We start from the raw sequence: 55,975 nt of genomic DNA, 5'->3' as shown, positions 1-55,975 counted from the left end.
GCGAATCGGTGGTGATGCGTCTGCTGAACCAGGGCGGCACCCAGCTCAAGCTGGACGCGATCGGCATGCCGCGCGGCGTGCTGGAGAAATTCCGCGCCATCGTCCAGCGCCCCAACGGCCTGGTGCTGGTGACCGGGCCGACCGGTTCCGGCAAGACCACCACGCTGTACTGCGCGCTGGCCGAGCTGAACTCGGTCGAGAAGAAGCTGATCACGGTGGAGGACCCGGTCGAGTACCGGCTGCCCGGCATCAACCAAGTGCAGGTCAACGACAAGATCGAGCTGAACTTCGCGCGCGTGCTGCGTTCGGCGCTGCGGCAAGACCCGGACATCGTGCTGGTCGGCGAGATGCGCGACCAGGAAACCGCCGCCATCGGCCTGCGCGCCGCCATGACCGGCCACTTGGTGCTGTCGACGCTGCACACCAACGACGCCGTCAGCACGCCGCTGCGCCTGATGGACATGGGCGTGCCGCGCTACATGGTCGGCAGCTCGCTGCAGGCGGTGCTGGCCCAGCGTCTGGTACGGGTGATCTGCGAAAGCTGCACCACGCCGTACGAGCCGACCCCGACCGAGCGCGAATGGCTGAGCCTGGAATTGAATGACAAGGTCGACAAGGGTCGTTATTTCCATGGCAAGGGCTGCTCGCATTGCAATGGCATGGGTTATCGCGGCCGCACCGGCGTGTACGAACTGCTGGAGATGACGCGCGCGGTGGTGGACGCCGCCAACGATCCCGATCCGGCCCACTTCCTCAAGGTGGCCGCCGCGCAGATGGCCGGCGAAACCCTGCGCCGGCACGCGGTGGCGCTGGTGATCCAGGGCCGCACCACGGTGTCGGAAGCGATGCGCATCAGTAATCAGGTCGAGGACTAATCCGTGCCTTTCTTTGCCTACAAGGGGCGCAACGCGCGCGGCGAGCTGATGCAGGGCGTGCTGGAGGCGGCCGACAGCGGCGCCGTGGCCGACCAGCTGTTCAACACCGGCGTGACGCCGATTGAAATCGTGGTCACCAAGAAGGCCACGACCGACAGCGGCGAAACCTGGCTGGCCAAGCTGCTGGAAAAGAAGGTCACGTCGATGGACGTGCAGTTGTTCAGCCGCCAGATGTACACCCTGCTCAAGTCCGGCGTGCCGATCATGCGCGGGCTGGCGGGGTTGCAGGAATCGGCGGTCAGCAAGTCGTTCGCCAAGGTGATCAAGGATTTGCGCGAGTCGCTGGACTCGGGCCGCGAACTGTCGGCGGCCATGCGCCGTCATCCGGAGGTGTTCACGCCGTTTTACCTGTCGATGGTGCGGGTGGGGGAGATGACCGGGCGGCTGGAGGAAGTGTTCCTGCGCCTGTTCGACCACCTGGAGTTCGATCGCGACATGCGCGAGCGGGTCAAGAGCGCCACGCGCTACCCGACCTTCGTGGTGATCGCGATGGTGATCGCGATGGTGGTGGTGAACATGTTTGTGATTCCGGCCTTCGTGGGCGTGTTCGCGCGCTTTAACACCGAACTGCCGCTTATGACGCGCATATTAATAGGCACGTCCAATTTCACGGTGCGCTATTGGCCGGTGCTGGCGGCGGCGCTGGTGGTGGGCATCTGGGGCTTCCGCGCCTGGATCGGCACGGCGAAGGGCTTGTACCAGTGGGACAAGTTCAAGCTGCGCATTCCGGTGGCCGGCAAGATTGTGTTGAAGGCGACCATGGCGCGGTTCGCGCGCAGTTTTTCGCTGTCCAGCCGCAGCGGCGTGCCGATCGTGCAGGCGCTGACGGTGGTGGCGCAGACGGTGGACAACGCCTATCTGACCGCGCGCGTGGAGCAGATGCGCGACGGCGTGGAGCGCGGCGACAGCATCCTGCGCACGGCCGCCGCCACCAATGTGTTCACGCCGGTGGTGCTGCAGATGATCGCGGTGGGCGAGGAAAGCGGTTCCATCGATGATTTGATGGACGAGATCGCGCAGATGTATGAGCGCGAGGTGGATTATGAACTGAAGACCTTGTCGGCGCAGATCGAGCCTATCCTGATTGTGTTCCTCGGCATCATGGTGTTGGTGCTGGCGCTGGGCATCTTCCTGCCGATCTGGGATCTGGGCAAGGCCGCCCTGCATCACTAAAATGATATTTTACGCAACTTCTGTATCTGCAAAACAACGGGGTGCGAGTTTGCTGGAATTCGCCGTTGCGGCGGCCGTGATTGGCATTTTGATCTCGGTGTTGCTGCAGCGGCTATGGTACTACCAGGGCGAGGCGGAACTGCGTGCCGTAGAGATGACGGTCGCCAACGTGCGCACTGCCTTAGAAATGAAGGTGGTGGAAGCTAAATTGCCCGGCCGCAACCGCGATTTAACGTTTTTAGCCGAAGAAAATCCGTTCAATTTACTAAAAGATAAGCCGATCAATTATGTGGGGGAGTTCTTTCGCCCCAGTGACAGCGATATTGGCGCCGGTAATTGGTGCTTCGACCGGGCGGATAAAAGTCTGATTTATTTGTTAAATAATGGAAATTCTTTTAGAGATGCCCAATCGAAACGTTTGAAATTCAAGGTAAAATTATTTCGCTTGCCCCATAGCCCCGCCAAGCCGTCAGGCACACCCGCTACCGAAGGTGTGGCCTTTGAGCAAGTTAAGGACGCATCTTCTTAGACGATTTGGAGAAATACATGAACAAGCCAGCACTGACCGCAATGCGCAAACAAGCCCAAGGCGGCTTCACGCTGATCGAATTAATTGTGGTGATCGTGATCCTGGGCATCCTGGCCGCCACCGCCTTGCCACGCTTTTCCAGCTTGAGCGGCGACGCTCGCCTGGCCTCGATGAACGCCGCACGCGGCGCGCTGAGCTCGCTGGTCGCGGTAGCGCATGGACAAGCACTGATTAATCCTGCCCAAGCCGCAGCGAACGGGCTCAATTACGAAAACGTTAATGTACCCATTGTCAACACGTACCCGGCCGCCCATGCAAACACCGCTGACGCGGCCGGCTTGAACAATAATGATTATGTCGTGACTGTCAACGGCACCGTCATGACAATTCGTCCCGCAGCGCTTGAAGCAGGCACACAATGCACCCTGACCTACACTCAGACAGCAAATGCCAATGCCCAGCCAGCCATTGTGCTAAATGCCACCGCTGCAAACTGCAATAACTAATCTCTTGCAGGCGCTCGCCTGGAATTCTGGTGAACCGTACTGCATGCCGCTCCGTAGCCGGCTTCACGATTGTGGAGCTGGTTATGGTGCTGGTTATCATGGGCATCCTCGGCGCGATCGGTGTGTCGCGTTTCTGGGATAATTCGATCTTCCAGAACCGCGCCTACGCCGATCAGGCCCGCTCCATCATTCGCTACGCGCAAAAACTCGCCATCGCCCAGAACCGTCCGATCTTTGTCATCACGAATGGCAACAGCTTTGCCGTCTGCTCCGGCCCGGGCTGCGCCGCCAACGAACTGGTCACTGCGCCGGGTGGCGGTAACAGCGGCAGTGCCGCCACGCGCGCGCGCTGCCAATCCGGCGGCAGCTATAACGCGGCATGGCTGTGCGAAGGGCGTCCCGACAACGTGAACGTCGCCGCCAGCATCGACACTGGCGGGTTTTTCTATTTCGATGCCTTCGGTCGGCCCTACAATGCCGCCGATAACACGCCCGGCGTGTCCACTTTCAGGCAGCAACTGCTGCTGACCTTCAGTAGCGGCGGCAACAACAGCCAAATCATCATCTGGCCGGAAACGGGTTATGTGCAATAGCGCGCGCCGCCGCCAGCGAGGCCTGACTCTGATCGAGCTCATCATGTTTATGGTGATTGTCGGCGCGGCGGCGGCCGGGCTGCTGCAGATCATGAACATGGCCAACACCAACAGCACCGACCCGATCCGCCGCAAGCAAGCGCTGTTGATCGCGGAAGCTTACATGGAAGAAGTCCAGCAAGCGCAAATGAGCGTCTGCGACCCGGCCGATGCCAACGCAGCGACCGCCCTGAGATTCGCCGACTGCGCGGCCGCAGCCACCACTGAGAATAACTGGGGGCCTGAAGCCGGCAACGTGCGTCCCTTCGACAACATCAACGACTACGTTCCCGCCAATTACGTTGCAGGCACAGCGGTGCGCGCGTTTGCCGTCAACGACGGCACCAACCTGGTCGACCGTGACGTGGCCGGCAACGCGCTGGGCGCCAATGCTGTCGGTGGACTGCTGGCCAACAGCCCCATGTCTGGCATCACCACCACGCTGGCGCTGACTCCGGTCGCGCTGGGGCCGGCTGGCTCGCAGGTGCCTGCGGCCGATGCGCTGCAAATTACCATCACCGTTACCTACGGCGGCGGTACCAACGACGTGGTCACGCTGCAAGGCTACCGCAGCCGCTACGAGCCGAGGTCGCTATGAGGCGCCAACGCGGCTTCACGCTGGTCGAGGGCATCGTGGTGATGGTCGTCACCTCCATCCTCGCGGGCATCATGGTGCTGTTCATTCGCCGCCCGGTGCAAAGCTACATCGACAGCGCCGAGCGCGCCGACATGGCCGACGTGGCCGACATCGCCCTGCGTCGCATGACGCGCGAGCTGCACGGCGCCGTCCCCAACAGCATCCGCTGGCTGGAAGTTGGTGACACCACGCTGCTGGAATTCATCCCGACCAAGGCCGGCGGCGTCTACCTGTCGGAGGAAGATGCCGCCAGCGCGCCGCCGTCGGCAACGCCTCCGCAACCGCTGAGTTTTACTGATACCACCGCCACAGGTTTTGACATTGTCGGTCCCGTTCCGGCCGCACCGTACGCGATTACGCCCGGCGACTCCATCATTGTCTACAACTTGGGCAACGAAATTGTTGATGCCGATGCCTACTCTGACGGTAACGGCGACGCCAACGGTGTCAACCGCGGCATCGTCACGGTGATAGCCGGCAACCGCGTGTTTATCAGGGACCCGAACTGGCCATCGCCACCGCCATCGCCGCCGCCACCGCCATCGGCTGCGGCGAGGAACCCGTTTGCCGTTCCATTCACCAGGGGGCGTGTGGCCAACGTCTCGCCGGGCAAGCGCTTCATTGTAGCCACCGATCCGGTCACTTTTGCTTGTGTCAACGACACCGCAACAGGGCGCGGCACGCTCACGCGCATCTCGGACTACGGCTTCCTTCCCGTCCAGGTCGCTCCGCCGAACAACGCGTCCAGGGCGCTGATGGCCGCTAACGTCTATGCCTGCCGCTTCAGCGTCCAGCAGATGGCGAACCAGAACACGGCCCTGATCGGACTGTCGATCGCGCTGGCCCGCAGTAGTGCCGGCGCCAGCGCCAATGGCCTGGAGACCGTCACGCTCAGCCACCAAATTCACGTGGAAAACACGCCATGAGCGCCGTCCCTTACCAACGCCGCAGGTCGCACGGCGTCGCCATGCTGACCGCTATCTTCCTGCTGGTGGTGGTGGCCGGCCTGGGCGTGGCCGTGGTGACGCTGACGACCACTCAGCAGGCCGGCTCCGCCATGGATGTGCAAGGGCAGCGCGCCTATCAGGCGGCGCGCGCCGGCATCGAGTGGGGCTTGTACATGGCGCAGCGACCAGTGATTCAGAATCCGAATGACACGACTGTGACGCCGGTATGCCCGGCCACCGGCAGCTTTAATTTCCCCAACGCGACCACGCTGGCGAATTTCACCGTCACGGTGACCTGCCAGGCCACCGGCGGCCACCTGGTGATCCGCGCCACCGCGTGTAACCAGCCGGATGCTACAGGCAGCTGTCCGAACCCGGTGCGCGGTGCGGATTATGTGCAGCGCGTGATCACCGCGCAGCTTTAATGTCGCAACTGTGTGGAAATGTGTGTATTTTTGCGGAATCATTGCCAGTTTGTGCATGAAACAGTGCACAACTTGAATATAATCAATCATCTAGCGCGTAAACCTCGTGTGTTGATCTATGGGCTTGTTTAAAAGAGCTAAAAAAACCGATGGCTGGCTGACTGTCACTTTTCTGAGGGACGGCATCTGCGCGGGCCGCGTTCAGCGCAGGCGCGACGCCAAGGCTCTGGTGGAAGTGTCGAGCTTCTATCCATCGGACGCCAGCCTCTCGCCCGAGGCGCTCGACAAACTCAACAAGGATCAGAAGGCCGGCAGCTACAACTGCGGCACCATGCTCAACGGCGGCGAGTACCAGCTGTTGATGGTCGACGCGCCCAATGTGCCGCAAGACGAATTGAAAACCGCCGTGCGCTGGCGCTTGAAGGATATGCTGGACTTCCACGTCGACGACGCCACCATCGATGTGCTCGACATCCCCGTCGATCCCAGCAACGCCGCGCGCGGCCATTCCATGTTCGCCATCGCCGCCCGCAACGCGCTGATCCAGTCTCGCCAGGCGCTGTTCAGCGAAGCCAAGCTGGCGCTGACCGTGATCGATATCCCCGAGATGGCGCAACGGAACATCTCCGCGCTGCTGGAAACCGACGGCCGCGGCCTGGCCATGCTGTCGTTCGACGCCGACGGCGGCCTGCTGACCATCACCTACAAGGCCGAGCTTTACCTGTCGCGCCGCATCGACGTCACGCTGGCGCAATTGATGGAGCGCGATTCCGACCGCCAGCACGCCTGTTTCGACAAGATCACGCTGGAACTGCAACGCTCGCTCGACCACTTCGACCGCCAGTTCAGTTACGTGAACGTGCTCAAGCTGCTGCTGGCGCCGACCGGCGCCGAGGGTTTGCACGAGCACCTGGCCAGCAACCTGTACATGCCGGTGGAGGCGATGACGCTGGACGACGTGTTCGACCTCAGCAAGGCCCCCGAATTGCAGGACACCGCGCAGCAGCAGCGTTTCTTCCTGACGCTGGGCGCGGCGCTGCGGCATGAGGAGGTGCATCTGTGAGCCAGCAGATCAACCTGTTCAACCCCATCTTCCTCAAGCAGAAGAAGATTTTCACCGCCTTGCCGATGATGGAGGCGCTGGGCGTGATCGTGGCCGGCGCGCTGTTGTTGAACTGGTACGCCAGCCAGAGCGTGGCAGATCTGGAAAAGGAAGCAGCCGCCGGCAAGGTCGCGTTGGCCAAGCGCGAGCAGCGGCTGTTGCAGGCGAAGGCGCAGTTCGCGCCGCGCGCCAAGGACCCGGCGCTGGCCGCGCAGGTGGCCGAGGCCGAGGCGGAACTGAAGGCGCTGCACGACGTGTCGTCGGTGCTGCAGGGCGGGGCGCTGGGCAACACGGCCGGTTACGCCGAATACTTCCGTGCGTTTTCGCGCCAGAACGTCAGCGGCTTGTGGCTGACCGGCGTCAGCATCAACGGCGCCGGCAATGACATCGGCGTGCAAGGCCGCGCCATGCAGGCCACCCTGATTCCGAACTACATCAACCGCCTGACCGGTGAGCGCGTGATGCGCGGCAAGAGCTTCGCCAGCCTCGACATCGGGCGCCCACAGGCATCGGCCGAGACCTCGCCGTTCGTGGAGTTCAGCCTGCAATCGACTGCGCAGGAGGCGGCTAAATGAAACAGCAATTGCTGCAGCAATGGCTTAAGCTGAGCACCAAGCTGGACGCGATGACCTTGCGCGAGCGCGCCATGGTGTTCGCGGCGGTGGTGGCCGCTATCCTGTTCCTGCTGTACACGGTGTCGCTGGAGCCGCTGCTGAACAAGCAAAAGCTGCTGCGCGGCCAGATCAAGCAGCAGCAAAACCAGGTGGCCGGTATCGACCTCGAGATTTCCGCCATGGCGCAAGGCTTTATCGTCGACCCCGACGCGGCCACGCGGGAGAAGCTGCAAGCCGTGCGGCACGAGATCGACACCACCAGCTCCGGCCTGATGGCGGTGCAAAAAGGCCTGGTGGCGCCGAACAAGATCGCGCCCTTGCTGGAGCAACTGTTGCGCGGCAACGGCAAGCTGAAGCTGATGTCGATGAAAACCTTGCCGGTGGCCGGGCTGAACGAAGCGGTGCTGCCGGCTGAGCCCCCGCCGGCCGCAGCGCCCGCGCCGGCCAAGGTCGCGCCCAAGCCGCGCGAACTGTTGTACCGCCACGGCGTGGAAATCGTGCTGCAAGGAAGTTATCTCGACATGATCAGCTACATGGAGGCGCTGGAATCGCTGCCCGTGCAACTGTTTTGGGGCAAGGCCAGGCTGGATGCGCAGCAGTATCCCAATTCGCGCCTGACGCTGACCCTGTACACGCTGAGCCTGGATCAGAAATGGATGAAGCTATGAGGCGCCTGTTCTGCATGGTATTGCTGCTGGCCGACGCGGCCCATGCGCAACTGGTCGATCCGACCCAGCCACCGCCGGAGGCGCGCCTGACGCCGGGCGCGCAACCGGCGGCGCCGGCCGTGCCGCAGGGCCCGCGATTGCAATCGGTGCTGATCGGCTCGCACGGACGCCAGGTGGCGGTGATCGATGGCCAGACCGTGCGCAAGGGTGAGAAATTCAACGGCGCGGTGCTGGTGGAAGTGCGCAAGAACCAGGTCGTGCTGCAAAACGGCCGCAACAAGCAAGTGCTGACGCTGTTCCCCGAACCGTCGGCAAAATAAACGCGAAGAACGCTTATGCAAAACATCCTGACCATCGCCCTCGTCACGCTGCTGCTGGCCGGCTGCCAGACGCCGTCCACGCGCGACACCTATGACAAGATCACCAGCGAGGTGAACGGCGCCGCCGCCAAGCCGGCCGTCGTCACCCAGAACGATGCGGTGGCCAGCGCCTTGCTGCCGCCGGTGTCGCAGCTGGCCGACCAGCTGCCGAAGGCGCGCGCGGTGCTGGAGGAGCGCTTCAACGTGTCGTTCAACAACGTGCCGGTGCAGCAGTTCTACAATTCCATCGTGGCCGGCACGCGCTACAACATGCTGATCAACCCGGAGGTGACCGGCACCATCACCGCCAACCTGAAGGACGTGACGCTGTTCGAGGCGCTGGACGCGGTGCGCGAGCTGTATGGCTACGATTACAAGGTGGAGGGCACGCGCATCTACATCCGTCCGCTGACCATGCAGACCAAGATGTTCAAGATTAACTACCTGACGGCGATCCGCAAGGGTGGCTCCAGCCTGCGCGTGTCGTCCACCTCGGTGGCGAACGCCGGCGTCAGCAATAGCGGCGGCCAGAACAACGGTTCGTACAACAACAATAACGGCAACAACAACGGTAACAACAACGGCACCGATCCGAACAACCCCAGCGGCACCGGCACCAATACCCAGCGCGATTCCGCCAACGTCTCGACCCGGTCGGAAAGCGATTTCTGGCTGGAGTTGAAGACCGCGCTGGAAGCCCTGGTGGAGATCGGCAAGGATGGCCGCAGCGTCACCATCAGCCCGCAGTCGGGCGTGATCGTGATCCGCGCCATGCCGGACGAGCTGCGCAACGTGGACATGTATCTGAAGGCCACGCAGCTGTCGGTGGACCGTCAGGTGATCCTTGAGGCCAAGATTCTGGAAGTGGAGTTGAACAGCAACTTCCAGAGCGGCATCAACTGGGCGGCGTTCGGCAAGTTCGCGGCGGGCGGCAACAACCGCTTCTCGGCCGGCACGCTGCAGCCGGGCAGCACGCTGGGTCCGCTGGGCACGCCGCTGGCCAGCACCGGCAAGACCGCCATCACCAGCTCGCCCGGCAGCACGCTGGGCGCGGCCAGCGACGCGGTCGGCTCGCTGTTCGGCATGGCCTTCCAGACCAGTAATTTCGCCGCGCTGATTTCCTTCCTTGAAGGGCAGGGCACGGTGCATGTGTTGTCCAGCCCGCGCATCGCCACGCTGAACAACCAGAAGGCGCTGCTGAAGATCGGCACCGACGAGTTCTACGTGACCGGCGTCAGCACCACGACCACCACCAACTCCTCCGGCGGCGGCATCAGCACGCCGACCGTGACCTTGCAGCCGTTCTTCTCGGGCGTGGTGCTGGACGTGACGCCGCAGATCGACGAGGACGGCAACATCATCCTGCACGTGCACCCGTCGGTGAGCCAGGTGTCCACCGTCAACAAGGGCTTGAACCTGGGCTCGCTGGGCAATTTCAACCTGCCGCTGGCGGCGTCGTCGACGTCGGAAATGGATAGCATGGTGCGTGGCCAGAACGGCCAGGTGGTGGCGATTGGCGGCCTGATGCGCCAGGCCACGACCACCGACCGCTCGGGCGTGCCGGGCGCGAACAGCGTGCCGGTGCTGGGCGCGCTGTTCGGCAGCAAGAGCGAGGTGATCCAGAAACGCGAGCTGGTGGTGCTGATCAAGCCGACCGTGATTGAGTCGTCGTCGGACTGGAACCAGGACTTGCTCGATAGCGGCCGCCGCATGAAAGAGCTCGATCCGGGCCGCGCCAAGGGACGCAATTAATCATGTACAGCAAACACTTCGGCCTGCGCGAGGCGCCGTTCAGCATCACGCCGGATACCAGCTACTTCTTCACCAGCCCGCATTCGCAGGAGGCGTTGAACACCTTGCTGGTGGCGGCCAAGAGCGGCGAGGGCTTCATCAAGATCACCGGCGAAGTCGGCACCGGCAAGACGCTGTTGTGCCGCAAGTTCATCGCCACGGTGGGGCCGGATTTCGTGACGGCCTATATTCCGAATCCCTATCTCGAGCCACGCACCCTGATGCTGGCGCTGGCCGATGAGCTGGAGGTGCCGCTGGAGCGCGACGTCGACCAGCATCAGTTGCTGAAGTCGATCACGCATCGGCTGATGGATCTCGCGCGCGAGGGCAAGCAGGTCTTGCTGCTGCTGGACGAGGCGCAGGCGATCCCCACCGAGAGCCTGGAGGCGCTGCGCCTGCTGACCAACCTGGAAACCGAGAAGCGCAAGCTGTTGCAGATCGTGCTATTCGGCCAGCCGGAGCTGAACCAGCACTTGCAGGCGAACTCGATCCGCCAGCTGGCGCAGCGCATCACTTTCCATTATCACCTGGGGCCGCTGTCGCGCGACGACATCGAGTATTACCTCGCGCATCGCCTGCGCGTGGCGGGTTATGCGGGCGGGCGTTTGTTCAGCCGTGGCGCGATCGCGGGCTTGTACAAATCGAGCGGCGGCATTCCGCGTTTAGTGAATATCATGGCCAACAAGGCCCTGATGCTGTGCTACGGCGAGGGCAAGCAGCAGGTGACGCGCCGCCACGTCTCGCTGGCCGCCAGCGACACCGTGACCGGCGTGCGCGGCCGCCTGCGCTGGGCGTGGATGGCGGGTGGTGTGAGCCTGCTGATTGCCGCGTGCGGCCTGACTTGGGCGCTGACCAAATGAGCTTGATAAATAAAATGCTGCAGGACCTGGACGCGCGCGGTGGTGGCGCGTCGGCTGTGCATCAGGACGAGGTGAAGGCGGTGCCGGCCAGGGAGCGCGACCGGCGCCCATTGGTGCTGGGCGGGGTGGCGGCTGGCGTGCTGGTGCTGGCGGCCGGCGGATGGTATGGCTGGCACTGGTGGCAGGCGCGCAGCGCGCCGCCGCCCGCGCCGGTGGTGAGAGTGGTGGATAACCGCATTCCGATACAACCGCGCGTGCAGGAGCCGCCCGCCGCGAAGCCGGCCGCGCCGGCGAGCGCAGGGGAGGGCCGCAATGAGGCCGCCGCCGGCCCGGCGCCGAGCGACGCAACCAATGCCGCCGCGGTGGCGGGGGGCGCCACCAAGCACGGGGAGTCGGCCGTTGGCCACGATCGCGCGGCTCCGGCGCCGGACGCGGCTGGCGACGAAGCGCAGGCCAAGCGGAGCGCCCGCCGGGCTCGCGTGGCCGAGGCTGGGGAGGCCGACGCCGCGCCATCGCGCAAGGCGCGCGCGCCGGCCGACGCGTCGCCCGCCAGCGACGGCGTGGTGCTGCGCGAATTGACGCCCAAGCAGATGTCGGAGAACAGCTATCGCCGCGCGCTGGCGGCCTTGCAGGAGGGCCGCGTGAGCGCCGCGCTGGCGGACCTGGACAAGGCGGTCGAAGTCGATCCGCGCAATGACGCCGCGCGCCAGACCTATGTCAGCCTGCTGCTGGAAAACCGCCGCACCGACGACGCGATTCGCCAGCTACGTCTGGCGCTGGGCGTCGATCCGCGTCAGCCGGGACTGGCCATGGTGCTGGCGCGGCTGCAGCTGGAGAAGGGCGGTCCGGCGCTGGAGACGCTGTTGAAGTCGCTGCCATATGCTGACAACAATGCCGACTATCACGCGTTCCTGGCCGGCGTGCTGCAGCGCGAGCAGCGCCACAGCGAGGCGGCCGAGCATTATCGCCACGCGTTGCAACTGTCGCCGCAGAATGCCGTGTGGTGGATGGGGTTGGGTATCTCGTTGCAGGCCGAGCAGCACTTGCCGGAAGCGCGCGAAGCCTACAACCGCGCGCGCGCCAACCCGGGCCTGACGCCGGAGCTGCGCAGCTTCATCGAACGCAAGATCGAACAGCTATCCCGCTAACGTCGTTCCGGCGGAGGCCGGAACCCATAGAACGCGTGCTTCAACACAGCGCATCCGTTCCATGGATACCCGCTTTCGCCGGTATGACGGTCAGAGGCTGGCTTGCGCGCCCCAGATCTGCTTCATGCTGAAGCGGATCGACGCCTGATCCTCGCTCAGCGACTCGGCGATGCAGCAATCTCCATCCCCGGTACGCCGCTGCATGGCCGGCGACAATACCGCCCCGGCCGGATCGCGCAGGCAGTGAATGCCGCGTCCTTCGCCGCCCGAGAACCGCTGGCTGACCACGCCAATCTCGCCACTGGTCAGACGCACCACGCACCCCGGCGGATAATCGCCCAGCTCGCGCTGGAAATACTGCACCAGCAGCGGATCCACCGGCGCCGCCTTATCCTCGATCAGATTGCGCAACGCCAGCCGTGGCGGCAGCGAGCGGCGGTAATTACGCGCCGACACCTGCGCGCAGTAACGGTCCGCCAGGCTCAACAGCTTGGCGTTCAAGGTCACCTCCGGGCTGGCGATGCCGGCCGGATAACCGCTGCCGTCATCATTCTCATGGTGCATCAGCACGCAGGAAATCCAGTCGTCGTCCTGCACGCCCACGCAGCGCAGCATGTCCACGCTTTCCTCCGGGTGACGGCGCACGATGGCCATCTCCTCGCTGGTGAGCGGGGTGTTCTTGTTCTGGAACGTCTCGTGATGGCGCAGCATGCCCACGTTCATGGTCAGCGCGGCGGCCGTCACGGTCAGCGTGTTGCCCGCGTCCAGCTGCATCGCGCGCGCGATCACCACCGTCACCACGGCCGTCTCGATGCAATGGCGCACGGCGTAGGTGCCGTTGATCTGGCTGAGGAAAATGCAGGCCAGCGCCACGTCCGGATTGAGCTCCACCGCCTGCACCACCTGGCGCGCGATATCGCGGATCTCGCGCTCGGCGTTGTGTTCGTTGCGCAGATTGTGGAGCAGGCGCTCCAGCTCGCGGTTGCACAGGTTCAGCTGATGCAGCACCGACGGCGTGGGTTCCGCAAACGCCGGCGCCTCCAGCGGCGATTGCAGTTGATTAGTCTCGGACATTTTGTGATCCCGATCTACACTTTGCCCAGCCGCTCCAATGCGAGTGCCAGGGTCTCATCTTTTTTGGCAAAGCAGAAGCGCACGATGCCGGACTCCTTGCCTTGCTGGTAAAACGCCGATACGGGTATCGCCGCCACCTTGATTTCGGTGGTCAGCCACTCCGCGAATTCGGCCTCTGTCTGTGTTGAGATTTTATCGTACCGCACGCATTGGAAGTAGGTGCCGTCGGCCGGCAGCAACTCGAAACGCGTATTTTTCAAACCGTCGCGGAACAGATCGCGCTTGCGCTGGTAGAACGCCGGCAGTTCCAGGTAGGGCTTGGGATCGGCCATGTAGCTGGCGATCCCGTGCTGCATCGGCGTGTTCACGCTGAAGACGTTGTACTGGTGGACCTTGCGGAACTCCGCCATCAACGGCGCGGGCGCGGCCACGTAGCCGATCTTCCAGCCGGTAACGTGATAAGTCTTGCCAAAGCTGGACACCACGAAGGCGCGCGCCGCCAGCTCGGGATAGCGGCTCACCGATTCGTGCTGGTGGCCGTCGTAGACCATGTGTTCGTACACTTCGTCCGACAGGATCAGGATGTCGGTGCCACGCACGATGTCGCTCAGCGCCTGCATGTCGGCGGCGCGCAGCACGGTGCTGGTCGGGTTGTGCGGCGTGTTGATGATGATCAGGCGCGTCTTGCCGGTGACGGCGGCGGCCACCTTGGCCCACGGCACGGTGTAGCCATTGGCGCCGACTTCCATTTCGACCGCCACCGGCACGCCGCCGGCCAGCGTAATCGCCGGCACGTAGCTGTCGTAGACCGGCTCGATGACGATCACTTCGTCGCCCGGATGGACGCAGCAAAAAATCGCCGTGGTCAGCGCCTGGGTGGCGCCGGCGGTGACGGTGATCTCGCTGTCAACGTTGTACTGGTGGCCGTAAATCGCCGCGATCTTGGCGACGATGGCCTGGCGCAGCACCGGCGCGCCGCTCATCATCGGATACTGGTTGAAATCGGCCTGCATGGCGTCGTTGACGGCATTCAGCAGGCTGCGCTCGCAGCCGAAGTCCGGGAATCCCTGTCCCAGGTTGACGGCGCCGGCTTGCGCGGCCAGCGTGGACATGCGGGTGAACACAGTGGTGCCAACCGCCGGCAGGCGGGTGGTCAGGGCAGGCGTCAGCGGGAGATCGGTGCGGCTGTTCATGGTGGCTTTGTAGTGGACGGTTAGCTTATTCTAGCGCAATCCACTTCTCCGGTAGCATCACCTTGAACATGCCTTCGCGCGCCAGGCGACGGGCCAGTTTCAGCAGCGCTTTATCTTTCGTGATCAGCACCTCGGCGCCGGCGTCACGGGCGATTTCCAGGAACTTTTGGTCAGCCTTGTCGCTGCAGACCGGCAGCTTGACGCCGGATTCGGGCGGTGCCACCACCTTGATCATCTGGTCGAAACGGGCGGCGGCCAATGGGCGGCTGTCATCATCCAGCGGCAGGTGTTTGTAGTGCAGCACGATGTTGTATTCGTCGCGGCAATCGGCGCGGGTGACGGCTTCGATTTCGCCGCTTTCGATCGCGTTCACCAGCTTGGCCCAGCGCGGATCGTTGAACACGAACAGGTCGAGGCAAACGTTGGTGTCGATAACGACTTTCTTTGGAACAGGTATCATGTGGGGTAGTTATGTGAAAATGTTTTTTGGAATCTTATGCTGATAGTGCTTTCCCCGGCAAAAAGTCTCGATCTGGAGACCCCGCCCACCACCAAGTTGCATACCCAACCGTCGTTTCTCGATCACTCCGAACTGCTGATCAACCGCCTGCGCGAGTTCACCCCGGCCGAACTGGGCGAGCTGATGGACTTGTCCGACAACCTGTCGGCGCTGAACGTGGCGCGCTATGCGTCGTGGAGCAAGGACACCAGCGAAGCGCGCCAGGCCGTGATGACCTTCAATGGCGACGTCTATGATGGGCTGGACGCCCGCACCCTCAAGCCGGCCCAGCTGGACTATGCGCAATCGCGCATCCGGATTTTGTCGGGGTTGTACGGCATGTTGCGTCCGCTGGACCTGATTCATCCGCACCGCTTGGAAATGGGCACCCGCCTGACTACGCCGCGCGGCAAGAACCTGTATGACTTCTGGGGCGACACCATTGCTCGTGCGCTCAATCAGACGGCGGGGGAGCAGGGGGCGGATACGCTGGTCAATCTGGCGTCCGAGGAATACTTCAAGTCGGTCAAGCCTAAGGCGCTGGGACTGCCGGTGATTACGCCGTTGTTCGAGGACTGGAAGAATGGCAAATACAAGATCATTTCGTTCTACGCCAAGCGCGCGCGCGGTCTGATGGCGCGCTACGCGGCGGTGAAAGGGATCACGAATCCGCACAAGCTGAAGAAATTCGACGTTGATGGCTACCGCTTCGTGCCGGACGCCTCGGACGAGAAAACCTGGATCTTCCGCCGCAAGCTGGAGGCCTAAGCACGTCATTCCGGCGAAAGCCGGAATCCATGCTGAGCTTGCGTTCTATGGGTTCCGGCTTTCGCCGGAACGACCCGGGGTTACATGCTGGCGTTGGAGCTCCAGAAGTTCCACCACTTGCGGCCAGCTTTCTTGCCCTCATCCAGGAACTTGGAGTTCGGGTAGTTCAGCTTGAAGACGCGCTCGGTATCGTTCTTCAACTCGGTCATGCCCAGCTTGTCATAGCTGCGGATCATGATGAACAGCGCCTCCTCGATAGCCGGCGTATCGCGGAAGTCATTCATGATGCCCATGGCGCGGTTGGCCGCCGCCAGGTAGGCGCCGCGACGGTAGTAGTAGCGCGCCACGTGAATCTCATACGACGCCATCGCATTCAGCAGATAACGCATGCGGGCCAGGGAATCCGGGGTATACTTACTCTCCGGGAACTTGGTCACCAGCTCCTTGAAGGCCGCATATGCTTCGCGCGTGGCTTTCGGGTCGCGCTCGGTGGCGTCCTGCTCGTAAATGAAGTTCAGGAAGCTGATCTGATCGTTGAAGTTGATCAGGCCGCGCAAGTAGTACATGTAATCGACGTTGGCGTGATTCGGGTGCAGCTTGATGAAGCGCTCAACCGCCGCCAGCGCCTGCGCCTGGTCCTGCGATTTGTAATACGCGTAAGCGATATTCATCTGCGCCTGCTGGGCGTAGGTGCCGAACGGATAGCTCGATTCCAGCTTTTCAAACAGCTGAATTGCGCGCTCGTAGTGCTGGCCTTCCAGTTCTTCGTTCGCCTCCGAGTATAATTTCGTAGCGCTCCAACCTTTTGTTTCGTCGGCTTTTTCAGAGAAAAGGCCACAACCGGACAAACCAAGCAGAACTACTGTTGCTGCGACTACCGATAATTTTTTTTGCATATCTTTTGCAAGAAACTGTTTAACCAAAGTTTTACGAGGCTAATTATAGCCGATAGGATTACCGTGATATTAAACGCAAAGCCGAATTTGGCCGAATCTTCCTCCGAACACGATGCCGACGCCGAACTGGCGCTCCACGATGACGATGACGACGGTCTGGCGCCCATCGAACTCGCACTGAGCCCCGAACATTGCGGCCAGCGCCTCGATAAAGTGATCTCCGGCCTGGTGCCGCAATTTTCCCGCGGCCGCCTGCAAACTTGGATTGCCGACGGTTTTGTCACGGTCGACGGTAAAACCGCCAAAAGCACCAAGGACACCGTCTACGGCGACGAGAAGATCGTCATTCTGCCCCAACCGGAGCCGGAAGACGAGGCTTTTAAGCCGGAACCGCTCGAACTTAACATTGTTTTTGAAGACGAGCACCTGATTGTCATTAATAAACCGGCCGGACTGGTGGTCCACCCGGGCGCCGGCAACTGGTCCGGCACGCTGCTGAACGGCCTGCTGCACCATTGCCCGCAGCTGAGCGGTGTGCCGCGCGCCGGCATCGTGCACCGCCTGGACAAGGATACCAGCGGCCTGATGGTGGTCGGCAAGACGCTGGCCGCCCAGACCGACCTGGTGCGCCAGCTGGCCGCGCGCACCGTCAAGCGCGAGTATTTCGCTTTGGTGTGGGGCACGCCGCGCATAAGCGGTACTATTGATGCTGCGATGGGACGCCACCCGCGCGACCGCGTCAAGATGGCGGTGTCGACCGGCATGGGCTCCAAGCCGGCCATCACCCATTATTCGCTGATCGCCAGCGGCAAGCTGGGCGAGGGCCGTCCCGTCAGTCTGGTGCAGTGCCGTCTTGAAACCGGCCGCACCCACCAGATCCGCGTGCACATGCAGTCGATCGGCTTCCCGCTGGTGGGCGACACGGTGTACGGCAAGCAGCATCTGGCCGACTATTTCCCGCGCCAGGCGCTGCAGGCGCGCCGCCTGGGGCTGGTGCATCCGGCCACCGGCGAAGCATGCGAGTGGCGGGTGCCGCTGGCGCAAGATTTTGCCGAACTGCTGGCCCGTGCCGGCATCGAGGAACCGGAACACATGTAATGTCGATACATCAGCAGTGGTTGATCCCGCACTGGCCGGGTTTGCCAGCAAACATCGGGGTGATGTCCACCACGCGGCGCGGCGGCGTGAGCCCGGCGCCGTATGACGATGGCATGGGCGGCGGCGGCCTCAACCTGGGGACCCACGTCGGCGACCAGCCGCACAACGTCGCGCGAAACCGCGACATTCTGCGCGCGCAGTTGCCAAACGAGCCGGTCTGGCTGTCGCAGGTGCATGGCACGGCGGTGGTTAACCTGGCCGAGGTGCGGGCGCAGCAGGTGCCGGAGGCCGACGCCTGCCTCACCACCATTCCCGGCAAGGTGTGCACCATCATGACGGCCGACTGCCTGCCGGTGCTGTTCTGCGACGAGGAGGGCAAGACCGTGGGCGCCGCCCATGCGGGCTGGCGCGGGCTGGCCTCCGGCGTGCTGGAAAACACGGTGGAAGCCATGCGCGCGGCCGGCGCCGGCGAGCTGATGGCGTGGATGGGGCCGGCCATCGGCCAGTACCAGTTCGAGGTGGGACCGGAGGTCAGGCAGGCTTTCCTGCAGGGCGCGCTTGACGCGTCCGGCGTGCGCCATGTGGAGGCCGCATTCAGCGCCATCGACGGCAAGCCGGGCAAGTTCCTGGCCGATATCTACGGCCTGGCGCGCTATCTGCTGCACCGCGCCGGCGTGCGGCAAGTGCATGGCGGCGAGTTCTGCACCGTATCCAACTCGGGCCGCTTCTATTCCTATCGCCGGGACGGCGTCACCGGCCGTCAGGCCACACTGATCTGGATCAAATGAGCTTACTGTGGCGGCGGCTGATCTTTCTGCAAGGCGGCCCGCCGCCGCGCTTTGCGCTTGCCGGTGCCGGCGATGTACATCAAGGTCCCCAGAGGCAGCACGCAGTAGAACAAAAACGTTACAATTCCCGCAACGACGGAGGTTTCCGTCAATGCCATCAGGCCGACGACATAGATCCAAGCAACCGCAACAATCAGCATTGTGTTTAACTCACTTTTAGGGAACCACAGATGAATATGCCAGATCCTCAAGCTTTTGCCAGTGCCTGGATGCAGTCCAATCCGCTGGCCGCCATGATGCAGGATGCGGGGTTGCATATCAAGCCGGAGGCGATGGAGCAGCTGAAAAACGATTATCTCAAGGACTTTGGCGCGTTGTGGCAGGAATTCATCAGCGGCAAGGCGCCGGCCATCAGCGACCGCCGCTTCAGCTCGGCCGCGTGGCAGGGGAATCCGATGTCGGCGTTTAACGCCGCCGCCTATCTGCTGAACGCCAAATTCCTGAACGCGATGGTGGAGACGGTGGAAGCCACTCCGCAGCAGAAGCAAAAGATCCGCTTCGCCGTGCAGCAGATCATCGACGCCATGTCGCCGGCCAATTTCCTGGCCACCAATCCGGAAGCGCAGCAGAAGCTGATCGAAACCAAGGGCGAGAGCCTGACCAAGGGCCTGGCCAATATGCTGGCCGACATGAACAAGGGCCATATCTCGCTGTCGGACGAATCGGCGTTCGAGGTCGGCCGCAACCTGGCCGTCACCGAGGGGACGGTGGTGTACGAGAACCCGCTGTTCCAGCTGATCCAGTACACGCCGAAAACCGCCACCGTCAACCAGGTGCCGCTGCTGATGGTGCCACCGTGCATCAACAAGTACTACATCCTGGATCTGCAGCCGGAAAACTCGCTGGTGCGCTACGCGGTGGAGCAGGGCAACACCGTGTTCCTGATTTCGTGGAGCAATCCGGACAAATCGCTGGCCGGCACCACCTGGGACGATTACGTGGAAAAAGGCGTGATCCAGGCCATCCGCGTGGCGCAGGACATCACCGGCGAGGACAAGCTGAACATGTTTGGCTTCTGCGTCGGCGGCACCATTGTGTCGACCGCGCTGGCGGTGCTGGCCGCGCGCGGCGAGCAGGTGGCCAACAGCCTGACCCTGCTCACCACTTTCCTCGATTTCCGCGACACCGGCGTGCTGGATGTGTTTGTCGACGAGGCGCAGGTGGCGATCCGCGAGCAGCAGCTCAAGGGCGGCGGCCTGATGCCGGGCCGCGACCTGGCCAGCACCTTCTCCAGCCTGCGCCCGAACGACCTGGTGTGGAATTACGTGCAGTCCAACTACCTCAAGGGCAACGATCCTGCCGCGTTCGACCTGCTGTTCTGGAACTCGGACAGCACCAACCTGCCGGGGCCGATGTTCTGCTGGTATCTGCGCAACACCTATCTTGAAAACAAGCTCAAGACCGGCAAATTGGTGGTGGCGGGCGAGAAGGTGGATCTGGGCAAGATCGATGTGCCGGCCTTCATCTACGGGTCGCGCGAGGACCACATCGTGCCTTGGCCGTCGGCCTTCGACTCGCTGGCCATCCTGAGCGGCAAGACACGCTTCGTGCTGGGCGCTTCCGGCCACATCGCCGGCGTGATCAACTCGCCGGTGAAGAACAAACGCAGCTACTGGATCAACGACAGCGGCAAGGCCAGGACGGCGCAGGCATGGTTCGACGGCGCCACCGAGAAGCCGGGCAGCTGGTGGCCGGAATGGTCGACCTTCCTGAACGACAACGGCGGCAAGAAGGTCAAGGCCAAGACCAAGCCCGGCAACAGCCGTTACACGCCGATCGAGCCGGCCCCGGGCCGATATGTTAAGGTAAAGGCAGATTAATTACGTTGTGGAAAAAGCCTTGGATTGTCTGGATGTAAAAATGGTTGCGTTGCAATAAAGGCCAAAAGTTATATCAGATTGTGCAAGACGGGCTTTTTCCCCTCTATAATAAGTAAAGTAGGCACGCGGGAAGCGGACTATCCGTTCGCTTCTTTCCGATTTTTAAGAGACATGCGCTGCGGCGCAATAAACGGACTTGTGATGAGTAGTGCGAAAAAAAACGCTGACCGCCTGATTAAAAAATATCCGAACCGTCGTCTGTACGACACGCAAACCAGCTCCTACATCACGTTGACCGACGTGAAGCAACTGGTGCTGGACAACGAAGAGTTCACGGTGGTTGACGCCAAGACCAATGAAGACCTGAGCCGCAGCATCCTGCTGCAGATCATTCTGGAAGAGGAAGCCAGCGGCGCGCCGATGTTCTCCAGCGACGTGCTGGCGCAGATCATCCGCTTCTACGGCCACGCCATGCAGGGCATGATGGGCTCGTACCTGGAAAAGAATGTCCAGGCCTTTACCGACATCCAGCGTAAGTTCACCAGCACCGCCGTCGGCGGCCAGCCGTTCAGCCCTGAGATGTGGACCCAGTTCATGAACGTCCAGGGCCCGATGATGCAGGGCATGATGAACAACTACATCGACCAGAGCAAGAGCCTGTTCGTGCAGATGCAGGAGCAGATGCAGAACCAGAGCAAGAACCTGTTCGGCACCTTCCCATTCGCGCCGGTCCCGCCGACGCCGACCGACAAGAAGTAATTTCACTACGTCATTCCGGCGCAGGCCGGAATCCATAGAACGCTGACCTTTTAGCGAAGCATGGATTCCGGCCTGCGCCGGAATGACGTTTCGGCGGCTCGTTTCTGTAGCCAGATTACAAAATCCCCACAAACTCGTTGACACCCCAAATTCTTCGGTAGTACTATCGACAACATCTTGTGGAAGCGCTTCCACTAAAAACTAAAACCAAGGAGATGTTGTGGTAGAGCAGATGTTTTCGCCGCCGGCCGATTCGGTCCTGTGGAACAAGGATTTCCTGATCGGCGCGGCCACCGCCGCCTACCAGATCGAAGGCGCCATTCACGAAGACGGCCGCCTGCCGTCGATCTGGGACACGTTCTCCGCCACGCCGGGCAAGACGCTGGCCGGCGACACCGGCGAATTCGCCTGCGACCATTACCACCGCTGGGAAGAGGACGTCGAGCTGCTGGCGTCGTTGAACGTGGGCGCCTACCGCCTGTCGATCGCCTGGCCGCGCGTGATGACCATCGATGGCCAGCCCAACCAGAAGGGCATCGCCTTCTACCGCAAGCTGCTGAAGGCCTTGCGCGCCAAGGGCCTGAAAACCTACGTCACCCTGTACCACTGGGACCTGCCGCAGCCCCTGGAAGACAAGGGCGGCTGGGTCAATCGCGACACCGCCTACAAGTTCGCCGAATACGCCGACATGATCAGCAAGGAGCTCAAAGGCCTGGTCGACGCGTGGGCCACGCTGAACGAGCCATGGTGCTCGGCCATGCACGGCTACGGCACCGGCCACCACGCGCCGGGCAAGCAGGACGTGGTGTTCGCGACGCAGGCCATGCACCACCTCTTGCTGGGCCACGGCCTGGCGGTCAGGCATCTGCGCGCCAACGATCCATCGGCGCAGGTGGGCATCGTCGCCAACGTGGGACGCGGCACCAGCACCGACACCAGCGCCGCCGGCCAGCGGGCCGCGTGGCTGTTCGAACTGCAGCACAATAACTGGGTGCTCGACCCGCTGCTGAAGAAGTCCTATCCATCGGCGCTGTGGGAACTGTGGCCGGGCGCCGAGCCGACCATTCTGAATGGCGACATGGACATTATCGGCGCGCCGCTCGATTTTTTAGGCATTAACTACTACTTCCGCACCAATGTGGTCAGCGACGGCAAGCATGGCTACACCGAGGTTGATCTGGAGGGCGTGGAGCGCACCCAGATGGGGTGGGAAGTGTATCCGTACGGCCTGCGCCACCTGCTGGTGGGCTTCCATTGTGATTACCCGAACCTGCCACCGATCTACATCACCGAGAATGGCATGGCCACCGACGACGTAGTGGTGAACGGCGAAGTGCATGACCACCAGCGCATCTCCTTCCTCAACCGCCACCTGGAGGCGGTCAATCAGGCGGTGAAGGCGGGCGTCGACGTGCGCGGTTACTTTATCTGGTCGCTGATGGACAATTTCGAATGGGCCTTTGGTTATGAGCGCCGTTTCGGTATCATCCATGTCGATTACGCCACGCAGAAGCGTACGCTGAAACAGAGTGCAAAACTGGTGACACAGTTTTTGGCAGAGCGATCCGCCCAAAATTAAGCCACACGAATAGAATGGGGCGCTTCGACGCCCTCAAGGGAGACAAACAGTATGGTCAAGGCCTCAAAACTGGCCGGCGCGCTCGCGCTGGCACTGGCAGGGAGCGGCGCCGCGCATGCGCAAGCGCCGTTGAAAGCCACCGTGATTCACTGGTGGACCTCGGGCGGCGAATCGGCCGCCGTCAAGCAGTTTGCGGAAGCGTATAACAAGGCCGGCGGCCAGTGGGTCGACCAGGCCATCGCCGGCGCCGATCAATCGCGCGCCACCACCATCAACCGCATCGTCGGCGGCAACGCGCCGACCGCCGCGCAGTTCAACACCTCCAAGCAGTTCCGCGATTTCGTCGAGCAGGGCTTGCTGAATAACGTCGACGACGTGGCGATCGCCGGCAAGTGGGACCAGATCATGCCACCGTCGATCCTGCAGGCGATCAAGATCAATGGCCACTTCTATGCCGCGCCGGTGGACATCCACATGCCGGCCTGGTTCTTCTACTCCAAGGCCGCGTATAAAAAAGCCGGCATCACCAACGAGCCGCAGACGTGGGAAGAATTCCTGGCGCAGCTGGCCAAGCTGAAAGCCGCAGGCGTGGTGCCGCTGGCCTTCGGAGGCCAGGTGTGGCAGGAGAAGATCACCTTCGACGCCATCTTCGCCATGGTGGGCGGCGCGGACCTGTACTTGAAGGTCTATCGTGACCGCGACCAGAAGGCCGTGATGTCGCCGCAGTTCAAACAAGTGCTGGTCGAGTTCAAAAAGCTGAAAGGCTTCGTCGATGCCGGCTCGCCGGGCCGCAACTGGAACGACGCCACCGCCATGGTCGTACAAGGCAAGGCCGGCGTGCAAATCATGGGCGACTGGGCCAAGGGCGAATTCGCCGCCGCCAAACAGGTGGCGGGCAAAGACTTCGGCTGCTATCCGGGCTTCGGTCCGAAAGCGCCATACATCGTCGCCGGCGACGCCTTCGTGTTCCCGAAAACGAACGACGCCAACGCCGTCAAGGCGCAAAAACTTTTGGCCAATGTGGTAACGTCTCCATCGGCACAGGTGGCGTTCGCCGCGCGTAAAGGCGCGATCCCGATTCGCGGCGACGTGGATGAATCGCAGCTCGACCTGTGTGCCAAGCTTGGCCTGTCCATCATGAAGGACAAGTCGCGCCAGCTGCCCAACACCGAAATGCTGGCCACCCCGGACACCACCGGCGCGCTGCAGGATGTACTGACCAGCTACTGGAACAAGAACCAGTCCGCGGACGATGCGCAAAAAGCCTTCGCCCGCGCCATTAAAGGCGAATAAGGCATGGTGACGAAACGCCAGAACGTTTCAATCGCGGCTTACATCGCCATCCTGCCGATGGCGCTGACCGTACTGCTGGCCTACCTCGGCACCATGCTGTGGACGGCCCGCGTATCGGTTAGCAGCTCGCGCACTTTCCCGGCCAGCGATTTCGTTGGCGCGTCGCAGTACATCCGCCTGTTCAACAACGAGCGCTGGCTGCTGTCGCTGCAAAACGTGGCGGTGTATGGCGTGCTGTTCATCGCCTTGTGCCTGATCATCGGCTTCCTGCTGGCGGTGTTCATCGACCAGAAGGTGATGGCGGAGGGCGCGCTGCGCACCGTGTTCCTGTATCCGTATGCGATGTCGTTCGTGGCGACGGGCCTGATCTGGCAGTGGATCCTGAATCCGGAGCTGGGCATCCAGGAAGTGCTGCACAAGCTTGGGTGGACCACCGCGCAATTCGACTGGATCGTCGATCAGGACATGGCCATCTACACCATCGTGATCGCCACCGTGTGGCAGGCGTCCGGGCTGGTGATGGCGCTGATGCTGTCCGGCCTGCGCGGCGTGGATGAGGAAATCTGGAAGGCCGCCCGCATCGACGGCATCCCGCGCTGGCGCGTGTACGTCAGCATCGTGCTGCCGATGCTGGGGCCATCGGTATCCACGGCCTTTGTGCTGCTGTTTGTGATGGTGGTGAAGGTATTCGACGCCGTGGTGGCGATGACGCAGGGCGGTCCGGGCACGGCCAGCGAAGTGCCGGCCAAATTCATCATGGATTATCTGTTCGGCCGCGCCAACATCGGGCTGGCTTCCGCTGCTTCGATCGTGCTGTTGCTGACCGTGCTGGCCATCGTCGCGCCGCTGTACTTCGTGCGCAATCGCCGCGCCGCATTGGGGGCATGATGGGACAAGTTGTGAAACTCGATAAAACCGCTGATGCCGCGCGCGCCGCGGAGCAGGCCCGCCTGGCCGCCGCCAACGACGCCAGCATCCCGACGCCGCGCCCGCGCCGCAAGCTGGCCTGGACGCCGGCCCGCGTCGGCGTGTATGGTTTCCTGATCGTCGCGGCGCTGTTCTTCCTGCTGCCGCTGTACGTGATGCTGGTGACCTCGGTGAAGCCGATGGAAGAGATCCGGCTCGGCATGTTGTTCGCGCTGCCGCGGCACTTCACGCTGGAGCCTTGGGCGCAGGCCTGGTCCTCGGCTTGCACCGGTTTGGAATGCAACGGCATCAAGGGCGGCTTCTGGAACTCGGTCGCCATCGTGGTGCCGAGTACCATCCTGTCGATCGCCATCGGCGCGGTGAATGGCTATGCGCTGTCGTTCTGGCGTCCGCGCGGCGCGGGATTCTTGTTCGCCATCCTGATGATGGGCGCCTTCATTCCGGTGCAGGTGATGATCTATCCGCTGGTGCGCGTGCTGGCGTCGGTGAATTTGTTTAGCTCCCTGCCGGGGATTATCCTGATCCACACCATCTTCGGCATGCCGGTGATGACGCTGTTGTTCCGCAATTACTACGCGGCGCTGCCGCTGGAATTGTTCAAGGCGGCGCGCATCGACGGCGGCGGGTTCTGGAGAATTTTCCTGCAACTGATGCTGCCGATGTCGACGCCGGTGATCGTGGTCGCGGTCATCATGCAGGTCACCGGCATCTGGAACGACTTCCTGCTGGGGCTAGTGTTCGCGGGTTCCGAGCACCTGCCGATGACGGTCCAGCTGAACAACATCATCAACACCACCACCGGCGAGCGCCTGTACAACGTGAACATGGCGGCGACGATACTGACGTCCATCGTGCCGCTGGCGCTCTACTTTATTTCCGGCCGCTGGTTCGTGCGCGGCATCGCATCTGGCGCAGTGAAGGGTTAAACATGTCTAACGTAGCTATTCGTAATTTGCAGATTCAGTTGGGCGGCAACAAGGTGATTGAATCGCTCAACCTCGACGTGAACGCGGGGGAGTTCGTGGTGCTGCTTGGCCCTTCGGGCTGCGGCAAATCGACCCTGCTGCACAGCATCGCGGGGCTGATCGACACCAGCGCCGGCCAGATTGAAATCGGCGGCAAGGACATGACCTGGGCCGATCCCAAGGATCGCGGCATCGCGCTGGTGTTCCAGTCATACGCGCTGTACCCGACCATGAACGTGGAAGCGAACATGTCGTTCGGCCTGCGCATCAACGGCACGCCGAAGGCGGAGATAGCGCGCCGCGTCACGCGCGCCTCCGACATGCTGCAACTGGGGCCGCTGCTGAAGCGCAAGCCGGCCAACCTGTCGGGCGGGCAGCGGCAGCGGGTGGCGATCGGCCGCGCCATCGTGCGTGAGGCCGACGTGATGCTGTTTGACGAACCGCTGTCCAACCTCGACGCCAAGCTGCGTACCGAATTGCGGCGCGAGCTGAAACAACTGCACAAGCAGCTGGGCGCCACCATGATCTACGTCACCCACGACCAGGTCGAGGCGATGACGCTGGCGCAGCGCATGGCCGTGATGAAGGGCGGCGTGGTGCAGCAGTTCGACACGCCGGACGTCATCTACAACACGCCGGCCAACCTGTTCGTCGCCACCTTCCTGGGATCGCCGGGCATGAACCTGTTCAAAGGCACGCTGGAGCAGCGGGGCGAGCGCACGCTGTTCAGCAACGAGCACCTGTCGGTCGACGTGAGCGGCTATCCATTCAAGGCGCCGCTGAACGGCGGGCACGCGTGCGTGCTGGGCGTGCGGCCGGAGGACATCGACGTCGGGCATGGCGACGGCGTCGGTCAGGCGGTGCGCGCATCGGTCTCGCTGATCGAGGCCATGGGCGCGCATCGCGTGGTGTGGCTGGACTTCCACGGCACGCAGGTCGCGGGCATCGTGCAGGACCAGCAGCTGATCGAACCCGAGAAGGACATCAGCTTCTCGATCCGTACCAATCGTATTTCCCTGTTTGACGGAGCCAGCGAACAGCGGCTCTGAAAAACTCCGGGGTCAGGTCCTCCATTTCTACACGGCCTCTGCCGTAGGCCCGCCTACGGCAGAGGCCGTGTAGAAATGGAGGACCTGACCCCGGATTTCCCGTAGTTTGATTAACACCGGGTCTGCCGCGGTATGGCCCGACGCCTTCGTGCGTCTTGTGGTGGAACCGGTTCCACTTGGAAGAAACGAGGAGACATCAATGAAAAAAACGATTTTGGCTCTCAGTATTGCGCAGATCGCGCTGGCCTTCGGCGCGGCCCACGCGCAGCAGACGGCGGCCGAGGCGCCGGCCGCCAGCGAGAATATGGAGAAGATCGTCGTCACGGCCACCCGCCGCGATACGCTGGTGCAGGACACGCCGCTGGCCATCACCGCCTATACCCAGGACACGCTGGCCAACCACCAGGTCAAGGATCTGGCCACCATGACGGCCATGGTGCCCAGCCTGGTGGTGGAGCCGCATAGTGACTCGGGCGGCGTGCACGTTTACATGCGCGGCGTCGGTTCGGCCAACCACACCGAGCTGGGCGACCCGGCGGTGGCGTTCTATGTGGACGGCATCTACGTGCCGCGTCCACAGGGCGCGACGGCGCTGATGTATGACCTGAACCACGTCGAGGTGGCGCGCGGCCCGCAAGGGACGCTGAACGGCCGCAACTCGACCGCCGGCGCGGTCAACCTGGTGTCCGGCGCGCCCAGCACGCAAAAGGTGTTCGGCTCGGCCAGCGTGACCGTGGGCGACTATCACCGCCTGCAAACGCAAGCCATGATCAATATTCCGCTCAGCGACGATATCGCGCTGCGCATCGCCGCCATCAAGGACCAGCATGACGGCTATGTCGATTTCCGCAAGGGTTCCAATGTCATGCCGGGTGCGCAGAAGTACGGCGCCGGCAACCAGCAGGGCGCGCGCGCTTCGCTGCTGTGGAAGTTCACACCGGACCTGAAGGTCACCTTCATCGCCGACTATTACGCCGATACCGGCGCTGGTAACATCTACCTATCGGCTGAGCCCAAGCCGGGCCAGAATCTGCGCTCCGCGCTGATCGATACGCCGGGGACGCTGGATCAATCCATCATCACCGCCAAGACCAAGGTCCAATGGCGCCCGATCGAAGGCATCGAGGCGCAGTACCTCGGCGCGTGGAGCCGCCTGAAACGCAGCAACGCCAGCGACGCCGACGCCGGCTTCTATCCTGGCTTTAAGGCGGAGAACCGCACCGAATGGGGGCAGTTCGACAGCGTCTCGAACGAGCTGCAACTGCGCTCGGATTCGGAAGCGCCACTGCAATGGGTGGGCGGCCTGTTCTTCTTCCGCGAGAAAAACAAGATCCGTTTCGACATCGATCGCAGCCAGATTTCGGAGGAGATGCTGGCGCAGGACATCGCCAACGGCAGCGTGATCTTCGTGCAGCCGACCGTCGGCCAGTACGCCTCGGCCATGTCCTTCATCCAAGGTAACCGCCAACTGCATTCCAAGGCCGCCTTTGCGCAGGCCAGCTATGAGCTGGACCCGGTGTGGAAGCTGACCGCCGGCGCGCGCTATACCAAGGATCACAAGTACGATATCGGTGGCCAGAATTGGGCTTGCCCGAACTGGCCGGACAACGCACCACGCGGCGCCACGCTGACGCCGAACCAGATCGCGCAGCTGGTCACGCCAGGCACCGGCACCATTAACACCCACAACATCGGCCCGGGCGGCGTGGTAAATCAGTCCACCTGCGGCAATACCTACGGCGACAACACCGCCGATCTGGCCTATGGCCAAGCGACGTGGCTGGGCCGGGTGGAGTACAAGGTGTCGAAGGACATCCTGACCTTCGCCTCGGTGACCACCGGCTTCCACTCGCCGGCGATCGGCGACGGCGGCGCCACCACCAAGCCTGAAAAGCTGACCAGCTATGAATTCGGCTTCAAGTCGGATCTGCTGGACCGCCAGCTGTCGCTGAACATCGACGCCTTCTGGATGAAGTACAAGGACAAGCTGGAGTCGCAGGTGGTCAACAACACGCTGCAGAACTTTAACGCCGCCGGTGCCTCTGTCAAAGGAATCGAGGCCGAATGGGCGTGGCGTCCGACCAGCGTCGATCGCTTCAGCGGCAACGCCACTTGGTTGAAGGCGCGCTATGACGACTTCCTGTCCTGCGACGTGGACGCGGCACGCGCCAACGGCCAGTCCTGCGGCACCACCGCGCCAACCGTCAACGTCGGCGGCAGCGTGCTGAAACACGCGCCGACCTTCGCCACCACGCTGATGTACGAACATGACTTCGACACCGGCAAGGGCCGCATCACGCCGCGCATTTCGGCGCACCACGAGACCGAATCCTTCATCGGTTCCGGCGCGTTTGCGAACGACGTGCCAGGCCATCCCGGCGTGAAGATGCAGGCGGCGTACACCACGCTGGACCTGAGCGTGCGCTACGAGCCGCGCGGCAAGGCTTACACGGCCGAGCTGTTCGTCAATAACGCCACCGACAAGGAAGTGAAGTACGACGCCATCGAGGTGTGCACTCAAGTTGGCGCTCCATGCCAGCCGAAGCAGCAGATCTGGGCGGCGTATTACAACAATCCGCGTACCGTGGGCGCGCGCGTGTCGATGAAGTTTTAAAGCGTAGTAGTAGGGGGTAGTGGTCTTTTCGGCTGGCGGCTCCCCACGCCAGCCGTTTTTTTGACTAGGCCCGGCCAAGCACCGCGGCGGCCTTCATCAGTTCATCGATCAGCGCCAGCGAGCTTTCGCCGCTCAGCGTGTAGGGATCGAACTCCGGCAGTGCGGAGTAGCGCAACACGGTGCCGGGATTGAGCTTATCCAGATTGGTTTGCCCCATGGTCCAGCCAGCGTAGCGGCGTTCGTTGATTTCCTCATAGTGCAGCAATGTGATGTCGCTGTGGCGCGGATCGGCCATGATGCGCGCGTACAGGCGGTTCACTTGTTCGCGCCCACCTTCCAGCACTTGCAGGAACAGGCGCTCGCTGTGGCACAACACGCCGGTGATGCCGGCCGACGGGTTGTGCCTGCGCGACTGCTGGAGGATGGCATTGACGGTGGCGTTGTCGGTCGGCGCGGCGGCGCGGCTGGCGTACAGCAATCGGACTAGCATGGCGTCTCCTTGTTCAACGTTTGATCAGCGAGAGGAATTCGCGCCGCAGGGCAGGGTCCTTGAGGAAGGAGCCGTGCATGACACTGTTGATCATGCGCGCGTCGTTGTCCTTCACGCCGCGCCATTGCATGCAGAAGTGGTCGGCCTCCATGATGACCGCCAGTCCGTCCGGCTGCACTTTTTCCTGCAGCAGTTCGGCCAGCTGCACCACGGCTTCCTCCTGGATCTGCGGCCGGCTCATGATCCAGCCGGCCAGGCGCGCATATTTGGACAGGCCGATCAGGTTGGAGTGCTGGTTCGGCATCACGCCGATCCACACCTTGCCCATCACCGGACACAAATGATGCGAGCACGCGCTGCGCACGGCGATCGGTCCGATGATCATTAACTCGTTCAGGTGCGAGACGTTGGGGAATTCGGTCACCGGCGGCGCCGGCGTGTAGCGGCCGCCGAACACTTCCCTCAGATACATCTTGGCGACCCGGCGCGCCGTGTCCTGCGAATTATGGTCGCTGACGGTGTCGATCACCAGGCTTTCCAGCACGCCTTGCATGCGCTGGCTGACCTCATCGAGCAGCGCGTCCAGCTCTCCCGGTTCGATGTAGCTGGCGATGTTGTCGTTGGCGTGGAAGCGCGCGCCGTCGCGCATCAGGCGCGCGCGAATGCGCTCGGATACCGGCGTGTGGTCGGCGCGGTAGCTCAGGGACTGCTCGTTCATGGTTGGTCCTTATCGTAGATTACAGCAGGCCGGGATTGCGCTGCCAGATGCTGTAGCACAGGGCGGTCGCGAAGCTTACCCAGCCAATGTAGGGCAGCAGCAGCGCGGCGGCCAGCCGGTCGCGCTGTTGGAAGACCGCGATGGTGGCGGCGATCATCAGCCATAAAACGACGATGCAGGCAAAGGCCAGCGCTCCTTGACGCCAGGCGAAGAACAGCCAGCTCCACAACGCGTTCAGCGCCAACTGGGCGAGGTACAAACCTAGCGCCGGTTTGGCGCGCGCGGTGCGTGAGACGCGCCATACCGCTATCGCCATCAACAGATACAGCACCGTCCACGCGGGGCCGAACAGCCAAGCCGGCGGCGCCCAGTCGGGGCGGTCCAGTTGGGCGTAGAACACCGGCGCGGCGGCGGAACCGGCCGCGCCCGCGGCGGCAAAGCAGGCGGTGAGGACGATCCATCCCAGCAGGGACAGGACCGGGCGCAGGGAAAGGGCTGGTGTCATGTCGGTTTTAAAAAGTGGGTGAACAGGGCGAAGCGCAAGCGGTAGGGCAGCCAGCGCATCAGCTTGACCAGCAGCGTGAAGCGCTTCGGGAAGTGGATTTCAAACTGGCCCGCGACCAGGCCTCGCACGATGGCCCGCGCCGCGTCCTGCGGCGTTTGCAGCGCCGGCATGGTGAAGGCGTTCTTGGCGGTTAGTTCGGTCTGCACGAAGCCGGGGTTGATCAGGTAGACGTCCAGCCCGCGCGGGTGCAGGTCGGTGTATAGCAGCTCCGCCAGGTTGATCAGGGCGGCTTTGCTGGGGCCATACACGCTGGCGTTGGGCAGGCCGACGTAGCCGGCCACGCTGGCGATGATGGCGATGCCGCCGCTGCCGCGCGCCAGCATGTCCGGCAGCACCGTGGCCAGCCCGGTGTAGACGCTGCCCAGGTTGACGGCCAGCGTGTGGGCGGCGCCTTCGGCGCTGATTTCCCAGCTGCGTTCGGGGTGGTAGTCGGCGGCGCAAAAGATCACCAGGTCAATCGCACCGGCCTGCGTGCATATCTCGCGATAGCGCTCGCCCCAGGCGTCGCGGTCGAGGATGTCGAACGGCGCGACGATGGCTCGCCCGCTGGCGTGGCGCGCCGCAAGCGACTGCAGGCGCTCGGCGCGGCGTGCCGACAGCGCGACCGTGGCTCCGGCCTGCAGCAGCTCGGCCGCCAGCGCGGCGCCGATGCCGCTGGAGGCGCCGACCAGCCAGGCACGCCGGCCATGCCAGTCGTCGATGCGGCGGTTCAGCGGTTGCATGGGCGGCTCCGGTCAGGCTTTTTGCAGCAGGAACTGGACGACGTCGGTGCGGCCCTCGTCGAAGGCGGCCTCGCAGTAGGCGAAGTACATATGCCAGATGCGCAGGAAATGCTCGTCGAAGCCCTGGTCGGTGATCTGCTGGCGCGTGGCGCGGCATTGCGCGTCCCAGCGGCGCAGGGTTTCGGCGTAATCGCGGCCGAAGGCGTGGGCTTGCAGCGGCTGCAGGCCGGCGCGCGCCGCCTGACGCTCGAAACGTTCGACGCTGGGCAGCATCCCGCCCGGGAAGATGTACTGCTGGATGAAGTCCGTGCTGCTGCGATAGCGCGCGAAATGCCGCTCGCCGATGGTGATGCTCTGCACCAGCGCCTGGCCGCCCGGCCGCAGGCGCGCCGCCACGGTCTGGAAGTACTGCGGCCAGTATTGCTCGCCCACGGCTTCGAACATTTCGATCGACACCACGGCGTCATAATGGCCACCGAGATCGCGATAGTCGCGCAATTCCAGTTGCACCCGGTCGGCCAGTCCGCCGGCCCGCACGCGCCGCTGCGCGATTTCCAACTGCGATGGCGAGATGGTCACGCCATGCACGTGGATGCCCTGGCGCGCCGCTTGTTCCGCAAATCCACCCCAGCCGCACCCGATTTCCAGCACGCGTTGCCCCGGCCGCAGTTGCAGCGTGTCGATGATGCGTTGATACTTGCGGCGTTGCGCCTCTTGCAGCGGCAGGCTGTAGTCGCCGTCGAACAGGGCGCTGGAGTAGGTCCAGCTGGGGTCCAGCCACAGCTGGTAGAAGTCGTTGCCGATGTCGTAGTGGGCGTGGATGTTGCGCTGGCTGCCTTTGCGCGTGTTGGGGCGCAGCCAGTGGCGCAGCCGGTACCACGCGGCCGCCAGCGCGCCGCCGAATACCAGCCGCTCCAGGGCCGCCTCGTTGCGCAGGGCCAGTCGCAGCAGCGCGGTCAGGTCGGGCGTGTCCACCCAGCCGGCGCCGTAGGCTTCGGCGAAGCCGATGTCGCCGGCGCCCAGGATGCGTTGGCAGGCGCGCCAGTCGTGCAGCTGCAGCGTGGCGCCGCTGGTGTCGTGGGCATTGCCGAACACCATGTGCGCGCCTTCCGGCGTAATGAGCTCAAGATGGCCGACGCGGATGTTGTTCAGCAGTTTGAGAAACCAGCGCGCGCCGGCCGGTGCGGCCAGCTGCTGGGTGGTCAAGGTGTGATTCATCGTACGGTCTCCTGATGCACGGTGGTGTGGTGTGACGGGGCGGGGGGCTTGCTGAAGAAGGGCACGCGCTTCAGCCATAGCCGCAAGGCTTGCCAGTGGATGCGGAACACGATGCCGACGCCCAGCAGCGGGTAGCGGCACAAGGCGCCAATGATGGCGCGGTCGCTCATGGGGGCCGGGCGCCCACTGAGGGCGGTGCGCAGCAGCAGGCCGTGGTTGTCGTGGTAGTCGATGCTGGTGCAGTGGTTGGAGCCGCCCAGCCGGAAGCGGAAGCGGTAGTGGCCCTGCACTTCGCAGAACGGCGATACGTGCATCTGCTTGGGCGCCACCGCCGTTGCGGCGCCGCTGGCGTCGATGCGCAGCAGGTAGCGATGCGTTTCACCGAAAGTGTTGTTGACCTCCGCCAGCACCGCGCGCAGCTTGCCATCGGCCGCGTGGCATTGCCAGAAGCTGACCGGATTGAATACGTAGCCGGCCACGCGCGGGAAGGTCTGCAGCCAGATCTCGCCATCGGCCTCGATGCCGTGTGCGCGCAGCAGGCCGCGCATCCATAGTTCCAGGCTGGAGCCGTCGCGCGGACCGTAATCGCGGCTGCGGATCGACAGCGGCCGCCAGCGGTCCACGCCGAACCAGCGCGAGTTGCATTGCTCGAGCCGCGCCAGGTTGAGGCGCACGTAGAACAGCGGGTACGCGAAGCGGTGCGGCGCGGGCCGCAGGCGCGCGTGCATCACTTGTCCGTGCACCAGTTGGGCGGCGCCGGTTTTCATGGCAGCGAGGTCCATGCCGGCGCCACGCCAAACGCGGAGGCGACGCGCAGCGCGGATTTGAGGCCATCCTCGTGGAAGCCGTAGCCGGTCCATGCGCCGGCGTACCAGGCGCGGTCGATGCCCTGGATCTGCTCCAGCTGCCGCTGCGCGTGGATGGCGCCCTGGTCCATGATGGGATGGTCGTACTCGAATTTGGCCAGTACCTTGTCCGCCGCCGGCGGCGTGTGCGGATTGAGCGTGACGATCACCGGCGTCTCGAAGGGCAGCGCCTGCAACTGGTTCAGCCAGTAGCTCACGCACACCGGCCGTTGGCCGTCAACCTGCGCGCCCGACAGGTAATTCCACGCCGACCATACCTTGCGCCGACGCGGCATCAGACTGGCGTCGATGTGCAGGTAGGCGGTGTTGGGTTGGTAGCGCACGGCGCCGAGCAGGGCCCGTTCACGCGTGCTGGCATCCTGCAGCAGCGACAGCGTGATGGGCGCATGGGTGGCGAATACCACCGCGTCGAAATCCTCTGTGCCGTGCTGGCTGCTTACCTGCACCGCGCCGCCCGCGACGCGCCGCACCGCCTGCACTGGCGTGTTGAGGCGGCAGTCCGGCAATACGGCGGCGATCTTTTGCACGTAGTGGCGCGCGCCACCCGCAACCGTGCGCCACCGGGGACGGTTATTGACCTGTAATAGCGCGTGATTCAGGCAAAAACGCAGGAAGGTGGCGGCCGGGAATTGCAGGATATCGCTCGGAGAACTGGACCAGATCGCGGCGGCCATCGGCAGCAGGTAGGCGTCGCGGAAGCGCGCGCCGTAACGCTGCTGTCGCAGCAACTGGCCCAGGGTTTCTCCACTCAGCATGGCCTGCCGCAGGAAGCGCTCGGCGTTGCGGTTGAAGTGCAGGATGTCCCACAGCATGCGAAGAAAGGATGGCGAAGCGAGATTGGCGCGCTGGGCGAACACGGTGTCGAGATTGGTGCCGGCCCATTCCAGCGCGCCGTCGTCCATGGCTACGGCAAATGACATATCGCTGGCGATGCTGGCCACTGCCAGTTCGTCGAACAGCGCGATGAGGTTGGGATAAGTGCGCTCGTTGTAGACCAGGAAGCCGGTATCCACGCCGTGTGTGCGGCCTTCCAGCGTCACGTCGACGGTGTTGGTGTGGCCGCCGAGATAGCCGCCGGCCTCGAACAACACCACGTCATGCGCGCGCCGGAGGAAGTAGGCGCTGGCCAATCCGGAGATGCCGGCGCCGATGACCGCGATGCGTTGACGTTTCTGATTCATAGGGTGATGATGAGGCTGTTTAACGGGTGTGCTAATATTACTACCGACAAATCAGAAAAGCTACTAATCAGTAGCGAAAATTTACCGATGAGTATTTTTCCAAAACTTAGCTTTAAAAATCAAGCATTTAAGCTGCGCGAGAGTGCGATCCTGGATGCCGCGACCGCTGTGCTCAGCAACAAGGGCTACGATTTGATGACCATGGACGATGTCGCCGGCGCGGTTGGCATCTCCAAGCCCAGCTTGTACAAGCACTTCAAGTCGAAGGAGGAATTGGTCGGGGAAGCGCTGATCCGCCTGCTCGACGGCGCGCTGGATTATGTCGCCGCGCTGGACCCGGCCCTGGGACCGGTGGAAAAGCTGGCGGCGCTGCTGGAATGGGCGCTGCGGGTGCGGCTGGAGGGGGGCTTGCCGTTCCTGCCTTCCACCAGTCCGCACGTGCGCGATATGTTGATGCGCAACCTGAAATACATGATGAAGGTGCTCAAGCTGAATCGCCAGCTGGAAGCGCTGGTCAAGCAGGGGCAGGAGCAGGGCTTGCTCAACCGCGAGCTGCCGACGGACGTCATCCTGTTCAGCTACTACGCGCGCACCTGCGACCCGGCGGTGGAGTATCTGCAGAACTTCAGCAAGATGGCGCCCGAAGACATCGTGCGGCACATGCTGAAAGTGTCGTTTGAAGGTTTTCGTTAAGGATGGACTATGAAATTTGATCAGCCGGGAATCGCCGCACTGTTGGCGGACATGGATGACGCGACGCTCGATACGCTGGGCTTTGGGGTGATCGGCTTCGATGGACAGGACCGCGTACGGCGCTACAACGCCTTTGAATCGCAGGCGGCCGGGCTGCGGCCCGAGCGCGTGCTGGCACAGGACTTGTTCTCGGTGGTGGCACCGTGCATGAACAACTACCTGGTGGCGCAGCGCTTCATCGACGCGCGCGAAGCCGGCGTGGCGCTCGACGAAACCATCAACTATGTGCTGACGTTGCGCATGCGGCCGACCAAGGTGCAATTGCGGCTGCTGGCGGAGCCGGGAACGGAACTGTCCTACGTGTTGGTGCACCGCCTATGAACGCCGTGATTGCCGCCCCGGACGTCGATGAGTACGAGGCGTTGCTGCAGTTCCTGTACATGGCGCCGGTGGGCCTGGTGCAACTGGCGTCGGACGGCAGCATCCTGATGCTCAATCCACTCTCGGCCCAGCTCATGATGCCGCTCAGCCGCGAGGGCGAACTGACCAACCTGTTCGACGCGCTGGCGCCGGTGGCGCCGGACCTGCGGCAGCTGTGCGCGGCCTATGCTGCGGACAGTGGGCAGATCTGCGACGCCACCCGCCTGTACCTGTACGGCGATCAGGCCGGGCAGGGCCCGCGGGTGCTGTCGCTCAGCATGTTGAAGCTGGACCCAGCGCGCCTGATGGCGGTGCTGAGCGACGTCACCGAGCAGGATAGGCGCGAACGCCAGTTGCGCAATACCGACGCCTGGCTGCACGCCATCATGACCAACATCGCCGATTATGCGCTGGTGAGCCTCGACCAGCGCGGCCGCATCACGGCCTGGAACGACAGCATCGGCCGCGTCACCGGCCATGGCGCGGACGCGGTGGGGCAGCCATATGCGTTGTTCCATCCCGACGGCGCCACCACGCCCATGCAGCAACTGGATCGCCTGCGCGATGCCGACGACAATGGCTGGTCGCTCGACGAGGGCATGCGCCGGCGCGCCGACGGCAGCCAGTTCTGGGCGAGCGCCCTGATCGCGCCGCTGCCGGGCCGGTTGGAAGGCGAGAATGGCGAGCCCGCATATTGCATGATCATCCGCGACATATCCGACAAGCGCGAGATCAGCCAAAGCCTGCGCCAGGCCGCGTATTGCGATCACCTGACCGGCTTGTCCAACCGGCGCGCCTTCTTCGAGTCGGCGGAGCTGGAGCTGGCGCGCAGCAAAAAGGCGCCGCGCCCGATCGCGCTGATCATGCTGGACGCCGACCATTTCAAGGCCATCAACGACAACTACGGCCATCCGGCCGGCGACGCCGTGCTATGCCGGTTGGCCGCGGCCATGCGTACGGTGTGCCGCGAGGTGGACGTGCTGGCCCGCATCGGCGGCGAGGAATTCGCCGTGCTGCTGCCATCGGTGGGCCTGGACGACGCGCTGGCGGTGGCAGAGCGCCTGCGCGCGCAGGTGCAACGCAGCCCGGTGCTGTATCAGCGTCAGCGCATTCCCTGCACGGTGAGCCTGGGCGTGGCCGTGATGGACGACAGCATGGCCGGCTTTGAAAGCCTGCTCGCGCGCGCCGACCAGGCCTTGTATCAGGCCAAGCGGCGCGGGCGCAATCAAGTGGCAAGCTGGCAGGAGGGATTGGAATGAGTGCCGACTCCGACCATGCTTACGAGACGCTGATCCAGTTCCTGTATCGCGCGCCGGTGGCGTTGATGCAGCTGCGACTGGATGGCGAGATCGAGATGCTGAACCCGATGGCGTCACGTTTGCTGATGCCGCTCGCGCCGGACGGCGACTTGCAGAACCTGTTCGAGGTACTGCGGCCGCATGCGCCGGACCTGGCGCAACTGAGCGCGGATTTCGCGCCGGAGCATGGTTTGATCTGCGAGGGACGGCGCATCACGCTGCCGGCCGGCGCGGACAAGGGGCCGGAGGTGCTGTCGCTTGGCCTGTTGAAGGTGGACCGGCAGCGCCTGATGGCGGTGCTGGTGGACGCCACCCATGAGGTGATGCGTGAGCAGCGCGTGCTGGCCAGCCGCCTGGCCAGCGCCGCGCGCCTCGACCCGCTGACCCAACTGGCCAATCGCAGCCGCTCGCTGGAGCTGCTGCAGGAGATGACGCAGCGCGCGCGGCAGCCCGACGGCGATCATTGTGCGGTGTTGTTCATCAATGTGGACCGCTTCAAGCAGATCAACGACACTTTCGGCAACGAGGTCGGAGACCAGGTGATGGTGCTGGTGGCGGAACGCTTGCGCACCACGGTGCGTTCCGGCGGCCGGCCGCCGGGGAAGCCCAACCCCACCGAGGTGGCGGCGCGCGTGGGCGGTGACGAGTTCGCGCTGCTGCTCGACGGACTGCCCCAACAAGACACCGCCGAGCGCATCGCGGCGCGCCTGCTGGATCGTCTAAGCCTGCCGTTCCAGGTCGGCGCCCACGAGTTGATCTGCACTTTCAGCATCGGCATCGTGCCGCTGGAGGAGGGAGCGCGGCAAGCCGACGACGTGCTGCGCGACGCGGCCATCGCCATGCGTGTGGCCAAGGCGGAAGGAGGCAACCGGTTCGCCGTGTTCGCGCGCCAGATGCGCGAACAGGCGGTGCTGCGCGGCGGCCTGGAGGCGGACCTGCGCAACGCCATCGAGCGCGGCGAATTGTTCACGGTGTACCAGCCGGTGGTTGGGCTGCTGGCGGACGGCCGGATCGACCGCACCGCCGGGGTGGAGGCACTGGTGCGCTGGCGTCATCCGGTGCGCGGCCTGGTTGGGCCAACGGAGTTCATCGGCGTCGCCGAGGACTGCGGCCTGATCGGCGCGATCGGCGAGCAGGTGCTGGACATGGCCTGCGCCGATTTCGCCCGTTGGCGCGCGCAATTGGGCGCCGGTGCGCCACGCCTGCTGGCGGTGAACTTGTCGCGCGCACAGCTCAACCAGTCCGGATTGTGCGAGCGGGTCGGCGCCATCATGGCCGCACACGGCATGGAACCCGGCAGCCTGCAGCTGGAGATTACCGAAAGCCTGGCGGCGCAGGGCACGGACGTGCGGCAGCAGTTGCTGGGATTGAAGGCGCTGGGTGTGAAACTGGCGCTGGACGATTTCGGCACCGGCTACTCCTCGCTCTCCAGCCTGCACCTGCTGCCGGTGGATACGGTCAAGATCGACCGCTCGTTTATCACGCTGGCGGCGAGCAGCCGCCATCACGAGGTGCTGATCGAGGCCACGGTGAAGGTGGCGCGCAGCCTGGGGATGAACACCGTGGCGGAGGGGATAGAAACGCCGCAGCAGGCGGCCGTGGTGTCGGCGCAGGGCTGCGACAAGGGACAGGGCTATTTGTATAGCCGGCCGATTTCGGGCGCCGCCATCGAGGAGTGGCTCAGCGCCGTGGCTTGAGGCTTATTTGGGCGCCGCGACCGAACCGCGCATGGTCACCGTCACCGGGAATTCGCGCGAGATTTCGTGCTGGGTGCCGTAGCAGATATTCAGCAGCCAGCGCACGGCGTTCTGCGTCAGTTGCTGCATCGGGATGTGCACCGAGGTCAGGCCCGGCGACGAGAATTCCGCCGAGTAGTCATCGTCGTAGCCGATGATGGAGACGTCCCTCGGCACGTTGATGCCGGCGCGGTGGAAGCAGGACATGGAGCCGATCGCCATCTCATCGTTGGCGCAGAACAGGCCCGTGAAATGGCGGCCCTCGTTGAGCAGTTGCTGGGTGGCGCCAAAACCGCCTTCGCGCGAGAAGTCGGATGGAATCAGGCGCACCGCTTCGCGCTGGATGCCGTGGCGGGCCAGCTCGTCGAAGAAGCCGCGCAAGCGTTCCTCGTTGTCCGAGGTGCCGGTGGGGCCGGAGATCACCGCAAGCTGGCGGTGGCCGGCGTCCAGCAGCGTGCGCGCGGCCAGCTCGCCGCCGTGGTAGTGGTCGGGGCAGAACGACGACGTTTCCAGCGCGGCGCTGCGGCGGTTGAGGAAGGCCATCTTGGGGTGCATCTTGTGCAGCATCTGCATGTCTTCATCGAGCAGGTCGTGGCCCAGCACCACGATGCCGTCGCAATCGCGGCCGATCAGGAACTTCACCGCCTCGACGGCTTCCTCGCGCGGGGTGCCGTCGCCGCAGCCGGTGGCCACCACCACGTGTCGGCGCATGGCGCGCAGTTCGATGTCGGTTTGCTTGAGGATGGTGCCGTAGTAGGCGCCGAAGAAGGAGGGCGCGAAGATGCCGATCATGCCCAGCGACTGCGCCGACAACGAGCGGCCGATGGAGGAAGGGCGGAAATTCAGCTGTTCGATGGCGGCTTGTACTTTTTTCATCGCCTCGGCCGATACCGGACCGGCGCCCGAAATGGCGCGCGATGCTGTCGACATGCCTACACCGGCGAGCATTGCGACGTCTTTCAGTGTTGCCACACAATCTCCTATGAACGATGGGCGCTAAATCGTTATCCTAACATGGTATAATCGTCGATTGCTCGTAATCTTTGTGACGTATTAAGCAACCATCATGCAATCGCAACCACTCTCTCGTCTTCCCCAGCCAGCCGCCGGCGCGCCAGCACCCAAGGTGGGCTTTGTATCGCTCGGCTGCCCCAAGGCGCTGGTCGACTCCGAACAGATTCTGACCCAGCTGCGCGCAGAGGGTTACGAGACCGCCAAGTCCTACGACGGAGCCGACCTGGTGATCGTCAACACCTGCGGCTTCATCGACGCGGCGGTGCAGGAATCGCTGGACGCCATCGGCGAGGCGCTGGCCGAAAACGGCAAGGTGATTGTAACCGGCTGCCTGGGCGCCAAGAAGGATACCGATGGTTCGGACCTGATCACCAAGATCCACCCGAAGGTGCTGGCCGTCACCGGCCCGCACGCGCTGGGCGAGGTGATGGACTCGGTGCACCTGCACCTGCCGAAACCGCACGAGCCGTTCATCGACCTGATTCCGCCGCAAGGCGTGAAACTGACGCCGAAGCACTACGCCTACCTGAAAATCTCGGAAGGCTGCAATCACCGCTGCTCGTTCTGCATCATCCCGTCGATGCGCGGCGACCTGGTGTCGCGTCCTATCGGCGAACTGCTGCTGGAGGCGGAGAACCTGTTCAAGTCGGGCGTGAAGGAACTGCTGGTGATCTCGCAGGACACCTCGGCCTACGGCGTGGACGTCAAGTTCCGCACCGGTTTCTGGAACGGCCGCCCGATCAAGACCCACATGACGCAGCTGATGGAAGCGCTGGGCGAATTGGCCAAGTCCTACGGCGCCTGGGTGCGTGCGCACTACGTCTATCCGTACCCGCACGTGGATCAGGTGATCCCGCTGATGGGCGAGCATATCCTGCCTTACCTGGACATTCCGATGCAGCACGCGCATCCCGATGTGCTGAAGCGCATGAAGCGTCCGGCCAGCGGCGAGAAGAACCTGGACCGCATCCTCGCATGGCGCGCCATGAACCCGGACCTGACCATCCGCTCGACCTTCATCGCCGGCTTCCCGGGCGAGACCGAGGCGGAATTCGAATACCTGCTGGACTTCCTGAAGGAAGCGCAAATCGACCGCCTGGGCTGCTTCGCCTATTCGCCGGTGGAAGGCGCCACCGCCAACGAACTGGCCAACCCGGTGCCGGAAGAAGTGCGCGAAGAGCGCCGTGGCCGCGTGATGCTGTTGCAGGAAGAAATCTCGAAAGCGCGCCTGAAAGCGAAAGTCGGTAAAACCGTGCGCGTGCTGATCGATGAAGTCAACCGCACCGGCGGCGTCGGCCGCTCGGCCGCCGACGCGCCGGAAATCGACGGCGTGGTGTACGTCAAGCCGCCGTTCGAACCGCACAAGAAACTGGTGGTCGGCCAGTTCGTTGACGTGAAAATCACCACATCTGACGCACATGACCTGTGGGGCGAGGCACTTTAAGCCATTCGTCTACTATAATAAAGGCGGACCAGCGTAACGGCGGTCCGCCTTTTTTGTTAGATGAGCTTATGCCTGACTTGAAATTCCTGGCGGCGCTTGCCGCTTGCATGTTGATGGCCTCCGCAACCGCTGCCGACGTGCCGGTCATGCTGGAAGAAATGACAAGCACCGAGCTGCGCGCCCGCATCGACGGCGGCGCCACCACGGCGATCATTCCCATCGGCGGCACCGAGCAAAGCGGCCCGTATATCGCGCTGGGCAAGCACAATGTGCGCGCCACCGTGCTGGCGCGGATGATCGCGCAAAAGCTGGGCAACGCGGTGGTGGCGCCGGTGGTGTCCTATGTCCCCGAGGGCAGCATCACGCCGCCGGCCGGCCACATGAAGTTTGCCGGCACCTTGTCGATCCCCGAATCCACGTTTGAAGATCTGCTGTTTGCGGCCGGCCAGAGCCTGCGCCAGCACGGTTTCCGCCACGTCGTCCTGATCGGCGACCATGGCGGCTACCAGAAAAGCGAAACGCGCGTGGCGCAGCGCCTCAACAAGGCCTGGGCCAAGGATGGCAAGGCCGGCGCCTTGGCGCTGCTGGCGTATTACGACGTAACGCAGGAACCCTTTATCGCCGATCTGGAAAAGCGCGGCTACAGCAAGGCCGAAATCGGCCTGCATGCCGGCCTGGCCGACGCCTCGCTGATGCTGGCGACCGATAAATCCCTCGTGCGCACCGAGGCGCTGGCACGCGGCCCGTCCCCCACCGTGAACGACGGCGTGCGCGGTGACGCGCGCCGCGCCACGGCGGAATTGGGCAAGCTGGGCGTGCAGCGCATTGTCGACACCTCGGTCGCGGCGATTTCCGAATTTGCGGCGCATGGCGCGCCGTCCACTCCTCATAAAGAAGCCAAATGAAAACTAATCACATCGCTTATGCGGCGCTGGCCGCCGCCGGTCTGATCGCAGCGGGCAGCCTGGTGGCTGTCGGTTATTCGCAGTCGGCGCAAGCCGCGCAGGCAGGCCAGGCGGCGCCTGCCGCCGCTTCCGCCGGCGCGGCCGCCGCGCCGTCCAACGTGTATGCCGGCATCAGCCCGGCCAACCTGAGCCCGGCCTTGCGCGACCACCTGCCGCGCGTGTACGTGCCCAACCTGCGTTCCAACGACGTCTACGTGATCGACCCGGAAACGCTGAAGGTGGTGGACAAGTTCAAGGTCGGCGTCGGCCCGCAGCACGTGGTGCCGGCATGGGACATGCAAACGCTGTGGGTCGCGAATAACGCCGAGCGCACCAACAAGGGCAGCCTGACGCCGATCGATCCGCGCACCGGCAAGCCGGGCACGCAGGTCGCGGTGGACGACCCTTACAATATGTACTTCTCGCCGGATGGCAAATCGGCCATCGTGGTGGCTGAGGCCTTGCACCGCCTTGACTTCCGCGATCCGAAGACCATGCAGATGCAGTATGCGATCGACGTGCCGCAATGCGGCGGCATCAACCACGCCGACTTCTCGCCGGACGGCCGCTATGCCATGTTCACCTGCGAATTCGCCGGTTCGGTGGCGCGCATCGACCTGCAGACGCGCAAGGTGGAAGGTTATCTGAAACTGTCCATGCCGGCCACGCGCTTCTCGGAAAAGGATCCGATCGACCAGCTGCTGGCGAATGAGGTGTGCAGCAAGAAGAAAGGCATGCCGCAGGACATACGCGTGTCGCCGGACGGTAAGCGCTACTACATCGCCGACATGGACGCTGACGGCGTGCATATCGTTGACGCGGCATCGTTCACCAAGGTTGGTTTTATCCCTACCGGTGTCGGCGCGCACGGCCTGTACCCGAGCCGCGACGGCACCAAGCTGTATGTGGCCAACCGCGGCACGCACAACATCCACGGCAAGCCGAAAGGCAAGGGCCGCGTGACCGTGATCGACTTCGCCACCGAAAAAGTGCTGGCGCAATGGCCGATTCCCGGCGGCGGCAGCCCGGACATGGGCAACGTCAGCGCGGACGGCAAGTACCTGTGGCTGTCGGGCCGCTTTGACGACGTGGTGTACCGCATCGACACCGCCAACGGCGACGTCAAGAAAATCAAGGTTGGCCAGGAGCCGCACGGCCTGACCGTGTGGCCGCAACCAGGCAAATACTCGCTGGGCCATACCGGCAATATGCGATGAGCGTGAAAAAATCTCCGCAGACGGCGCTGATCCACACGGATTACCAGGCGCCGGAGGGCTTTGCCGCTTTTCCGAGCGCGATTCATCATGCCTCCACGGTGCTGTTCAAGAACGTGGCGGCCATGCGCTCGGGCGACTGGAAAGAGAAGAACGCCTATACCTACGGCCTGCACGGCACACCGACCACCTTCACGCTGGAAGCGCGGCTGGCCGAAATCGAGGATGGCAAGCATTGCCTGCTGGCGCCGAGCGGGCTGGCGGCGATCGCCATGGTGGACTTCGCGCTGCTCAAGTCGGGCGACGATGTGCTGTTGCCGGATAACGTCTACAACCCGAACCGCGAGCTGGGACGCTGGCTGTCGGCCGATTACGGCATCACCGCGCGCTACTACGATCCTCTGATCGGCGAGGGCATCGCGGAGCTGATCCAGCCGAACACCAAATTGATCTGGACCGAGGCGCCGGGGTCGGTGTCGATGGAAGTGCCGGACCTGCCGGCCATCTGCAAGGAGGCGCACGAGCGTGGCGTGCTGGTGGCACTGGACAACACCTGGTCCGCCGGCCTGGCGCTGCGCGGCTTCGATCTCGGTGTGGACATCATCATGCAGGCGCTGACCAAGTACCAGTCCGGCGGCTCGGATGTGCTGATGGGCGCCGTCATCACGCGCGACCGCGCGCTGCACGACCAGCTTAGCCTCGCGCACATGCGTCTCGGCATGGGCGTGGGCGCGGACGATGCCTACCTGGTGTCGCGCGGCTTGCCAACCATGCGCCTGCGTTTCGACGCGCACGACGCGGCGGCACGCAAGCTGGCCGCATGGCTGCAGGCGCGGCCCGAAATCACCAGGGTGCTGCACCCGGCTTTCCCCGATTGTCCGGGCCACGACGTCTGGAAGCGAGACTTCAGCGGCGCCGGCGGCCTGTTCTCGGTGATCTTCGATGAGCGCTACACGGAGGAGCAAACCGACCGCTTTGTCGACTCGCTCAAGCTGTTCAAGATCGGCTATAGCTGGGGCGGCGCGAACAGCCTGGTCATGCCATACCGCATGCAGCACATGCGCAAGAACTGGCAAGGCAAGGGCACGCTGGTTCGCTTCAACGTGGGCCTGGAAGATGTGCAGGATTTGATCGCCGATATTGAGCAAGCATTTAAGGAATTGTAATGAGTAAGTTTTGGAGCAAAGTCGTACATGGTTTGACGCCTTACACGCCGGGCGAGCAGGTGCAGATGCCCGGTCTAGTGAAGTTGAACACCAACGAAAACCCCTACGGCCCGTCGCCCAAGGCGATCGCCGCGATGCAGGCCGCCGCCGGCGACAGCCTGCGCAAATATTCCGATCCGTCCAACGCGGCGGTGAAGGATGCGGTGGCGCGCCGTTTCGGCTTGACGCGCGAACAGGTCTTCGTCGGCAACAGCTCGGACGAGGTGCTGGCGCATACCTTCCACGCCTTGCTCAAGCACGACCTTCCGCTGCTGGCGCCCGACATCAGCTACAGCTTCTATCCGACTTACTGTAGCCTGTATGGCATCGAATGCGTGCAGATTCCGCTGAACGAGCGCTTCGAGATCGATATCGCGGACTACAACCGTCCGTGCGGCGCCATCATCATCGCCAATCCGAACGCGCCGACCGGTATCGGCCTGCCACTGTCGCAGATCGAAGCGCTGGTGGCCGCGCATCCGGATCAGGTGGTGGTGATCGACGAGGCGTATGTGGACTTCGGCGGCCAGAGCGCCGCTGCGCTGCTGGGCCGTTACGACAATCTGCTGGTGATCCAGACGCTGTCGAAATCGCGCTCGCTGGCTGGCTTGCGCGTGGGCTTCGCGGTCGGCCATCCGGACCTGATCGCGGGCCTGGAGCGCGTGAAGAACAGCTTTAACTGCTACCCACTGGGCCAGGTTCAGCAGGCCGGCGCCGTGGCCGCGCTGGATGATGTGGCGTACACCGAGCAGACGTCCAACGCCGTCATCGCCAGCCGCACCTGGTTGACGGCGCAGTTGCAGGCGCTCGGCTTCGAGGTGCTGCCGTCGCAGGCCAACTTCGTGTTTGCGCGCCATCCCCGGCACGACGGCGCGCAGCTGGCCAAGGCATTGCGCGAGCGCGCCATCCTTGTGCGTCACTTCACGGCGGCGCGTATCGACCAGTTCCTGCGCATTTCCATCGGCACGGACGAGGAGTGCGGCAAGTTGGTGGATGCGCTGAAAGGCATTCTGTCCTGAACAGTTTCTGATATACTGTATATAAACACAGTATATCGAGACTGCGATGGAACTGAAGGACAAGCTGGAAATACTGGCCGATGCGGCCAAATATGACGCCTCCTGCGCGAGCAGCGGGGCGCCCAAGCGTAACTCGGTGGGCAAGGAGGGCTTCGGCGCGACCACCGGCATGGGCATTTGTCACAGCTATACGCCGGATGGGCGCTGCGTGTCGCTGTTCAAGGTGTTGTTGACCAATTACTGTTTGTACGATTGCCAGTATTGCGTCAACCGCCGCACCTCGAACGTGCCGCGTGCGCGCTTCTCTGTCGCGGAGGTGGTCAGGCTGACCACCGATTTCTATCTCCGCAATTACATCGATGGGCTGTTCCTCAGCTCTGGCATCATCCGGTCGGCCGACTACACCATGGAGCAGCTGGTGCAGGTGGCGCGCGAACTGCGCGAGGTGCATCAGTTCCGCGGCTATATCCATTTGAAGACCATTCCGGACGCCGACCCGGCGCTGATCGCGGCGGCCGGGCGCTATGCCGACCGCTTGAGTGTGAATATCGAGTTGCCGACGCAGGACAGCGTGCAAAAGCTGGCGCCCGAGAAGAGCGTGCACACCATCAAGCTGGCCATGGGATCGATCCGCCGCAAGCTCGATGAGCGCGCCGAGGAACCGAAGGCGCCGCGTTTCGCGCCCGCCGGGCAGAGCACCCAGATGATCGTGGGCGCGGATGCCAGCGACGATCAGCAGATTTTGTCGACGGCGGAAACGCTCTACGGCAGTTATAAACTCAAGCGCGTGTACTACTCGGCGTTTAGTCCGATTCCGCAGAGCCCCAAGAGCGTGCCTTTGGCGCCGCCGCCCATGCTGCGTGAGCATCGGCTGTATCAGGCCGATTTCCTGATGCGTGGTTATGGCTTTCAGGCTGGCGAGTTATTGCCGGCGAGCGGCGGCAACCTGGCGCTGGACATCGATCCCAAGCTGGCATGGGCGCTGGCGCATCGTGAGCATTTTCCTTTGGATCTGAATCGCGCGGAGCCGCATATGATCGCGCGCGTGCCGGGCATCGGCTTGCGCAATGCGCAGCGGATTGTCGAGTTGCGCCGGCTGCGGCAGGTGCGCTATGCGGACTTGGCGCGGCTGCGGTGCAGCATGAAGAAGATTTCGCCCTTCATCATTACGGCGGACTATTTCCCGGCGCGCGATGCGAGTCCGTCCGAGCATTTGAGGCGCTCGATGGCGGAAGCGCCACAGCAGATGAATCTGTGGCCGGAGCTGCAGGCGGCATGATGCGCAAGGTGGTGCGCTCATTCGACGAATGGCGCGCGGCGGCGCGCGACCTAATCGGGCGCCGCGTGGCGCCGGAATACGTAGAATGGGCAGGCAGCGAAGACGAGGGCGACCTGTTCACCGCCCCCGATGCCGCGCCGGCCCCCGTCGAGCCACCCGCCGCGCCCGGGTTGCTCCTGCCGCGTGCGTTCGTCGAGATGCTCGCTGCCGCCGCGTGCTACAGCGCCGCCGACCGCTGGGCCTTTCTCTACAAGCTGCTGTGGCGCTGGCAGCGCGGTGAGCGCGAGCTGATGTCGGCCGCCGATCCTGACGGTGCGCGCCTGCACAACATGGTCAAAGCCGTCCACCGCGAGGAGCACGACATGCACGCCTACGTACGATTCCGCGAACGTCCCGAGCAAGCTGGCGCGCCACGCTTCGTCGCCTGGTTCGAGCCCACGCATGACGTGTTGCCGCAAGTGGCTCGCCATTTCGCCAACCGCATGGGCCGCGCGACGTGGATGATCGCCACCCCCAGCGCCACCGTGCTGTGGGACGGCGAACGCCTGCACGACGCGCCGCCGCGCATGCGCAGCGCCGCCGACATCGAAGACAGCGGGGAGGCGCTCTGGCTCACGTACTACCGCAGCATCTTCAATCCGGCGCGCCTGAACGCCGATCTGCTGCGCAGCCACATTCCATCGCGCTTCTGGAAAAACCTGCCGGAGGGCGCCATCGTGCCGGCCATGATCAGCGGCGCCGCCAACGGCGACCGGCGCACCGGCCAGACCAGCACCGTAGGCCGCCGTGGCGGCGCCACCACCATCGCCGTCACGCCCGAGCGTGCGCAACCCCAACGCGACGCGCCGGACACGCTGGACCAGTGCCGCCGCTGCGAGCTGTGGCGCAACGCCACGCAGGCGGTGCCCGGTGTCGGGCCGAAGAAGGCCCGCATCATGCTGGTCGGCGAGCAGCCTGGCGATCAGGAGGACTTGCAGGGACTGCCTTTCGTCGGCCCGGCCGGCGCGGTGCTGGACCGCGCGCTTGCCGAAGCCGGCGTGGCGCGCGACCAGGTCTACCTGACCAACGCCGTCAAGCACTTCAAATGGGAGCTGCGCGGCAAGCGCCGCCTGCACAAGACGCCCGCGCAGCGCGAGGTCTCCGCGTGCCACGTCTGGCTGGAGGAGGAACTGGCGCGCGTGAAACCGGAGGTGGTGGTCGCGCTGGGCGCCACCGCGCTCAAGTCGGTGATGCGCGATGGCGGCGCCACCATGAGCGCTGTGATGGACGCGCCGTTCCAGCATGAGGGACGCTGGGTGGTCGCGGTGTACCACCCGTCATTCGTGCTGCGCGCGCGGGATGAGGAAAGCCGGAAGCAGGCCTATGAGGTGATCGTCGCCGGTCTGCGTGAAGCGCTTAAACTGGCGCCGGCTCGTTCCGGTTGATGCGGGTGACGCCGACGATCAGGCGATAGGCCTTCCACAGCCAGGCCCCGATCCAAATCAGCCACGCAACCGGAATGCCGATAATCGTCATGAAGAATGCCGCGCCCACCACCACCAGCACGATGTACCACCAGAACGAACGGATCATCCAGGTGTGATGGCTGTGCACGAAGGTGCCTTCGGTGCTCGGCCGTTGCAGGTAGTTGAAGATCAGCGGCACGATGGAAAACGCACCCAGCGAGAAGATAAAGCTGACTGCATGGATCAGATACAGCCACCAGGCCGTGCTCTTGGCCGACTCCAGCCGATTGTCCAGTACCAGTTCTTGCGACATGATTTCTCCTTGGTTGTTTGTTTTTAGTATAACTAGTTGGCCGGCCGATTGTCGCACAGTGTCCGCCGCAGGAACGCGGTCACGTCGGCAAAGAATTCGGGCTGGATGCTTTCACGGTCGAAGCCTTCCGGATCTTGCGAGGGCTTGAAGCCCGGCCGCGTCATCTCGGGCGGGAACTTGCTCATGAAGGCGAAGTGGCCGGCGCCCGGAATGTCCTTGTGTTCCACCAGCTCCGGCCGGGCCACGCCCTCGATGATCTTGTGGGCGTGCTCGATCGGCGTGACCTCATCCTTTTCGCCGGTGCGCAGCAGGATCGGCAGGTCCACCGGCCGCAGCGAGCCGGCGATGAACCAGAAAGTGGCGGGATTCAGCAGCACCAGGGCGCGGATGCGCGCGTCCGGCGTCACCGGCACCTGCTCGGGCAAGGCCTGCGAGTCCTTGCGCTCGTACGGCCCGCTCCAGGCGACGCCGCCAGCCGCCGCCAGCGCGGTGTAACCGCCGATGGAATGGCCGATGACGGCCACGCGCGCCCCTGCCGTATCCGTGGCGATGCGCGCGCCCAGCACCGCGTCGGCCAGGGTAGCGTCGATGGTCAGCGTGATGTGGCGCGGCCGGTTGGCGAGATTGGCGGCGGTGCCGGCCAGCGTGTTGTCGGTGCGCGTGTTGCCGGTATGGGCGGGAAGGGCGACCACGAAGCCCGCCAGCGCAAGGTGTTTGGCCAACTGGCGATACGCCCATGGCGTGCCGGAATGGCCGTGCGAGATCACCACCAGCGGATATACGCCATCGGCCGGCGCCGCGTCGCGCGCCACGTCTAGCGTATAAGGGCCGAAATGCTCGGTCTTTTCCTCGCCCATGGCCGGGTAGAGCAGGGCCACGGGCACCACCGCGCCCTGCACGCGGTCTTCAACATTCAGCAGGCGGCAGCCGCAGGTCGATGTCATTCGGTCTCCATAAACTATAAAATGCAAGCATGTTGATTATATAAGGAGTCCGTCCATGACCAAGCCGGTATCGGTGCTGTTTGTCTGCATGGGGAATATCTGCCGCTCGCCGACGGCGGAGGGTGTGTTCCGGCACCGCGTGGCGGCGGCCGGGCTGGCACATCATTTCCACATCGATTCCGCCGGAACGCACGGCTACCACGTCGGCGAACCGCCCGACGCGCGCTCGATGGAATATGCCCTCAAGCGCGGCTACGACCTGTCGGCCCAGCGCTCGCGCAAGGTGACGGCGCAGGATTTCGAGGACTTCGACCATCTGCTGGCGATGGATCATGACAATCTCAAGTTGCTGAAGGCGGCTTGTCCGCCCGAGTATCAGCACAAGCTGGGGCTCATGATGTCGCACGCCACGCGCAGCGGCTCGGACGTGGTGCCCGACCCCTACTATGGCGGCGGCAAGGGCTTCGACCTGGTGCTGGACTATATCGAAGACGCCACAGATGGGCTGATTGCCGCGCTAGGCGGGAAAAAGATGGAGTAGTATTAAGGGTAAGTCAGCTTGGGAGACTATCTTGAAAGAGCCAGGCATTCCCCAGAACGAGGCGCTTCGGCTGGCAACGCTGAAGGCCCTCGACGTCCTCGATACACCTGCGGAGGAGCGCTTCGACCGCGTTACCCGCATGGCCAAGCGCCTGTTCCGGGTGCCGATCGCGCTGGTCAGCCTGGTCGACGAGGACCGCCAGTGGTTCAAGTCGATACAGGGCATCGATGCCTGCGAGACGCCTCGCAACGTCTCCTTCTGCGGGCACGCCATCCTTGGCGACGATATCTTCCTGATCCGGAACGCGCTGGCCGACGAGCGCTTTGCCGACAACCCGCTGGTGACCGGCGATCCGCACATCCGCTTCTACGCCGGCTGTCCGCTGCGTTCCGGGGACGGGATGAAGGTCGGCACCCTGTGCATCATCGACACCGTCCCGCGCGAGTTCGACCAAGACGATGCCATCGCCCTGCGCGACCTGGCGACGATTGTGGAGGCTGAGTTGACGGCCTTCCAGACCGCCACCACCGACGAGCTGACCCAGATCTCCAACCGGCGCGGCTTCATGCAGCTGGCGCAGTATGCGCTGAGCTTCTGCGTGCGGAACCAGCAGAAGGCGTCGCTGGCGTTCATCGATCTCGATCGCTTCAAGCCGATCAACGACAACTTCGGGCACGCGGAAGGCGATCTGGCGCTGGCGGCGTTTGCGGAAGTGATGTGTGCCAGCTTCCGTAGCACGGATTTATTCGCGCGGCTGGGCGGAGACGAATTCGTGGTGTTGCTGGCGGGCGCCGGCGAGTCCGATGCGGAAAAGGCGCTGCAAAAGTTCGGCCAGATGCTGGAGGCCTATAACAACAAGGCGCGGCGCGGTTACAGCCTGGAGTTTTCCTGCGGCGTGGTGGAATTCGACCCGGCCAAGCCGCGCGACTTGCACGCGCTGCTGGCCGCCGGTGATGCGCGGATGTACGTGATCAAGACGGCCAAGAAGACCGTGCACTGATTACGTCAGCAGCGGCAGGATGCCATCGAGGCCGACGAAGTTGAGCGCCACGTTGGCTTGCTCGCGCACCACCGGCTTGGCGCGGAAGGCCACCGACATGCCGGAGATGCTCATCATCTTCAGGTCGTTGGCGCCGTCGCCCATCACAATCGCCTGCGATGGAGGGATGCCCAGCTCCGCGCACACGCGTTCCACGGTGCGCTTTTTCTCTTCGGCGTCGACGATGCCGCCGACAACCTTGCCGGTCAGCTTGCCGTCCTTGATCTCCAGCGCATTGGCGTGGGTGTAGTCCAGGCCCAGGCGCGCTTTCAGGCGCTCGGTGAAGAAGGTGAAGCCGCCCGACACCAGCAGGGTTTTCAGGCCGGCCGCCTGCACCGCCTTCAGCATCGTTTCGGCACCCGGCGACAGCCGCAGGCGCTCCTCGTAGACGCGTTCCAGCGCCGAGGCGTCCAGGCCTTCCAGCAGCGCCACGCGCCGCTTCAGGCTTTGCGAGAAATCGAGCTCGCCGCGCATGGCCGCCTCGGTGATTTCCGATACCTCTTTCTTCAACCCCTGCATGTCGGCGATTTCGTCGATGCACTCGATGGTGATCAGGGTTGAATCCATGTCCATGGCCACCAGCTTGAACTCGCTCATCTTGTGATAGCCGATCGAGTAGGTGGCGTCCAGCTGCGCGGCTTGCGCCGCCACCTCGATGGTCTGGCGCAGCGCCGGCGAGTAGGCGATGCCCTCGCAGCGCACGGCGCGTTCGCTCAGCCAGGTCAGGTTGGCCGATGCGGTCAGTGCGGCGATGCGCTCAAGGCGTGGCTTGCAATCGTCCGCGCCTTGCAGCACGAGGTTCATGGCGGTTTTTGCGGTAGTCATGTGGCGTAGGGATGGTTAAGTGGTCAGTTGTTTGATCGCGGCCTTGATCTGCGCTACGCGCGCGGACAGGTCGGGCATGGCGGCGGTGATTTTCAGCTTGTCCTGGCCATTCAGCTTGATCTGGCGGTTCTTCTGTATCAGCTCGATGATGCGCATCGGATCGATCGGCGGCTTGGGCATGAACTGCAGGTTGGCCGCCTCCGTGTGGGCGTCGATCTTGATGATGCCCACCTTCTTGGCTGCGATGCGCAGGCGGTGCGTTTCGATCAGCGCCTTGACGGCGTCCGGCAGCTTGCCGAAACGGTCGATCAGTTCCTCCTGCATGTCGTCGATCTTGTCCTGCGACTCGCAGTTCGCCATGCGCTTGTAGATCGACAGGCGCTCGTGCACGTCGCCGCAGAAATCGGCCGGCAGCAGCGCCGGCACGTGCAGGTTGATCTCGGTGGTGGTGGACAGCGGCGCCGCCAGGTCCGGCTCCTTGCCGGCCTTGAGCGAGCGCACCGCCTCGTTCAGCATGTCCGAGTACAGCTGGAAGCCGATCTCGGTCATCTCGCCGGACTGGTTGTCGCCCAGGACTTCACCGGCGCCGCGGATCTCCAGATCGTGCATGGCGAGGTAGAAGCCGGAACCCAGTTCTTCCATCTGCTGGATGGCGTCCAGGCGGCGCTGCGCCTGTTTGGTCAGCGACTGCACGTCGTGCACCAGCAGGTAAGCATAGGCCTGGTGATGCGAACGGCCGACACGCCCGCGCAGCTGGTGCAGCTGCGCCAGGCCGAACTTGTCGGCGCGGTGCATGATGATGGTGTTCGCGGTCGGCACGTCGATGCCGGTTTCGATAATCGTGGTGCACAGCAGGATGTTGAAGCGCTGCGCCACGAAATCGCGCATCACCTTTTCCAGGTCGCGCTCGTGCATCTGGCCGTGGGCCACGCCGATGCGCGCCTCCGGCAGCAACTCGGTCAGCATGGCCAGGCGGTTCTGGATGGTCTCCACCTCGTTGTGCAGGAAATAGACCTGGCCGCCGCGCTTGAGCTCACGCAGGCAGGCTTCGCGGATGACGGATTCCTGCTCGCTGCGCACGAATGTTTTGATCGCCAGGCGCTTTTGCGGCGCGGTGGCGATGACGGAGAAGTCGCGCAGGCCCTCCAGCGCCATGCCCAGCGTGCGCGGGATCGGCGTGGCGGTCAGGGTCAGCACGTCCACTTCCGCGCGCAGCGATTTCAGGGCTTCCTTCTGGCGCACGCCGAAACGGTGTTCCTCGTCGATGATGACCAGGCCGAGGCGGGTGAACTTCACATCCTCCGACAGCAGCTTGTGCGTGCCGATGATGATGTCCAGCGTGCCATCGGCCATGCCCTTGATGGCTTGCGCGATTTCTTTGCCGGTGCGGAAGCGCGACATTTCGGCGATGCGCACCGGCCAATCGGCAAAGCGGTCGGCGAAGGTCTGCGCGTGCTGCTCGGCCAGCAGCGTGGTCGGCGCCAGGATGGCGACCTGCTTGCCGCCCATGACGGCGATGAAGGCGGCGCGCAGCGCCACCTCGGTCTTGCCGAAACCGACATCGCCGCACACCAGGCGGTCCATCGGCTTACCCGAGGTCATGTCGCGCACCACGGCGTTGATGGCTTCCCGCTGGTCCGGCGTTTCGTCGAAGCCAAAGCTGTCGGCGAAGCGTTCGTAGTCATGCGCCGAATATTCGAACGCGTGGCCCTGGCGCAGCGCGCGGCGGGCGTAGAGATTGAGCAGTTCGGCGGCGGTGTCGCGCACCTGCTCGGCGGCCTTGCGCTTGGCTTTTTCCCACTGGCCGGAACCCAGCGTGTGCAGCGGCGCGTCGTCCGGCGAGGCACCGGAATAGCGCGAGATGACATGCAGCTGCGAGACCGGCACATACAGCTTGGTCTCCTTGGCGTATTCCAGATGCAGGAACTCGGCTTCGCCTTCGCCCAGATCCATGCTGGTCAGGCCCATGTAGCGGCCGATGCCGTGGTTGACGTGCACCACCGGGTCGCCGATCTTCAGCTCCGACAGGTCGCGCACCATCGATTCGACTTGCGTGACGGCTTCCTGCTTCTTCTTGCCGACGCGGCGGCCGGAGCCGGCGTACAACTCGGTCTCGGTGATGAAAATCAGGCGCGCGCCATCGGCCGCCAGTTCGAAGCCCGCGTGCAGCGGCGCCACACCCAGGGCCAGCTTGGCGTCGGAGGCGATAAAGCCCTCGTAGCCTTCCACGCCCGCCAGCGACAGATCGTATTCGTTGAAGTACTGCAGCAGCGTCTCGCGGCGGCCGTTGGATTCGGCGCAGATCATCACGCGGCTGCCGGACTGCATCAGGTAGGCGCGCAGATTGGTCAGCGGGTCGTCCAGATGGCGGTTGACGGCGATATTCGGCACCGGCGCGGACAGCTCGGAAGCGCCGGCGTCGGCGTTCTTGCGCACGGCGATCTGCGGATAGGGCTTGGCCAGCACGAAGAACTGCTCTTCGTTCAGGAAAAGCTCCTCCGGCGCCATGATGGGGCGCTCGCGATCGGCCTTGATGAAGCGGTAGCGCGACGAGGTATCGGTCCAGAAGCGCTTGATGGAAGCCTCGATGTCGCCCACGGTGGCCACCACCGCGCCTTGCGGCAGGTAGTCGAACAGGGTGGCGGTCTGCTCGAAGAACAGCGGCAGGTAGTATTCGATGCCGGCGGAGGCGATGCCAGCGCCGATATCCTTGTAGATCACGGCGCGCGACGGATCGCCTTCGAAATGCTCGCGCCAGCGGCTGCGGAAAGCGGTGCGCGAGGCCTCGTCCATCGGGAACTCGCGGCCCGGCAGCAAACGCACCTGCTTGACCGGGTACAGCGAACGCTGGGTGTCGGCGTCGAAGGTGCGGATGGTTTCGATGGTGTCGCCAAACAGGTCCAGGCGATACGGCAGCGCGGAGCCCATCGGGAACAGGTCGATCAAGCCGCCGCGCACCGAGTATTCACCGGGCGACATCACCTGGGTGACGTGGGTGTAGCCGGCCAGCGTCAGTTGCGACTTGAGCTGCGCCTCGTCCAGCGATTCGCCCTGCTGGAAGAAGAAGGTGTAGGCTGCCAGGAAGGATGGCGGCGCCATGCGCACCAGCGCGGTGGTGGCCGGCACCAGCATCA

The 55,975-nt window shown here is 63.7% G+C and carries 56 protein-coding genes (2 of these 56 only partly in view); 39 read left to right on the top strand and 17 right to left on the bottom strand.

Annotation, left to right across the window (positions count from 1 at the left end; all coding sequences use genetic code 11):
• From FHW83_RS21805 to FHW83_RS21735, 15 genes are all read left to right on the top strand, one after another.
• Positions 1-875 carry the 3' portion of a GspE/PulE family protein gene (locus tag FHW83_RS21805; RefSeq protein WP_176648459.1) on the top strand. 832 nt of this gene lie to the left of the window's left edge, so only the last 875 of its 1,707 coding nucleotides appear in the window; its start codon lies beyond the left edge, outside the window; the stop codon is at positions 873-875.
• A 3-nt stretch (positions 876-878) separates the two neighbouring features.
• Positions 879-2,108: a type II secretion system F family protein gene (locus tag FHW83_RS21800; RefSeq protein ID WP_176648458.1), complete on the top strand. Its 1,230-nt coding sequence runs from the start codon at positions 879-881 to the stop codon at positions 2,106-2,108.
• 1 nt (position 2,109) lies between these two features.
• On the top strand, positions 2,110-2,637 hold the full coding sequence (locus tag FHW83_RS21795) for a type II secretion system protein (RefSeq protein ID WP_176648457.1): 528 nt from the start codon (positions 2,110-2,112) through the stop codon (positions 2,635-2,637).
• 17 nt (positions 2,638-2,654) lie between these two features.
• Positions 2,655-3,143, top strand: coding sequence for a type II secretion system protein (locus FHW83_RS31170; protein WP_304506231.1), 489 nt, complete (start codon positions 2,655-2,657; stop codon positions 3,141-3,143).
• A gap of 29 nt (positions 3,144-3,172) precedes the next feature.
• Entirely contained in the window at positions 3,173-3,736 is a 564-nt protein-coding gene (locus FHW83_RS21785; RefSeq protein ID WP_176648456.1) for a prepilin-type N-terminal cleavage/methylation domain-containing protein, read from the top strand.
• Entirely contained in the window at positions 3,726-4,373 is a 648-nt protein-coding gene (locus tag FHW83_RS21780; protein ID WP_176648455.1) for a type II secretion system protein, read from the top strand. Before FHW83_RS21785 ends, FHW83_RS21780 begins: the two co-directional genes overlap by 11 nt.
• On the top strand, positions 4,370-5,338 hold the full coding sequence (locus FHW83_RS21775; RefSeq protein WP_176648454.1) for a type II secretion system protein: 969 nt from the start codon (positions 4,370-4,372) through the stop codon (positions 5,336-5,338). The genes FHW83_RS21780 and FHW83_RS21775 overlap by 4 nt, the downstream gene beginning before the upstream one ends.
• A complete protein-coding gene (locus tag FHW83_RS21770) occupies positions 5,335-5,784 on the top strand; it encodes an agglutinin biogenesis protein MshP (protein WP_176648453.1) in 450 nt (149 codons plus the stop codon). The genes FHW83_RS21775 and FHW83_RS21770 overlap by 4 nt, the downstream gene beginning before the upstream one ends.
• Before the next feature lie 118 nt (positions 5,785-5,902).
• Entirely contained in the window at positions 5,903-6,847 is a 945-nt protein-coding gene (gene pilM / locus FHW83_RS21765) for a type IV pilus biogenesis protein PilM (protein WP_176648452.1), read from the top strand.
• Entirely contained in the window at positions 6,844-7,461 is a 618-nt protein-coding gene (locus tag FHW83_RS21760) for a hypothetical protein (RefSeq protein WP_176648451.1), read from the top strand. The genes pilM and FHW83_RS21760 overlap by 4 nt, the downstream gene beginning before the upstream one ends.
• Entirely contained in the window at positions 7,458-8,168 is a 711-nt protein-coding gene (locus tag FHW83_RS21755; protein ID WP_176648450.1) for a hypothetical protein, read from the top strand. The genes FHW83_RS21760 and FHW83_RS21755 overlap by 4 nt, the downstream gene beginning before the upstream one ends.
• Positions 8,153-8,488, top strand: coding sequence for a hypothetical protein (locus tag FHW83_RS21750; protein ID WP_176648449.1), 336 nt, complete (start codon positions 8,153-8,155; stop codon positions 8,486-8,488). Before FHW83_RS21755 ends, FHW83_RS21750 begins: the two co-directional genes overlap by 16 nt.
• 15 nt (positions 8,489-8,503) lie before the next feature.
• On the top strand, positions 8,504-10,279 hold the full coding sequence (gene mshL, locus FHW83_RS21745; protein ID WP_176648448.1) for a pilus (MSHA type) biogenesis protein MshL: 1,776 nt from the start codon (positions 8,504-8,506) through the stop codon (positions 10,277-10,279).
• Between the two features lie 2 nt (positions 10,280-10,281).
• Positions 10,282-11,178: an ExeA family protein gene (locus FHW83_RS21740; protein WP_176648447.1), complete on the top strand. Its 897-nt coding sequence runs from the start codon at positions 10,282-10,284 to the stop codon at positions 11,176-11,178.
• Positions 11,175-12,326: a tetratricopeptide repeat protein gene (locus FHW83_RS21735; RefSeq protein WP_176648446.1), complete on the top strand. Its 1,152-nt coding sequence runs from the start codon at positions 11,175-11,177 to the stop codon at positions 12,324-12,326. The genes FHW83_RS21740 and FHW83_RS21735 overlap by 4 nt, the downstream gene beginning before the upstream one ends.
• 90 nt (positions 12,327-12,416) lie before the next feature.
• On the opposite strand, the gene FHW83_RS21730 is transcribed toward FHW83_RS21735, so the two are convergent.
• From FHW83_RS21730 to FHW83_RS21720, 3 genes are read right to left on the bottom strand one after another with little or no spacing between them, the layout of a single operon-like run.
• Positions 12,417-13,400: an HD-GYP domain-containing protein gene (locus FHW83_RS21730; RefSeq protein ID WP_176648445.1), complete on the bottom strand. Its 984-nt coding sequence runs from the start codon at positions 13,398-13,400 to the stop codon at positions 12,417-12,419.
• 14 nt (positions 13,401-13,414) lie between these two features.
• A complete protein-coding gene (locus FHW83_RS21725; RefSeq protein ID WP_176648444.1) occupies positions 13,415-14,593 on the bottom strand; it encodes a pyridoxal phosphate-dependent aminotransferase in 1,179 nt (392 codons plus the stop codon).
• 25 nt (positions 14,594-14,618) lie between these two features.
• Entirely contained in the window at positions 14,619-15,053 is a 435-nt protein-coding gene (locus FHW83_RS21720; RefSeq protein WP_176648443.1) for a putative toxin-antitoxin system toxin component, PIN family, read from the bottom strand.
• A gap of 36 nt (positions 15,054-15,089) precedes the next feature.
• Here FHW83_RS21720 and yaaA point away from each other — a divergent pair, with 36 nt between their 5' ends.
• Positions 15,090-15,860: a peroxide stress protein YaaA gene (gene yaaA / locus FHW83_RS21715; protein WP_176648442.1), complete on the top strand. Its 771-nt coding sequence runs from the start codon at positions 15,090-15,092 to the stop codon at positions 15,858-15,860.
• 80 nt (positions 15,861-15,940) lie between these two features.
• On the opposite strand, the gene FHW83_RS21710 is transcribed toward yaaA, so the two are convergent.
• Positions 15,941-16,756, bottom strand: a complete 816-nt coding sequence (locus FHW83_RS21710) for an outer membrane protein assembly factor BamD (RefSeq protein ID WP_176648441.1) — start codon at positions 16,754-16,756, stop codon at positions 15,941-15,943.
• A gap of 87 nt (positions 16,757-16,843) precedes the next feature.
• Between FHW83_RS21710 and FHW83_RS21705 the strand changes: the two genes are divergently transcribed.
• Together FHW83_RS21705 and pgeF are read left to right on the top strand one after the other, a co-directional pair.
• The gene (locus FHW83_RS21705; RefSeq protein ID WP_218106391.1) at positions 16,844-17,854 is read left to right on the top strand and encodes an RluA family pseudouridine synthase; all 1,011 of its coding nucleotides are present in this window, start codon (positions 16,844-16,846) and stop codon (positions 17,852-17,854) included.
• Positions 17,854-18,642: a peptidoglycan editing factor PgeF gene (pgeF, locus tag FHW83_RS21700; RefSeq protein WP_176648439.1), complete on the top strand. Its 789-nt coding sequence runs from the start codon at positions 17,854-17,856 to the stop codon at positions 18,640-18,642. Before FHW83_RS21705 ends, pgeF begins: the two co-directional genes overlap by 1 nt.
• 2 nt (positions 18,643-18,644) lie before the next feature.
• Here the strand turns inward: pgeF and FHW83_RS21695 are convergent, their stop codons facing one another.
• Complete coding sequence (locus FHW83_RS21695) at positions 18,645-18,842, bottom strand: hypothetical protein (RefSeq protein ID WP_176648438.1); 198 nt, start codon at positions 18,840-18,842, stop codon at positions 18,645-18,647.
• A gap of 30 nt (positions 18,843-18,872) precedes the next feature.
• On the opposite strand from FHW83_RS21695, the gene phaC reads away from it, so the two are divergent.
• From phaC to FHW83_RS21655, 8 genes are all read left to right on the top strand, one after another.
• Complete coding sequence (phaC, locus tag FHW83_RS21690) at positions 18,873-20,522, top strand: class I poly(R)-hydroxyalkanoic acid synthase (RefSeq protein WP_176648437.1); 1,650 nt, start codon at positions 18,873-18,875, stop codon at positions 20,520-20,522.
• A gap of 201 nt (positions 20,523-20,723) precedes the next feature.
• The gene (gene phaR, locus FHW83_RS21685) at positions 20,724-21,281 is read left to right on the top strand and encodes a polyhydroxyalkanoate synthesis repressor PhaR (protein ID WP_176648436.1); all 558 of its coding nucleotides are present in this window, start codon (positions 20,724-20,726) and stop codon (positions 21,279-21,281) included.
• A gap of 232 nt (positions 21,282-21,513) precedes the next feature.
• Positions 21,514-22,860 (top strand): GH1 family beta-glucosidase, encoded by a 1,347-nt coding sequence (locus tag FHW83_RS21680; RefSeq protein WP_176648562.1) that lies wholly within the window; start codon positions 21,514-21,516, stop codon positions 22,858-22,860.
• A 51-nt stretch (positions 22,861-22,911) separates the two neighbouring features.
• Positions 22,912-24,153 (top strand): ABC transporter substrate-binding protein, encoded by a 1,242-nt coding sequence (locus FHW83_RS21675; protein WP_176648435.1) that lies wholly within the window; start codon positions 22,912-22,914, stop codon positions 24,151-24,153.
• A 3-nt stretch (positions 24,154-24,156) separates the two neighbouring features.
• Positions 24,157-25,041 carry a carbohydrate ABC transporter permease gene (locus FHW83_RS21670; protein WP_176648434.1) on the top strand — a complete coding sequence of 295 codons (885 nt, stop codon included), beginning with the start codon at positions 24,157-24,159 and terminating at the stop codon, positions 25,039-25,041.
• Positions 25,042-25,127: 86 nt separating this feature from the next.
• Positions 25,128-26,006 carry a carbohydrate ABC transporter permease gene (locus tag FHW83_RS21665; protein WP_373997249.1) on the top strand — a complete coding sequence of 293 codons (879 nt, stop codon included), beginning with the start codon at positions 25,128-25,130 and terminating at the stop codon, positions 26,004-26,006.
• Between the two features lie 2 nt (positions 26,007-26,008).
• Entirely contained in the window at positions 26,009-27,094 is a 1,086-nt protein-coding gene (locus FHW83_RS21660) for an ABC transporter ATP-binding protein (protein ID WP_176648433.1), read from the top strand.
• 199 nt (positions 27,095-27,293) lie between these two features.
• A complete protein-coding gene (locus FHW83_RS21655; RefSeq protein ID WP_176648432.1) occupies positions 27,294-29,708 on the top strand; it encodes a TonB-dependent receptor in 2,415 nt (804 codons plus the stop codon).
• Between the two features lie 64 nt (positions 29,709-29,772).
• Here the strand turns inward: FHW83_RS21655 and FHW83_RS21650 are convergent, their stop codons facing one another.
• The 7 genes from FHW83_RS21650 to FHW83_RS21620 are packed head-to-tail and all read right to left on the bottom strand — an operon-like array spanning position 29,773 to position 35,468.
• Positions 29,773-30,198 carry a BLUF domain-containing protein gene (locus FHW83_RS21650; protein WP_176648431.1) on the bottom strand — a complete coding sequence of 142 codons (426 nt, stop codon included), beginning with the start codon at positions 30,196-30,198 and terminating at the stop codon, positions 29,773-29,775.
• A gap of 13 nt (positions 30,199-30,211) precedes the next feature.
• Positions 30,212-30,916 (bottom strand): GTP cyclohydrolase I, encoded by a 705-nt coding sequence (gene folE, locus FHW83_RS21645; RefSeq protein WP_176648430.1) that lies wholly within the window; start codon positions 30,914-30,916, stop codon positions 30,212-30,214.
• Positions 30,917-30,935: 19 nt separating this feature from the next.
• Positions 30,936-31,421, bottom strand: coding sequence for a TspO/MBR family protein (locus FHW83_RS21640; RefSeq protein ID WP_176648429.1), 486 nt, complete (start codon positions 31,419-31,421; stop codon positions 30,936-30,938).
• Positions 31,418-32,203 carry an SDR family NAD(P)-dependent oxidoreductase gene (locus FHW83_RS21635; RefSeq protein WP_176648428.1) on the bottom strand — a complete coding sequence of 262 codons (786 nt, stop codon included), beginning with the start codon at positions 32,201-32,203 and terminating at the stop codon, positions 31,418-31,420. The genes FHW83_RS21640 and FHW83_RS21635 overlap by 4 nt, the downstream gene beginning before the upstream one ends.
• A 12-nt stretch (positions 32,204-32,215) precedes the next feature.
• Positions 32,216-33,421, bottom strand: coding sequence for a cyclopropane-fatty-acyl-phospholipid synthase family protein (locus tag FHW83_RS21630; protein ID WP_176648427.1), 1,206 nt, complete (start codon positions 33,419-33,421; stop codon positions 32,216-32,218).
• A complete protein-coding gene (locus FHW83_RS21625; protein ID WP_176648560.1) occupies positions 33,418-34,188 on the bottom strand; it encodes a DUF1365 domain-containing protein in 771 nt (256 codons plus the stop codon). The genes FHW83_RS21630 and FHW83_RS21625 overlap by 4 nt, the downstream gene beginning before the upstream one ends.
• The gene (locus FHW83_RS21620) at positions 34,185-35,468 is read right to left on the bottom strand and encodes an NAD(P)/FAD-dependent oxidoreductase (protein WP_176648426.1); all 1,284 of its coding nucleotides are present in this window, start codon (positions 35,466-35,468) and stop codon (positions 34,185-34,187) included. Before FHW83_RS21620 ends, FHW83_RS21625 begins: the two co-directional genes overlap by 4 nt.
• Before the next feature lie 87 nt (positions 35,469-35,555).
• Here FHW83_RS21620 and FHW83_RS21615 point away from each other — a divergent pair, with 87 nt between their 5' ends.
• Genes FHW83_RS21615 through FHW83_RS21600 form a run of 4 tightly spaced genes read left to right on the top strand, consistent with a single transcriptional unit; the run spans position 35,556 to position 39,576 of the window.
• On the top strand, positions 35,556-36,161 hold the full coding sequence (locus FHW83_RS21615) for a TetR/AcrR family transcriptional regulator (RefSeq protein ID WP_176648425.1): 606 nt from the start codon (positions 35,556-35,558) through the stop codon (positions 36,159-36,161).
• Between the two features lie 9 nt (positions 36,162-36,170).
• Positions 36,171-36,542 carry a phosphonate transporter gene (locus FHW83_RS21610; RefSeq protein ID WP_176648424.1) on the top strand — a complete coding sequence of 124 codons (372 nt, stop codon included), beginning with the start codon at positions 36,171-36,173 and terminating at the stop codon, positions 36,540-36,542.
• Complete coding sequence (locus FHW83_RS21605) at positions 36,539-37,840, top strand: sensor domain-containing diguanylate cyclase (protein WP_176648423.1); 1,302 nt, start codon at positions 36,539-36,541, stop codon at positions 37,838-37,840. Before FHW83_RS21610 ends, FHW83_RS21605 begins: the two co-directional genes overlap by 4 nt.
• On the top strand, positions 37,837-39,576 hold the full coding sequence (locus FHW83_RS21600) for a bifunctional diguanylate cyclase/phosphodiesterase (RefSeq protein ID WP_176648422.1): 1,740 nt from the start codon (positions 37,837-37,839) through the stop codon (positions 39,574-39,576). The genes FHW83_RS21605 and FHW83_RS21600 overlap by 4 nt, the downstream gene beginning before the upstream one ends.
• Before the next feature lie 3 nt (positions 39,577-39,579).
• On the opposite strand, the gene FHW83_RS21595 is transcribed toward FHW83_RS21600, so the two are convergent.
• Entirely contained in the window at positions 39,580-40,587 is a 1,008-nt protein-coding gene (locus FHW83_RS21595) for a LacI family DNA-binding transcriptional regulator (protein ID WP_176648421.1), read from the bottom strand.
• A 94-nt stretch (positions 40,588-40,681) separates the two neighbouring features.
• Here FHW83_RS21595 and rimO point away from each other — a divergent pair, with 94 nt between their 5' ends.
• The 7 genes from rimO to FHW83_RS21560 all read left to right on the top strand — a co-directional run bounded on the left by rimO (position 40,682) and on the right by FHW83_RS21560 (position 49,158).
• Positions 40,682-42,073: a 30S ribosomal protein S12 methylthiotransferase RimO gene (rimO, locus tag FHW83_RS21590; protein ID WP_176648420.1), complete on the top strand. Its 1,392-nt coding sequence runs from the start codon at positions 40,682-40,684 to the stop codon at positions 42,071-42,073.
• Positions 42,074-42,141: 68 nt separating this feature from the next.
• Positions 42,142-42,978 (top strand): creatininase family protein, encoded by an 837-nt coding sequence (locus FHW83_RS21585; RefSeq protein ID WP_176648419.1) that lies wholly within the window; start codon positions 42,142-42,144, stop codon positions 42,976-42,978.
• Positions 42,975-44,234 (top strand): YncE family protein, encoded by a 1,260-nt coding sequence (locus tag FHW83_RS21580; RefSeq protein WP_176648418.1) that lies wholly within the window; start codon positions 42,975-42,977, stop codon positions 44,232-44,234. Before FHW83_RS21585 ends, FHW83_RS21580 begins: the two co-directional genes overlap by 4 nt.
• On the top strand, positions 44,231-45,397 hold the full coding sequence (locus tag FHW83_RS21575) for a cystathionine beta-lyase (RefSeq protein ID WP_176648417.1): 1,167 nt from the start codon (positions 44,231-44,233) through the stop codon (positions 45,395-45,397). The genes FHW83_RS21580 and FHW83_RS21575 overlap by 4 nt, the downstream gene beginning before the upstream one ends.
• A complete protein-coding gene (gene hisC, locus FHW83_RS21570) occupies positions 45,397-46,455 on the top strand; it encodes a histidinol-phosphate transaminase (RefSeq protein WP_176648416.1) in 1,059 nt (352 codons plus the stop codon). Before FHW83_RS21575 ends, hisC begins: the two co-directional genes overlap by 1 nt.
• Before the next feature lie 46 nt (positions 46,456-46,501).
• Entirely contained in the window at positions 46,502-47,734 is a 1,233-nt protein-coding gene (locus FHW83_RS21565) for a putative DNA modification/repair radical SAM protein (RefSeq protein WP_176648415.1), read from the top strand.
• Entirely contained in the window at positions 47,731-49,158 is a 1,428-nt protein-coding gene (locus FHW83_RS21560; protein ID WP_176648559.1) for a UdgX family uracil-DNA binding protein, read from the top strand. The genes FHW83_RS21565 and FHW83_RS21560 overlap by 4 nt, the downstream gene beginning before the upstream one ends.
• Here FHW83_RS21560 and FHW83_RS21555 read toward each other — a convergent pair.
• Together FHW83_RS21555 and FHW83_RS21550 are read right to left on the bottom strand one after the other, a co-directional pair.
• Entirely contained in the window at positions 49,130-49,492 is a 363-nt protein-coding gene (locus tag FHW83_RS21555) for a hypothetical protein (RefSeq protein WP_176648414.1), read from the bottom strand. The two genes, FHW83_RS21560 and FHW83_RS21555, sit on opposite strands and share 29 nt — an antisense overlap.
• 32 nt (positions 49,493-49,524) lie before the next feature.
• Positions 49,525-50,436 (bottom strand): alpha/beta fold hydrolase, encoded by a 912-nt coding sequence (locus FHW83_RS21550; protein ID WP_176648413.1) that lies wholly within the window; start codon positions 50,434-50,436, stop codon positions 49,525-49,527.
• Positions 50,437-50,491: 55 nt separating this feature from the next.
• On the opposite strand from FHW83_RS21550, the gene FHW83_RS21545 reads away from it, so the two are divergent.
• Together FHW83_RS21545 and FHW83_RS21540 are read left to right on the top strand one after the other, a co-directional pair.
• Positions 50,492-50,977, top strand: a complete 486-nt coding sequence (locus FHW83_RS21545; protein ID WP_176648412.1) for a low molecular weight protein-tyrosine-phosphatase — start codon at positions 50,492-50,494, stop codon at positions 50,975-50,977.
• 31 nt (positions 50,978-51,008) lie between these two features.
• Positions 51,009-51,977 carry a diguanylate cyclase gene (locus tag FHW83_RS21540; protein WP_176648411.1) on the top strand — a complete coding sequence of 323 codons (969 nt, stop codon included), beginning with the start codon at positions 51,009-51,011 and terminating at the stop codon, positions 51,975-51,977.
• Here the strand turns inward: FHW83_RS21540 and serB are convergent, their stop codons facing one another.
• Positions 51,978-52,820 carry a phosphoserine phosphatase SerB gene (gene serB, locus FHW83_RS21535; RefSeq protein WP_176648558.1) on the bottom strand — a complete coding sequence of 281 codons (843 nt, stop codon included), beginning with the start codon at positions 52,818-52,820 and terminating at the stop codon, positions 51,978-51,980. It lies immediately after the preceding gene.
• A gap of 36 nt (positions 52,821-52,856) precedes the next feature.
• A protein-coding gene (gene mfd / locus FHW83_RS21530) for a transcription-repair coupling factor (RefSeq protein WP_218106390.1) crosses the window boundary here: on the bottom strand, positions 52,857-55,975 show its 3' portion. 334 nt of this gene lie beyond the right edge of the window; only the last 3,119 of its 3,453 coding nucleotides appear in the window; its start codon lies beyond the right edge, outside the window; the stop codon is at positions 52,857-52,859.

The organism is Duganella sp. SG902 (assembly GCF_013376005.1).
Classification (GTDB): domain Bacteria; phylum Pseudomonadota; class Gammaproteobacteria; order Burkholderiales; family Burkholderiaceae_D; genus Rugamonas.
The sequence above is the reverse complement of the archived record's forward strand: the minus strand, read 5'-3'. Positions and strand labels throughout refer to the sequence as shown.

What these genes read in the sequence shown, in the direction of transcription:
- serB (WP_176648558.1), bottom strand. Translation starts at nt 52,820, where the DNA reads ATGAACCTCGTGCTGCAAGGCGCGGACGATTGCAAGCCACGCCTTGAG.
- pgeF (WP_176648439.1), top strand. Translation starts at nt 17,854, where the DNA reads ATGTCGATACATCAGCAGTGGTTGATCCCGCACTGGCCGGGTTTGCCA.
- FHW83_RS21585 (WP_176648419.1), top strand. Translation starts at nt 42,142, where the DNA reads ATGCCTGACTTGAAATTCCTGGCGGCGCTTGCCGCTTGCATGTTGATG.
- folE (WP_176648430.1), bottom strand. Translation starts at nt 30,916, where the DNA reads ATGAACGAGCAGTCCCTGAGCTACCGCGCCGACCACACGCCGGTATCC.
- FHW83_RS21770 (WP_176648453.1), top strand. Translation starts at nt 5,335, where the DNA reads ATGAGCGCCGTCCCTTACCAACGCCGCAGGTCGCACGGCGTCGCCATG.
- FHW83_RS21565 (WP_176648415.1), top strand. Translation starts at nt 46,502, where the DNA reads ATGGAACTGAAGGACAAGCTGGAAATACTGGCCGATGCGGCCAAATAT.
- FHW83_RS21695 (WP_176648438.1), bottom strand. Translation starts at nt 18,842, where the DNA reads ATGCTGATTGTTGCGGTTGCTTGGATCTATGTCGTCGGCCTGATGGCA.
- FHW83_RS21660 (WP_176648433.1), top strand. Translation starts at nt 26,009, where the DNA reads ATGTCTAACGTAGCTATTCGTAATTTGCAGATTCAGTTGGGCGGCAAC.
- FHW83_RS21625 (WP_176648560.1), bottom strand. Translation starts at nt 34,188, where the DNA reads ATGAAAACCGGCGCCGCCCAACTGGTGCACGGACAAGTGATGCACGCG.
- FHW83_RS21605 (WP_176648423.1), top strand. Translation starts at nt 36,539, where the DNA reads ATGAACGCCGTGATTGCCGCCCCGGACGTCGATGAGTACGAGGCGTTG.
- FHW83_RS21545 (WP_176648412.1), top strand. Translation starts at nt 50,492, where the DNA reads ATGACCAAGCCGGTATCGGTGCTGTTTGTCTGCATGGGGAATATCTGC.
- mshL (WP_176648448.1), top strand. Translation starts at nt 8,504, where the DNA reads ATGCAAAACATCCTGACCATCGCCCTCGTCACGCTGCTGCTGGCCGGC.
- phaC (WP_176648437.1), top strand. Translation starts at nt 18,873, where the DNA reads ATGAATATGCCAGATCCTCAAGCTTTTGCCAGTGCCTGGATGCAGTCC.
- FHW83_RS21725 (WP_176648444.1), bottom strand. Translation starts at nt 14,593, where the DNA reads ATGAACAGCCGCACCGATCTCCCGCTGACGCCTGCCCTGACCACCCGC.
- FHW83_RS21675 (WP_176648435.1), top strand. Translation starts at nt 22,912, where the DNA reads ATGGTCAAGGCCTCAAAACTGGCCGGCGCGCTCGCGCTGGCACTGGCA.
- FHW83_RS21600 (WP_176648422.1), top strand. Translation starts at nt 37,837, where the DNA reads ATGAGTGCCGACTCCGACCATGCTTACGAGACGCTGATCCAGTTCCTG.
- yaaA (WP_176648442.1), top strand. Translation starts at nt 15,090, where the DNA reads ATGCTGATAGTGCTTTCCCCGGCAAAAAGTCTCGATCTGGAGACCCCG.
- rimO (WP_176648420.1), top strand. Translation starts at nt 40,682, where the DNA reads ATGCAATCGCAACCACTCTCTCGTCTTCCCCAGCCAGCCGCCGGCGCG.
- FHW83_RS21610 (WP_176648424.1), top strand. Translation starts at nt 36,171, where the DNA reads ATGAAATTTGATCAGCCGGGAATCGCCGCACTGTTGGCGGACATGGAT.
- FHW83_RS21670 (WP_176648434.1), top strand. Translation starts at nt 24,157, where the DNA reads ATGGTGACGAAACGCCAGAACGTTTCAATCGCGGCTTACATCGCCATC.
- FHW83_RS21780 (WP_176648455.1), top strand. Translation starts at nt 3,726, where the DNA reads ATGTGCAATAGCGCGCGCCGCCGCCAGCGAGGCCTGACTCTGATCGAG.
- FHW83_RS21620 (WP_176648426.1), bottom strand. Translation starts at nt 35,468, where the DNA reads ATGAATCAGAAACGTCAACGCATCGCGGTCATCGGCGCCGGCATCTCC.
- FHW83_RS21775 (WP_176648454.1), top strand. Translation starts at nt 4,370, where the DNA reads ATGAGGCGCCAACGCGGCTTCACGCTGGTCGAGGGCATCGTGGTGATG.
- FHW83_RS21650 (WP_176648431.1), bottom strand. Translation starts at nt 30,198, where the DNA reads ATGCTAGTCCGATTGCTGTACGCCAGCCGCGCCGCCGCGCCGACCGAC.
- FHW83_RS31170 (WP_304506231.1), top strand. Translation starts at nt 2,655, where the DNA reads ATGAACAAGCCAGCACTGACCGCAATGCGCAAACAAGCCCAAGGCGGC.
- FHW83_RS21580 (WP_176648418.1), top strand. Translation starts at nt 42,975, where the DNA reads ATGAAAACTAATCACATCGCTTATGCGGCGCTGGCCGCCGCCGGTCTG.
- FHW83_RS21720 (WP_176648443.1), bottom strand. Translation starts at nt 15,053, where the DNA reads ATGATACCTGTTCCAAAGAAAGTCGTTATCGACACCAACGTTTGCCTC.
- FHW83_RS21555 (WP_176648414.1), bottom strand. Translation starts at nt 49,492, where the DNA reads ATGTCGCAAGAACTGGTACTGGACAATCGGCTGGAGTCGGCCAAGAGC.
- FHW83_RS21615 (WP_176648425.1), top strand. Translation starts at nt 35,556, where the DNA reads ATGAGTATTTTTCCAAAACTTAGCTTTAAAAATCAAGCATTTAAGCTG.
- FHW83_RS21795 (WP_176648457.1), top strand. Translation starts at nt 2,110, where the DNA reads ATGATATTTTACGCAACTTCTGTATCTGCAAAACAACGGGGTGCGAGT.
- FHW83_RS21630 (WP_176648427.1), bottom strand. Translation starts at nt 33,421, where the DNA reads ATGAATCACACCTTGACCACCCAGCAGCTGGCCGCACCGGCCGGCGCG.
- FHW83_RS21655 (WP_176648432.1), top strand. Translation starts at nt 27,294, where the DNA reads ATGAAAAAAACGATTTTGGCTCTCAGTATTGCGCAGATCGCGCTGGCC.
- FHW83_RS21755 (WP_176648450.1), top strand. Translation starts at nt 7,458, where the DNA reads ATGAAACAGCAATTGCTGCAGCAATGGCTTAAGCTGAGCACCAAGCTG.
- FHW83_RS21680 (WP_176648562.1), top strand. Translation starts at nt 21,514, where the DNA reads ATGTTTTCGCCGCCGGCCGATTCGGTCCTGTGGAACAAGGATTTCCTG.
- FHW83_RS21575 (WP_176648417.1), top strand. Translation starts at nt 44,231, where the DNA reads ATGAGCGTGAAAAAATCTCCGCAGACGGCGCTGATCCACACGGATTAC.
- FHW83_RS21560 (WP_176648559.1), top strand. Translation starts at nt 47,731, where the DNA reads ATGATGCGCAAGGTGGTGCGCTCATTCGACGAATGGCGCGCGGCGGCG.
- FHW83_RS21710 (WP_176648441.1), bottom strand. Translation starts at nt 16,756, where the DNA reads ATGCAAAAAAAATTATCGGTAGTCGCAGCAACAGTAGTTCTGCTTGGT.
- FHW83_RS21750 (WP_176648449.1), top strand. Translation starts at nt 8,153, where the DNA reads ATGGATGAAGCTATGAGGCGCCTGTTCTGCATGGTATTGCTGCTGGCC.
- pilM (WP_176648452.1), top strand. Translation starts at nt 5,903, where the DNA reads ATGGGCTTGTTTAAAAGAGCTAAAAAAACCGATGGCTGGCTGACTGTC.
- FHW83_RS21730 (WP_176648445.1), bottom strand. Translation starts at nt 13,400, where the DNA reads ATGTCCGAGACTAATCAACTGCAATCGCCGCTGGAGGCGCCGGCGTTT.
- FHW83_RS21550 (WP_176648413.1), bottom strand. Translation starts at nt 50,436, where the DNA reads ATGACATCGACCTGCGGCTGCCGCCTGCTGAATGTTGAAGACCGCGTG.
- FHW83_RS21640 (WP_176648429.1), bottom strand. Translation starts at nt 31,421, where the DNA reads ATGACACCAGCCCTTTCCCTGCGCCCGGTCCTGTCCCTGCTGGGATGG.
- FHW83_RS21735 (WP_176648446.1), top strand. Translation starts at nt 11,175, where the DNA reads ATGAGCTTGATAAATAAAATGCTGCAGGACCTGGACGCGCGCGGTGGT.
- FHW83_RS21740 (WP_176648447.1), top strand. Translation starts at nt 10,282, where the DNA reads ATGTACAGCAAACACTTCGGCCTGCGCGAGGCGCCGTTCAGCATCACG.
- FHW83_RS21635 (WP_176648428.1), bottom strand. Translation starts at nt 32,203, where the DNA reads ATGCAACCGCTGAACCGCCGCATCGACGACTGGCATGGCCGGCGTGCC.
- phaR (WP_176648436.1), top strand. Translation starts at nt 20,724, where the DNA reads ATGAGTAGTGCGAAAAAAAACGCTGACCGCCTGATTAAAAAATATCCG.
- hisC (WP_176648416.1), top strand. Translation starts at nt 45,397, where the DNA reads ATGAGTAAGTTTTGGAGCAAAGTCGTACATGGTTTGACGCCTTACACG.